Origin of the sequence: Clostridium psychrophilum (assembly GCF_018861705.1) — a bacterium.
Lineage (GTDB): Bacteria > Bacillota > Clostridia > Clostridiales > Clostridiaceae > Clostridium_AD > Clostridium_AD psychrophilum.
The window spans coordinates 1-55,140 of the sequence record NZ_JAHLEC010000017.1 but is presented as its reverse complement, the minus strand read 5'-3'; the positions used below and the strand labels follow the sequence as shown (position 1 = coordinate 55,140).

Sequence of the window (55,140 nt, the reverse complement as noted above, 5' to 3'; positions counted from 1 at the left end):
ATTTAATCATCTCATATTTCTCTTGAATTTTCCACCTAATTTTCATCTAAAATGTTATCTAAAATGTTATCCACAGCGGTTTCCGCAAGCTGTTTCCTATATAATAAAAAACATATAAAAAATAACATCTGAAATGAAAAATCCATTTCAGATGTTATTTTATTATTAAAATTCACTTTTTCAGTGATCTCCCATTAAGACACCCTTTTCACAATTTAAAATTTCATTAATGTTAAAAAAGCCAGTAAAATATATAGAACCTCTATATATTTAACTAGTTCCTGTACCAAAATAATCCCGAGCATCATTCTCTCTCAATATACTATTTCAAATACTCACTAATTGCTTCCTGCCAAGTTCTAGTTATATCACCAGTAGTTAACTCTAGCATATAATTTCTAAGAACTGAATATTCAGGTCTTTTTGCAGGTCTTGGAAATTGATCGGTTGTGCAAGGTAACACCTCTGTATCGATACCTTTAATTCTAAATATTTCTTTAGTGAATTCATACCAAGTACATTGGCCTTTACATGTGCAATGGAAAAGTCCATAATTCTTATCTTCAACAAGCTTTATTATAACTCTAGCTAAATCTACTGTACTTGTAGGTGTTCCTGTTTGATCATTAACTACTTTTAGTGTCTTATGGGTTTCACTTAAGTTCAGCATAGTTTTTACAAAGTTGTTTCCATCTCCATAAAGCCATGCAGTTCTAACTATGTAATGTTTAGGATTAAAGCTTCTAACTAATTTTTCTCCCTCAAGTTTTGTTTTCCCATAAACAGTTTGAGGATTTACTTCATCAAATTCTGTTAACGATTGATGCATATTGCCATCAAAAACATAGTCTGTTGATACTTGAACGATTTCTGCTCCTATTTCATTTGCAGCTATCGCTAAGTTTTTAGGTCCTATTGTATTTATCTTATATGCCATATCTATTTCTGTTTCACACTTGTCAACAGCTGTAAAAGCGGCGCAATTGATAATTACATCTGGTTTATTTTTATTTACAAAACTATATACTTCATTTACCTTTGTTATATCTAAATCTGACCTACCTGCAAGTATTAAATCAATTTCTTTTATCTCTTTGTATTGCTTAGCAATCTCTCTACCAAGTTGACCATTAGCTCCTGTAATTAATACCTTCATAATTTATTCTCCTTACTATATCTTGTGTAGCACACGCTACACGTATTGATTTTATTAAAAATTTTAAAAAAGTCCAAGTAACCTCATAGCTTCTTGTACTATATATCAAAACAAAACTCTCAGAGTTAAATCCCTAAGAGCTTCATTTTGTGAATTATTTTTTATACATATTCTTGTAGTAGTTTTGGTAATCACCAGTGGTTATATTATCCATCCACTGTTTATTATCTAAATTCCATTTTATTGTCTTTTTTATTCCAACTTCAAATGTTGTTTCAGGATACCAACCTAATTCATCTTTTATCTTAGTTGGATCTATTCCGTATCTCTTATCATGTCCTAATCTATCTTCAACATAAGTTATTAGTTTTTCTGTAACTTCTTTATCTACATTTTCATTTAGATAATTAATAATTGTTTTAACTATTTGCATGTTAGTTCTTTCGTTATGTCCACCTATATTATAAACTTGTCCAATTCTGCCACCATTTATAACCATATCTATAGCCTTACAATGGTCTTCAACATAAAGCCAATCTCTTATGTTCATTCCATCACCGTATACTGGTAGATTTTTATGATTTAAACAGTTGTTTATTAATAATGGTATCAATTTTTCTGGGAATTGATATGGTCCATAGTTATTTGAACATCTAGTTGTATTTACAGGCATTTTATAAGTATCAAAATAAGCTTTAACCATTAAATCTGAGCCTGTTTTGCTTGCAGAATATGGGCTATGTGGGTCTAGTGGTGTAGTTTCAAGGAAATATCCTGTTTTGCCAAGTGATCCGTATACTTCATCTGTAGATACTTGCATAAATTTTTTACCTTGCTTAAATCCACCTTCAACTTGCCATGCATTTTTAGCTATATTTAAAAGATTTACTGTACCTAACACATTTGTTTTAACAAATATTTCAGGTTCTTTTATGCTTCTATCCACATGTGATTCTGCAGCGAAATTTACAACATAATCAATTTCATTTTCTGCGAATAATTTTTCTACAAGTTTTTTATCACATATGTCTCCTTGCACAAAAGAATAGTTTTTGTTAGCTTCTATATCTTTTAAATTCTCTAAATTTCCTGCATAAGTTAATTTATCTAAATTTATAATATTTATATCTGAATATTTATTTAACATAAAATGAACGAAATTTGCACCTATAAATCCGGCTCCACCAGTTACTAAATAAGTTTTCATAATTTATTACGCCCCTTTATATTAAAATGTTGTTTTTAAATCTTTGAATCCCTTTTGCACTTTGTCCTTTTCTGATAATAGAATTTCTTCTATACCGTCTAGTGGCCAAGCTACAGCAATATCTTTATCATTCCATAGTAATCCACTATCGTACTGTGGTGCATAATAATCTGTACACTTATAATTAAACACAGCTACATCTGACATAACTAAAAATCCATGAGCAAATCCTTCTGGGATATAAAATTGCTTCTTGTTTTCGTCAGTTAGGATTACTCCTTCCCATTTACCAAATGTAGATGAATCTTTCCTTAAATCTACAGCAACATCAAAAACTTTACCCTCAGTCACACGAACTAGTTTACCTTGAGTATGTTTAGTTTGAAAATGAAGTCCTCTAAGAACTCCTTTTTTGGATTTTGATTCGTTATCTTGAACAAACTCCATTGTAAGACCAGCTTCAAAAAAATCTTTTTTATTGTAAGTCTCCATAAAGTATCCCCTATTGTCACCGAAGACCTTAGGTTCAATTATGTATACACCTTCTATTTTAGTTTTTGTAAAATTAAACATTCATAATTCCTCCTTTGTTTACTCAATTGTTGCAGCTGCGTCTAAATTAGCCTTATTATAATCATCAGCAATTTGCATTAAATATTTACCATATTCTGTTTTCATTAAAGGTTGTGCTAATTTTATAAGTTGCGTTCTATCTATAAATCCATTTCTATAAGCTATTTCCTCTATGCACGCTACATATAATCCTTGTCTAGTTTGTATAGCTTCTACAAAGTTAGCCGCATCTAGTAGTCCTCTATGTGTTCCTGTATCAAGCCATGCCATTCCTCTACCAAATAGCTCGACTTTCAACTTACCTTGCCTTAAATATTCATTATTTACCGCTGTTATTTCTATTTCTCCTCTAGCTGAAGGTTTAACATTTTTAGCGATATCAATTACATTGTTATCATAGAAATATAAACCTGGAACTGCATAATTTGATTTAGGATTTTCTGGTTTTTCTTCTATAGATACAACATTATTATTTTCATCAAATTCAACAACACCAAAATCATTTGGCTTACTTACATGATATCCAAAAATAGTAGCCCCTTCTCTTGCTGACGCTCTCATTAATCTTTCACTAAAACCATAGCCATGGAAAATGTTGTCTCCAAGAACTAATGCTACCTTATCACTACCTATGAACTCTTCCCCAATTATAAACGCATCTGCAAGTCCTCTTGGTTCTTCTTGAACAGCATACTGAAATCTAAGTCCTATGTCACTTCCATCACCTAGTAATTCTTTAAAAGTACTTATGTCTCTAGGTGTTGAGATAATTAATATATCTTTTATACCTGCAAGCATTAAAACTGATAATGGATAATATATCATCGGTTTGTCATATATTGGAAGTATTTGTTTTGATACTGCCTTGGTTACTGGATATAGTCTTGTTCCGGAACCCCCCGCTAAAATAATACCTTTCATGTTTTGCCCCCTTGAAAATTTTTCTTAAACTTTAAGCTTTTCTTGTTATATGCATTCTAACTTTTTTCTTTAGATAATCAATTATATTTAGTAATTTGATTTTAATCATACCACTTGTAGCCCCAATATTTTTGCTGCTTTTATAAACATAACAATACATTAACAAATAATATAATAAATTGTTTATCGTATAGTACTGGTTAGGATTAAAATTACAACAGATAAGATTTCCTATAAATAAACTTATAACAAAAGCTTTTTCTAACCTATTTTCAGTATTATATAATGCTTTTATAAATATATATACATTTAGTATTATAAATAATATGAATATAAACATGCCTTGTTCTGCTAAAACATTAAGATATTGTGAATGTATGTCTATAACTAAACGCTTTTGGTATTGAAATGAATAATATCTATACTGACCAACTCCTATACCATTCCAGAAAGTATTATTAGGCATTATTCTTTTAAAAACATTATAATATTGATTATATCTTGACGTTGTTGTATTTCCACGTTGAGAAAATAAAACACTATATATCTTTTTACCACATGTTAATCCTAAAATTAACACAGTAAAAATTGACCAAGATACTACACTTCGTTTTTTTACTGTTTTACTAATGTGCCATCCTGAAAATAATAAAAATATTACTACTTCTACAAACGCAGCTAAATAGCCAATTCTTGTTAAGGTCAATCCTAGAAATATTCCATTTACAATAAATGCAAATAAATGTATTTTCTTTTTTGTCCTTAAATAATTAAACAATGTGATACTAAATAATAAAGCTCCTAAATTTCCCGCTGCATTGCTGGAACCAGCTATTCCTACTACCCTTTTTACTATATTTACACCTGTACCATAGTTAAGGGTATCATTAAAAACTCCAATTAACAATTTTTTGTTTGTTATATACTGCACAATGCTCAAACACCCATTAAAAATTGCCATATAACTAAATACATCTAACACACGTTTAAGATTATACTCCCGTAAGTTTTTATATATAAGTCCAATAAAGAAAATAGACAAGTATAAGGCAACTATAGAACAAAATTTAGACATGTCTTTTATCTGTCCATTATTATATGATAATAAAATACTTAGTAAAATTATCAACAATATAATTTGATCAAATGTAACTTTTATTGAATTATATTTTATAGTAGTAATCGCTACTATTGCTATTACAAAAACTGCTAGTGGAATATATAGACTCCTTGATTCATCAAAATATGGTTGGGCGCTACCAATTTTAACATTGATTGCTGTACAAATACACATCACTATTATTAGTATATTATTGTAATTACGTTCTTTTTTCCAAAGTAATTTATTTAAAACAATCACACTAAAAAATACTAATACTAATAAAATTTCTACTTTCAGATTCATTATGTTTCCTCGCTTCTTATCATATTGTGTAACATTTTATCCCATTCTCCATATATTTTAATTATAGAAAAATCTTTAGCTCTAACTATAGCTTGGCTAGCTATTCTGTTTCTTTTTTCTTCATCTTCAATTAAATCTACCATTTTCTTTGCTAACTCATCACAATCCCCACATGGAACTAAAATTCCGTTTTCATTTGGTTTATTTATTATTTCCTTAGGACCCGAATTAGAAAATGCTATAACTGGTAATCCACATTCCATCGCTTCTGTTATCACTAGCCCAAAACCTTCCCATCTTGATGTTGAAATAAGAATTGAAGAATTTAAATAATATTGTTCTACCTCACTAGTAAATGGAACAATTTCAACATTTTCTTCTAATTTTGACTCTATTATAAGATCCATTAGTTTTTGTTTATCTGGTCCATCTCCTACAATAATTAATTTCCAATCTGTTTTTTTAGAAACCACTTTTTTAAAAGACTCTATAAGAAAATCTAACCCCTTTTGTTTTTCTACCAATCTGCCTACAAATAATATATTTTTAGAAGAACATTTTGATTTGTTTTTAGATACAAAACTTAAGGGATTATATATTCTTGTAACATCTAATTGCATGTTCTTTTTAAACATTTCTTTATCATAATCGGTTAATACTATGTATTGATCTAATTTTTTAATATAATTTTTATATAGTTCATCTTGATTCCAATAATACCTATTTTGAGTTTTAAAATATGCATCATATGAATTATGTTGCCACCCAATAGTTTTTGCTCGAAGTCTTTCTGCGATGATTCCAACTAGTAAACTATAATCACCCTCTACTCCAATAACAAGATCATACTCTTTATCATTTAAATATTTTATAAATTTATGTTGTATTTTATCACTACAATAACTTTTTCGTAAAATTGTTATTAAATGTTTATTATTTAATAAACCCGTTTTATTGTTTATTACTCTTCCTGCTTTTGAAATAATTCGATGGATAATATTATTAGACATCAAGTCACTATTTAATTCAACATTAATCTCAGGACTAAGATTATATATCTCCCTGTTTTCAGCGAGCCTATCATCTGTACATAATATATCTACTTGATAGTTTAGACTTAGCCTATTAGCTAGTATAGACAAAACCCTCTGTATTCCTCCATGATTAAATATACTACTGGTTATAAAACAGATTTTCATGATTATTCCTCCGAAGTTTTATCTAAATTATACTTTTTCTATTTCCTTAATTACCTTTTTCATCTGAACGTCCCAAGAAACATTTTCCATAGCATATTTTCTTATTGACTGTTCATTAAACTCTTTGTCATTATACCATTTTAGTATCCCTTTTAAATTAAATATACTTTCATCATCTTCTACTTTACATATAAACTCTAAATTCGATGGAACTAAGCTATCTTCATAACCTGTTACAACTGGAAGTCCTTTAGCTATATATTCTTTAGTTTTGATAGGATTATGTCCACTTCCAGCTCTAAATAACGCTAATGATGATACTCCTACATCCATGTTATCATATAAATTTTCTAACTCTTCACCATCTTTTGCTCCCGTGAAAATAACATTTTTCTCAAGCTTATTTTTTTCAACCAATAATTTTAGACTTTCGATAACTTTAGGATTTCCTCCACCCACTATATAAAATTTGATGTTTGCTTTGTTGTTATGGTTATACACATTTATTGCCTCAATAAACCTATCATAACCATGCCATCTATCAATACTTGCAACACCTATAAAGTTTACATAGTTATCTTCTTTCCTATTCTTTCTGTTTACAACAGAAACATTATCTAAATCTACTCCATTATCAATTTTAATTGTATCTATGTTAAAAATTTTATCATCTTTATTTGTGCATGCTATTCTATACACCCATTTATGAAGTCTTTTTGTAACATGATTATCAATAAGCTTATATATTCTCATTTTGAGACTGTTATCCAATTCCTCTAAATAAGGATACGTTGGTATCTCTATAATTACCTTTATTCCTTTACTTTTTGCTTTCTTTAAGAAAGATAACATACCTAAATTAGCAATAATATATCTTATGTATATATAATCGTATTTACCTAAATCTATATATTTATCTAACTTTTTAAAATCTATGTTACTTTTTACTGTCTGAGAATTTCCTGTCTCTGTTTCAAATATCTTTTTCCCATTACAATATGTAGTACTAATTCCTTCGTTATAGATCCAATCAACTTCATCGCTGAACTTCTTTAATGATTTAATTTGTCCTTTTATTTTTCGTTTTGCACCTTTACTAATATCACTATTCATATCCGATAAACTAATATATAATCCTTTCATAAAAAAACCTCCTTTGCTGCCTACAATAAAGTTGCTATCTATAAATAGAGTTCAACCTAAATTGAACTCTCCAAACTTATTTTTTTTAAAATCTTTATACCCTTTTATGCTCATTCTAATTTTATTAATTTTATCTTTCTCAAATAATATGATTTTAAGATTTTCATTAATAAATGTCTTTCTATCATATTTCATATATTCTTTATCATTCTTATATTTTCTTCTCATATAACATCTATTTCGCGTTACATAGTACCTTCTTAATGCGGAATGGTTGGAGCAATTTATTTTAATTCCAAATATATTATAAACTTTCATATTACCAAGGTTATGTAAAAGTTTAGCATTTTTAACTTTTATCATTTTTCCTCCAGCTTCTTTAACCCTCATGCAAAAATCATGATCAACGCTATCTATAAATAACTCTTCTTTAAAATAACCTATATTTTTGAAAATATCTAATTTAACTAAATTTCCAGATGCGTTATCAAAGAAAGTTTCATTATAACTATAGTTTCCTAATGTAGAAATACACAATTCTTTATCTTGCACGGTACTTTTTTCAATATATTCAGGAAACATCCCTACAATATTTTTATCAGATTTAAAACAAGTTTCATAACAATCAAGCATTACTTGTACCATGTTTTCTGTGGCCTTACTATCATTATCCATTGTTAAAAGCCATTCATACTTATTGTCTAATGCATATTTAACTCCTAAATTTAAAGCATTTGCTATTCCCATATTTATATCGTTGTATATTATAACAACATTATATTTTCGTTTTATATCTTTAAGTACATTTAATGTTTCCTCATTAGAACCGTTATCAACTATAACAATTTTTTCAACTTGATTGATTACTGCATTAAAACACTCATAAAATTTTAATCCAATATTATAAGTGACAATCACACCACAAACATTGTTTTTCATCTATTGTCTCCTTAGCTATAAAAATTCAACATACTAAATATCACTCTAAAGTCTCTAAAGTCTTTAAAGTTATCTCAAGTCTTCCATATCTATTTAAAAGTCCATCATGAATTCCTTTAAAAAAATATGAAAGTCTTTCTTTTCGTTTGTCATCAAATAGTAATATAAAAACAAAGTCTTTAATCGCTCTTTTTATGTACATTATGCTATATGTCTTACACATATATATTGTATTTCTAGCTATATAATAAAGTACTTGGGAACTATAATTGTTATAGAATACTTTTATTCCAAAGATTCTCTTAGGAACTTTATACCCTTCCTCATGTAATAATGTTACATTATTACATTGAACTATGTCATATTTAGCTTTTACTAAACGTCGACAAAAATCATAATCCACATAATATACAAACAGATCTTCATTTAAATATCCTATTTTATCAAAGATACTTAATCTGATAAGTGATCCTGATTGAATGCAATCCTTAACTTTGATATATTTATCTTTTTCATATCCCTTTTTAGATATAAAATCATGTTTATTAACTTCATATATTCTAGGAGTTAAAATTCCTATTTTCTCTTCATTTTTATACCCATTTATACATTGAAACATGTTTTTTACCATATTCTTTTGGGATACACTATCATGGTCTAATGTTAGAATCCAATTGCACCTATTCTGTTTTGCAAATTCTACTCCTTGATTTAGTGCCCTTGCTATTCCAAAATTTTCTTTATTAAAAATTACATTCACCTTTTTATTTTCACTTAGCGCAATCAATAAATTTACAGTTCCCATTTTAGAAGCATTATCTATTATCACGACAGTGTCTACTTGTTCAATAATTGAATTGACTACTTCAATTATTTTTCCATCTATATTATATGTAATTATAGCTACACAAACTTTATTATCCATATAATCTCAATCCCCTTAACCCCATATTAACTTTTTTACTAGTGGACAATTTTACCACCCTATTCTGCCATTTTATAATCTTCATCGATAACAGTACTGTATGGTGGGATATCTTTTGTAGATGTTTTATTAACCAATAACTCTTCATATTTGTTTATAATATATCCCCATGTATATTCATTCTTTATTCTTTTCTTGGCTTTAACTCCTAACCTTTTTATATATCTTTCATCAATATTATCTAGTTTGTCTATAATATCAGCTAAATTTCTATTTGATTTATTAAAATATATAGCCCCTTCCATTCCAACTTCTTTATTAAACCCAACATCCAGTAAAATATTTAAGTCAGTTGTTGCTAATGCTTCTAGTAGAGATGGATTTGTTCCTCCAACTTCATGACCATGAAAATACCCATATGCATTTTCTCTAATCTTTTTTAATAATTCCTGATTATAAACTGTTCCAACAAATTTTATTCTAGAGTCCTTATCAAAGTTTGTTTTTTCCTTTAATATATCATAGAATTTATTATTTTTAAAATTCGTAATTAATATAAAATCTTTTTTAGTTTTTGATTTCATAAACTCAGTTATCATAGTTTCATAATTATTCTCTGGGACAAATCTTCCAACCACTAAATAATAATCTTTTTTCTTAGTATTTTTATTCTTATACCATGTAAGTAAATTAGAATCATCATCTGTCAATTTTGATTTTTTAGTATCAGCTCCATAAGCTATAAATGTTGTTTTAGGATTATATTGTTTATAATCTTCTTTGATATATTTTTCAATATTTTTTGAATCACATATTAATAAGTCTGCGTGCTTAACCATATATTTTTCGGATATTTTCCAATATCGTCTTATAATTTTATTCCATTTTTGTCTCTTCCACTCATGTCCATCTGGGTTAACAAAAAGTTTAACTCCCATTTTCATAAGTTTGCGCTTATAGTATCCAATAAACGGACCTACTCTACATGCAAGAATATATACAATTGCATCAGTTACATTGTTTTCTTTGATATAGCTAATGCATTGTCTTAGTGCTAAAACATCATATACAACTGCCTTTGCACTTCCAATATTCGGTACCTTTACATTAAAACATCTTGCATCATTATACTCAAATTCACTGTTTGTATTTGATAAACAAGCTACATGATACCTTATATCCTTGTTTTTTTTATTTTTAGTGAGTTGATCTACAAACGTCTCAAACCCACCATACTTTGCAGGTATTCCTTTTGATCCAATAATAAAAATATTTTTCAAAGTTTCATCCCTCATATCTCAAAATTAGCAGTTACATTCTAGTAATAGCTGCTTCCTGTTTTCCTCTGTTTAATATATTTAAAACTTCTTTTCTTCCTATTGAATGATACTCAATTTGTCTTTTTTCTACATCCGATATTTTATAGCAATTTCTACCATCAAATATAATAGGAGTTTTCATAAATTTCTCATACACTCCTAGTTTCAATGCCTTTATTTCATTCCACTCTGTAAATATGAATGCTAAGTCTGCATTTTTTAAAGTTTCTTCTGGAGTAGTTACATATTCTATTTCAGTAGGAAATAGCTTTTTAAAGTTATCTATTCCAACTGGATCATAAGCAACTATTTTTGCTCCTTCTTCTAAAAGTCTTCTTACATTTCTTATAGATGGAGCTTCACGAAGATCATCTGTTCCAGGTTTAAATGTTAATCCTAAAACTGCTACTTTTAATCCTTTTAAACTTCCAAGTCTTTGTTTTGCTTTTCTAAAAAGCTTATATTTCTGATTTTCGTTAACTTCTATAGTTGCCTTTATTGTTTTTAATTCATATCCATTATCATTTGCTAGCCAATGAAGTGCCTTTGTATCTTTTGGAAAACATGATCCACCATATCCAAGTCCAGCCTTTAAAAATTTATCTCCTATTCTAGGGTCATAACTCATTCCTTTTGTTACATCTTCTATATTTGCTCCTACTATTTCACAAACATTTGCAATTTCATTTATAAAAGATATTTTTAAAGCTAAAAAATCATTTGATGCATACTTTACCATTTCTGCACTTCTTCTATTAGCTACAACAATTGTTGTATTAAACTTTTCATATATTCCTTTAAGTGTATCTCTTGCCTTATCTGATTCCACACCGATTACTATTCTGTTCGCGTGGAGTGTATCTCTAACGGCCGTACCTTGTGCTAAGAACTCTGGGTTTGAAGCAGCCTCTATATGAACATCATTAACTAAATGCTCTTTTAAAAACTCTTCTATCTTATCATTAGTCCCTATTGGAACTGTAGATTTCACAACAACTAAACAATCTTTTTCTACATTTTGAGCTATCTGCTCTGCAACTTTATATACATAATTTAAATTAGCTGAACCATCTTCCCTTTCAGGTGTTCCTACGCCAATAAAAATAACATCTGCATCTTTATATGCATTTTTATAATTCGTAGTAAATTCCAATCTCTTTGCATCATAATTGTTTTTTAGAAGTTCATCGAGACCTGGCTCGTATATAGGTGAAATACCTTGTTTCATTATCGCAACTTTATGTTCGTCTATATCTACACAAGTAACATTATGACCAACTTCTGATAAACATGCTCCTGTAACCAATCCCACATAACCAGTTCCTGCTACAACTATCTTCATAAATATAAATCCTCCATTTTTTTCATTTGCTTTTATGTATGTATTTACACTCTCTATCTTGCGCCCTTATCACCAAATAATACTCTTACTGTTTTTAATATCAGTCCTATGTCAACTAATGTGTTTCTATTCGTCAAATACTCAACATCCATTTCCATCCACTCATCAAAACTAATGTCATTTCTACCTCTAACCTGCCAATAACAAGTTAACCCCGGTTTTGCAATTAACCTTTGTTTTTGAAAAGATGTAAACTGTGCTACTTCTTTAGGTAAACTCGGCCTTGGGCCTACTATGGACATTTCTCCATTTAATATATTAAAAAGTTGAGGGAGTTCATCTATACTTGTATTTCGTATAAACTTACCTACTTTAGTTATTCTCGGATCTTCTTTAATTTTAAACATAGGTCCTGACATTTCATTTTTCTCTTTAAGCTTTTCAATAAGCGCTTCCGCATCTAAACACATAGATCTAAACTTATACATTTTAAATAATTTACCATCTTGTCCTACTCTATTCTGAGCAAAAAAAACAGGTCCCTTTGAATCTAACTTAATCCAAATGGCAAAAATCATCATCACTGGACTTAGTAATAAAATCCCACATAAGGCACCTATAACATCTATTATTCTTTTAATTATAAAATATCCAAGATTTTTTTCATATTCACGGGTTGTTTCCACCTGTGTAACTATTAAATCTCTCTCTAATTGTTGCATTACTATTCCCCTCCTAGTACTGTACAAAGTTTTATTAGCTATTTTCCCCACAAATGTATAATAATAAAAAGTTTTTATCTGATTTCTTTTATGTCATTTAATAAATCATTTAATATACAAGCCAATACAATTTATTACATTTTTAGTCACATTAATTTATTTTAAATCATAATTTAGTATATCATAATATTAACAAAATGTTTTCTTTTTTATCATATATCCCCCTCATTATATCCTCCTTTCTTATATTTTGCACTAATTACCTAAATACTTAAGTCAATCTTATTATTAATTGTAACAATATATTCATTATTTGTGCCACTCATCTAATGCTGTAACCTTCAATAAACTTTTAGGTTTATTTTTGTTTTTTGTTAATGGACACATCATTACACTTATAGTAGTTTTATTTGTCGAGTCTAAATGTATAGCTAATTTATATTCTTTATTTACTGTTTGATCCTTAGGATTAGGTGATGAAGAAAGAGGCTCTGCCTTCATAATTTGAAATTCACCTTTTAATGGAGATAATATGCCAATCCATAATCTTTCTCCATTCTTATATAATATTGCAGATTTTTTATCACTACTAACTTTTATATACGCCTTTGTATTTACAAACCACCATATATCTGTAAGCTTTTTTGTATTAATTTCATCTTGTACAAGTATTTTTCCATTTTCCTTATACATTTTTATACCTCTTTTAACTGAGATTGCATTTTCCTTATAAGCATCCGTTAAATCTGCAATTGCAAAAGTTTTTCCCTTCTCAGCCTTAAATGAAATTATTTTTGTGTCTGCCTTTACATCTTGATCAGGCTTATTATTGGGATTAAGCACTAAGGTGTTATGACCCTCTGCCCTTTTCCTGTAATACAACCATCTTTTACTGTTATAACTCATATCAAAATATTCTGGAAGATTATAATTTTCAGTTCCTAAATCATATATCCACCTTACACCTAGTGAATCATACACAAAAGATCCGATATCTAAATCACCATGACTTTGTCCATTTTTTCCTGCCTTAAACCCTATAAAGTTGTCATTTGGGCTTAATAAATCAGTATGCATACCCACTACTTCAATATTTTTAAAATACTTGTCTTGTATTTTAGGTGCTTTACTTTTTGTAGTATTTGCACCCCAAATAAATCCCATAACACTATCATCCGAAAGCGCGGTTATCTTATTAAAACACCAAGCATATTCGCTCTTTTCATATTTATTTGCAAGCCAAAGTAGTACTGGTGACCCGTTTCTAAACAACGAAGCATCTGCATAATTGAATTGGCCCTTTACACCTTCAAGATAAAGTGGAAAATTTCCAGCAGAAGATAATCCCAAATTTTTTGACAAACCAAAATCACTGCCTAAAGCTGAATCCAATGACGCTATGAAATATGCTGTATAAGTAGTTGCGTAATTCCAATAAGCTGGTCCTTCATACCATCCTCCATCGGGGGAATAATCTTTGAGCATAATAGGTAATGACTTAATTCCTGCTTCTAATATTTCTCCTGAAAGTTTTTCATATTCTGGTCCCTCATCAGCTATTGCAAGTGCGCCCATACCTATGCCACCATTACAAACAGCATTCCAATTATTATCCGTTACAACCCATGATGTTTTTTTTCTATATGAATCAAGCGCTGGTTTAAGTCCTCTGTTGACTATTGCACTGCGAATAACTTCTTTTTGCTTTTCAGATAAATAATCATATAACCAATCATAACCTATAGCTGCTGCATTCGTCATTTCTGCTGTATCTAAAAAATGTGCTGAGTGCCAATCTTTAAAAACATATTTTTCTTGATTAGGATTTTTACCTGAAACAGTTTCAAGCTCAATCCACGCGCGCTCTGCATATTTGCGCTCACCTGTTATTTTGTACATAAAAGATAGAGTCTGAACTCTATCTAACACTTTTCTACTTGTTTCTAGAAGCCTGACCCCATCTGGAATTTCATATCTTACTGGTGGCTGTTTTAACATATTATCTGCTTTTTTCCTCAAGCTTTTAAATCTAGCTTTAACCTTTTTGTTATTAGCTATTTGTATCTTAATAGAATTAAAATCATCACTAGAAGCTAATATTCTTGGGTGTTGTTTACTTTTGTTTTTTATCTCTAAAAGTTGAATAATATCTGATGCAATTGGCTTAATTATTTTAATGCCACTATCTGATACAACAGGCTTAGTACTTTTAACATCGTAAGTGACGTTTGGTTTTTCCTGGTTTTTAATTAATATGAAGGTAATAGTTACAACGCCACATATTATTAGTAATAAAAAGAGTATTTTCAATATTTTGTTTTTCATGTTTTATTTTTTCCTACCTTTTCTTATTGTTAACACCCTTTCCAATATATTTTGTAACATAACTTAAGGTGTATTTACAAACCCTCATTTCGAATATAGACCCTATTATAAAAAATATAGGAATTATTGTTATTGCTAATACAATAGCTATACCTACTATATTTATATAGGTTGTAGGAAATATGTGTAGATTAGTGGTTATATAAATAATTGCTAAAAACACTGTTACGTTAATTAACCAACGTTTATATGTAATCCATGGACTTCTTTTAAGAATATGTTTATTGCTATAAAGAATAATATCGTTTGTTCGGTACAATAATGCCACAATTGTGCCCATTAGTACTCCATATATCCCATAGTATTTAACAAATATTAACGATGCAACAATATTAATTGTTGATTCAAATACTGATCTGTATTGAGTTTCTCTAAATCGTCCTGAAACATTTATTGCATTCATACTCGGCGTTCTTGCACAAAGTAATAATTTTAATATTACAAAAAGAACTGGTAACCAAAATTTAATATAATTTATATCCGTTATTCCTGCAGTATATAGTTTCATAAATGGCAAAATGAGAACATACGAAATAGCATATAGTGCAAATACCATCGCCATATAATATAATTCATAGGAATCATATAATTTCATATATTTATTTTTATCTTCATAATAACTTTGTCCAAGAACGAATACAATACCACTGTTTATGTTGCTAATCGCGGTATTTACAATCTCAAACAGCATATTATAAATCACATAAACACTAACTACTTTTAAGCCACAAAATACTGTAAGCACAAGTACATCCGTATTATTAAAAATCAAACCTGATACTTGATGAACCAAAACAGAATTTTTCTGAGATATTGCATCATAGTTTGCCTTAACGCTTAAATTGATCCACTTATAATTTCTCTTAATATAAAACCACATAATAATCATCTGAAGAATACTTATTATAAAATATGAAAGTTGAATTAAAACAATATTATAACCAAGCAACAACAAAGCAATTTTTGCTGCACTGGTTAATAAATTAATAATTGTAGCTACAATAGTTACAACGTACGATTTACCCTCTGCAGTTAAAAGTAATTTAAATTTCCCTTGAAAAAAGAAATTTATAGCTCCGCTCATGCCAGTTAAAAAAATAACAGCAAAAATGGATATTCTACTTATATTTGATGTAATAAATAAAGGATAAATGATTGCGCATAACACGACAGCCACGCAATACCATATGCCAGTCTTCCTATAATATTGCGAAGTGGCCGCAAGTATTCCATTTACTCCATCTTTATCACCTTTTGATATTGGAGAATAGAGTGCTTGAATTGATGCTCCTCCAACTCCAGCTTCTAATAATCCTAAATAAACAACTATTTGTGTAATTGATGACATTAATCCATTTACTTCCGAACCTAAAGTACTAATAAAAAGTCGAGGAATTACTATTCCTAAAGCTATAGTAAGTATTTGACCTCCAATACCAAAAATTATATTATAAAAACTTCGTCTTCCCTTCATAGTTTCTTCCACTTTTTAAGTAACTTGCGAATGACACTTTTTATAAATATAATTTTGAAATGATTATAAGAGGTTTTAAAATTAGTCTTTAAAAAAGATAATAATTTAACATAATCTGATAATTTAACCTTTGAATTTTTCAAATAATATGAAATAGTGACGTTTAATTGTTTAGTTAGCCATTCATTCATTTCATCAGCTTTAAATTTAAATTCTTTTACACCTAGTTCCTTTACTCTTATTTTCTCAAGTAAATTTTCAATTATAAAATCGCAGGTCAAATTATAAGTTATATTATTCCCATGAAGTCTATAAACTAAACCAATGGTATCAACAAATCCAGCATCACCATCAAGTAATGCTCTTAAAAACAGCGTAGTATCATTAAGAATAACCATTTCCTCCAGTTTAACATTATCTAAAGATTTTCTATTAAACATAGTTGCTGAAGCAATTGGTTTTATATACTTTTGATTAAAGTTAAGAAAATATTCTTTATTATTTATCCTCTTTGGGCATTTTAAATCAATGCATTTAATTTTATTATTCTGATAATTGTATATAAAATGACTGGGAGCAACAAATGATAAATTTTCTTCTTTTTCATGTAAATTCACTGCTTTTAAAAAATAGTCTTTGTCTATAAAATAGTCATCATCGTCCATAAAAACAACATAATTGCCATTGCAAAACTCTTTATATGCTCTAAGTCTAGTAAGCCCTGGTCCTTTATTCACATCATTTTTGCTATATACCACAGATGAACAGTTTTCATATTTATCCTTAACCATTTGTTCTGTCCCATCAGTTGAACAATCATCTACAATTATAATTTCAATGTTCTTGTAGCTCTGACTAAAAACACTTTCCACAGCTTGCACTAACATTTCTTTTCTATTATAAGTAGCAATTATTACAGATATAAGTTTATTACTATCTTTTAAAACTATTGTGTCATATTTATTTCTTAAAGCGATAATTCTTTTTCTATTAAAAAATTCATTTAGAAATGATTTTGCTTTCTCATCTATAATTAACCCATTTTCAATATAGAAATCAAGTCCATCTTTTGATAATCCACTTTTAAAATATCTACTTATAATATCATTTAAACTGTTAGTTTGAATATCATTAAATTGTGATGAAATTAAATCAACAATTTCTTTAGCTGTTTCTTTTATGCTACAGTTATCAATATTTAAACTGTAATATAATTCATCAAGTTTTGTATTTGTTTTATTGCTCATCTTCTTTATCTCCTAATCATATTAATATTCTAATTTATCTAATATACTCATCTAATACTGCAAATTGCTCTTCTGCCTTAGAAAAGACATCATTACTTTTGGTCTTATTTTCAGAAATTGTATTTAATATATGTTTTTCATCTAATTTATCAATATCTTTTATATTTGTATATTCATTTACTAAATCTATCTCTTTAAGTGCATTATAAGTTTTGTTACTATATATTAATGGATATATTCCTTGATCAAAAACTTGTGATAGTATGCAAGCATGAAATCTTGTTCCAATTATATTCTCCATAGACTTAAATTTTTCTAAAAATCTTTCTATCCTACCATCATAATTTTCCATATTTACATAATCTATGTATTTTTTTTCTAAATTACTAGTTATTTTTTCTATGATTTTCATATCTCCTTCTCTTTCGCAAAAGGAAAATAAGGTAACTTTAATTTGTCTATTTATCGCTTCTTTTATTATATCAATTACTTTATTAATATATTTTTCCTGATATTCCACCAAATCTTTTCTTTCGCTTAAATCTATTACAGATATGCCTAGAGTTTTTTTTGTTTTTTCTATTTTTTTAGTTTTTAACTGAAAAACTACATCAGGGGCAACTCTAGTATTATCTAAATGTTTAAATAAGTCATATGAATAATTATCTCTAAAACAAATATCTTTACATTTACCAAATAAATTTTTATATTTTTCTATAAATTCTTTAGATTTATATGGGCCAAAATTACACCCTATAAAAAAGATAGCTTTTTCATCAAAAAATCGGAATATTTTTTGCCTATATGTATATGTACTCCTCCAATTTTCTATTTCCATAAATATTGAGCCACCAATAAAAACAACTGCATCATACTTTTTATATGTTAACTTTTCTAATTTAAGTTTTCTAAATACCTTATGACAAAATGTACTTATTATTTTTACATTTTTGTATTTAGCAAAAACATCATTATAACTTTCATCATATACATCCATGGTCCACTCAATGTTATTATATCTTTCAAATAATGTTTTTAAAAAAAGATCATCTCCAAAATTTTTTGCAAAGAATGCAATAACCAGAATCTTTTTCATTTGTCCTCGTTCCTTTCTGTGTATGTATTATATAACTATAAAAATCAAGTGGTAAAGTCCATATTTTGCTAGAATCAAAATAAGCTTATTTCTTCTTTTATATAAATTCAAATTAAAATCATTAAGACAATCGATAATAATTTTGTCTTCACAAATTTGTTTAATTGCATTTATCTTTTCCACTGTTTTTTTAGGATTATCTTTTCTTTTCTCATTTATTATTGACATAAAAAAATACTTTATGATCAATTTATCCACTCTATCCTTAGTTTGTGAATATATATTGTTCTCTATTAAAAATCTTTTTATATATAAAATTATATTTCTATAAAATGAGTTCCAACAGTCCTTTTTATATTTTGTACATAAAGAATTACTGTTAGTGAAATAATGATAATAAAATTTTTCGTTTACAATAGCTTTATTTACATGAATTAGAAATTCTAAATTAAATAAAAAATCTTCTCCTATAATTAATTCATTTTCGAATTTTATATTGTGCTTTTCTATTACCTCTCTTTTGAAAAGTTTGCCACAAGGCCCTCTAAACCCCGCCAAAGTGTGCTCCTTTTCATTATCTTCTCTTTCAATTAATGGAATCAACAAAAAGTTTTTTATATTATTTCCATTTAAAACCTTTTTACTAATGTTAGAATTCATGTATATACTTCCACCATTATTTTCTTTAATATAATTACACATGCAAAATTCTGTATTATTTGGTATTATTAAGTTATAGAGTTCCTCGAGCATATTAGGTTCTACCCAATCATCTGCATCTATAAAAGATATATATTCTCCTGTTGCATATGATAGCCCTATATTTCTAGCTTTTGAAACCCCTTCGTTTTTTTTATGTATTAGCTTAATTCTTTTATCATTTGAGTTATACTCCTTACATATTTTCAAACTATTATCTGTAGATCCATCATCAATTAGAATAATTTCAATATCTTTTAAAGTTTGATTTATCACGCTATCCAAACACCTATTCAAATACTTTTCTGTGTTATATATCGGTATAATAATACTAATCTTATACATAAACTTCCCCTATCAATATGCTTGAATTTTTAATATGCAACTTCTCTAATTTCTACAAATCTGCTTAACTTTATTATATAGTATCAACAATTTTATGGCAAATTTTCGATTTAAGAGTTTGGTTACTCAATAGTTTTTGCATTCAGTTAGTACATGAAAAAAACTACCAAAATATGTTTTAGTAGTTCCATCCTATCTTTATCATTAAGTTTTTTGCCTCTAATCTTTTCCAACCATCAACTTTTCAACTTTTCAACCCAATCTTTACTCAAACAGTTTCCCAACAAGCGTCTTATTTTTACCAAAAAATCACTTATTAATATAATTCTATATTCTTTTTTTATCCCTATAATTTCCTTCTCTTGAAAACCTATAGCTTTAATTATTAATTCTATATCGGCTCCCAATTCTAATAAATTTCTTGCAGCTTCCACTTCACCTTCTATTTTACCTCTTTTTTGTGCAGCTTTCATCATTTTCAACTGTTTTCGAATTTTTACTTGTCTTACTTCATAACTCATTTCTGGATTTTCGTCTTCACTTATTACCGGTGACGAGTCATAAACTCTCGTTATATTTTCATTTTCACTTGCAAGCATTACCACTACTCCCTTCGATTTATAGGCCCAATTTACTCAGCTACCCACTTTGCTAAACCCGCTGTCTAACTTGTATCCTTTTTAGCAACATAAGTATAACCATATCTATATGTATGTTCCAATTTTTTATTTTTAGTAACAATAATTTGTATATAATGATTTAGCTAATTATACATTTTTTATTATATAATATTATTCAAATAATGTATATCTAATATTCTGAAATATTTCATAATATCACTAAATCTTTCAAAATATATTTTTCTTCTGGTATATATTTAGTTCTTCTAGACATAGAAATGCCCCCTTTCTATTAGCAGATATTCATTATATAATCTGTTACTAGAAAGAGAACATATCACTTTTCACCAATTGGGATTTCTTTTATTCTACAACAGTTTCATAGATATATTTTGCCCCATAACACAACCAAACTATTATCAATATTGGAAAAAATATAAAATAGTCTTTCATGATTACACCCCTTAATGTTTTATTATTTATGTACTGTACTTTATATCATAATTAATTTTTTTATATTTTGTTTCTTCATAAATCCCTGATATTTTAACCTCAATTTGCAATTCATAATTTTTTCCTACTTAATTATGTAATTCGATAATAAACAAAAGACTCCTCTAAAAATCGTACCCTATATTTCCTTTTAAAATGACAAAAAAATCACTAAATATGTTTAAGAAGTAATTTTCACATCCTGCCCCCCTACAGAGTTTAAAAAGGACTTCATAATCATCAAAATATTTTTTCATCCATTGTGTTTTTTTAGATTAAGACATATACTATATATATAAGCTTATAAGAAAAAAATCTATTAATCATGAGAGGATGTAATCGTTATGATAGGATTTATGATTATTGCAATTGTATTAATTAGTACGTATATTTTATTAGTTAGCTTAATAAAAGTAGCTGGCAAGTCTATTCCTACAATGCCAAATATTAGCTCTTATGAAGATAAAGCCGTTTAATAGATTTTAAATTTATATATATAGATATATTCCACTCGCTACTCCATGATTTTCTATTCCGAATTATGCAATAAATATGCCGAAAAGATTATTGAAATGATCGCTACAACTTTAATAATTGCGAACCAACAATTAACATTCATTTGCATAGTAACTAAATGAACCAGATACTTGATTATGAACAGTCATTTCCCCTAATCCACACAAAATCAAATAAATCGACGAAAAAACTACCAAAATTATATTTCTATAAATTTCAGTAGTTCTCTCCAACGAATATCGTCAAGTTTTTTTATCTCTATTTTTTTAAAATTTTTCCACTTTTCATCCCAACTTCTTTACCTTTAATCCGCATCAGCTGTCCCATTTTCGCCTAGCTCCGTGTATTACCATAAACTAGTTTGCGGTTGCGACCCTTTTCCACCATATGAAAAGCGATTTTACAACTTTTTTACAATAATATTTTTGATTTGAACTTGTAGGCAAAAAGGACCAGCAGATAATATTTATCCACTGGCCCTATCTCACTAAGCTACTTCAACTATACTAGTATCTGTAGTAACTACTTTGGCATCTTTCTTGCCAATTAAGGCACCACTCGTAGATATGAAAATGTTTTTTGCTATAACTAAATCCATAAGAGCAATAACCTCTACTTCTGTTACAATAGCATCTCCATTTTCATCAGATTTAATGTCATCTACTGTTAAAGTGAAATACTTACCCTCTGTATTTGTTAAAAATCTCATAACTAAATTATGCATATTAATTGTCCTCCTTAAATTATAATTTTTGATTTTAAAATGATATATTGAATCTGCTTAACCTATTGTGTAACTAAACTGATGAACTATTCAGTTACTAAACTGATGAACTATTCAGTTACTAAACTGATGAACTATTCAGTTACTAAGCTAAATTGATCTTGTCTGTCTAGACCGAATAATGGGTAAGTTTTCATGTTAGAGATAGCTTGTCCTATTGCAAATATGTCTGCATCCAATGCAGCAACTTTTAGGTTACCTAATATTTTTGTTGCAAATTTGTCTTTGCCATTGATGTCTACTCCTACCTTCATCGTAAGTTTTAATGCACTTGATACCTTTGTTGATATAACTGCCATGTCAATCACTCCTTTATATTTTGTTTTCACTTAATATATATGACGATGCTATAGTTTGTGCGGTGTATTTTAAATATTTACATAATAGCTCTGAGTTTTTGTAGTGCTTTTCTCTTTATTCTTGCAAATTGATGGTAGCTTTTATCACTATCACATGCTATTTCTCCCATGGAATGTCCCTTGATATAATACCTTTCAAGTATTGAGCGTTCAATATTATTCAGCTTATCAAGAGCAACATATAATTTTTCAACCTCATCATAAGCTATTACTTCGTCTTCTAAAGTGAACTCATAATGCTCAACATTATCAAAATCTAACATATCATTGTTTGGAACTTCTCTAAAATGTTTTATTTCTCCCTTTAAAAGGGCTTTAAAATTCATTCTTATAGAATTTATGCAGTAGCCATTAAAACTATTGCTTCCTAGTTTATACATTGCTATAGATTTCATAACAGATAGGTAACCATGCTGAATTAGATCCTCCAATTCATAACCTGGGATGTGGTATCTTGAAGCTTCCTTGAATATTAGGTATTTAAATTTTTCTAATATAATCTCCGCTGCTCCGCCTTCTTTGTTTTTAGCCTTTTCAATTAAATTTTCCATAATAAAAACACCGCCTTTTACTATTTTATATTAAGCTATTCCAAGTAATTGCTTTTCTAGGGCATCAAAATCATAATCTCGTTGATCATAGTCACAGAAACTACTATTTTTTATATTGCGAGCTTGGTCCCCAACTTGGTTGCTACTAGTTTTAATGGTCCATTGCTTTTGATAGTGGACTACCTGTTCAGTGGTTTTTATACCTTTGCTAATCCAATTATTTAAGATTTTAGAAATATATTTGATGGTCTTTGCATTATAATTAACTGCCTCCTGAATAGCCATGATGATAACATTATTGCTTACAATCGTTGTGAATTCTAATATCTTATCATAAATCAAGGGTGTAATAGCATGTACATTTTCTTCGAATATTTTAATTATATTGCTTATCCCATTAGCAGCAGTAGAATTATTATCATGGTTTAATATTTCTATTACTGCTTCTTCTTTACTTTTTAATTTTTCTTTATTCCTTGTTAATTCTTCTTTCTTACTTCTTATTCTATTACTTGCAACTGGGTTATAAGGGTCTTCTAAACCCCTTGTTAATGGCTTATCAATTGACAATTCACTAGATTCTGTAATTTCTTCGATTTTCTCAACATCATTTTCTAAATTTTTTTTAACCAAGGAACTATCATTATCTTCATCTATAATAAGGTTTCCAAAAAGCTTATCAACATCCAACTGAGCAGCCTTATATTTTTCATATAAAATCTCTATAAATTCTCTATTTTTAATTTTTAGAAGTTCATTATGGATACAAATTATAATATTACTGTTTTTTTTTGGAGCATTGTATTTCATCCAATTCAAAATCATAATCTCCCTTGTGGACTCACAATATAAAATCTTCTTATATTCGCAGAATTTTTTAATTAGTTTATCTACAGTTTCTCTACTTAATCCTGTTTCTATCTCAATAATTTTTTTAGGCAATTCGTATATACCGCACTGTTTCGATTTTGTATTTGTTAAAAGGTACAAATAGAAAAACTTTTCTTCCGAATTAAGTTCAAGGATGAAACCATCACTCCAGAACTCTGTATAAAGCTGTCTATATTTAGCCATTATTATTCCCCCAATGATTTTAATTTTAGTTTTGTAAACACGAGAAGCCAATTATCTACTCTTAACAATTATTATTTATTATGCTTTTGCTTTACTTTTTACTATAGTTAATGGTTTAGGTAAAAAAATATATTCTCTATAATCTAGCTGGTTCTCTGTGCACCATTTCATTATCCCATTAAAAAATTTAATTCCTGGAGTGTAATTTTTAATAAGAACTCGATAAACATGTGCCGCATCCACCCCAATAGCCCTTGCAAGTCTTGTATAACTTTTATTAAATCGTTCATCCATTAGATATTTCAATGCAGATTTATTTAACTCCATTTTGCTTTCCCCCTTTTATTATTACATTATTTATATTTAATTACATTATGTGTAATTAATATATCATACTTATTTATTAAGCACAATACTTTTTTTAGTACTTATGTATATATTTTATATATATTGACTATAAACAATACAAATGGTGTAATCTTCTTATAATAGGTGATTAATCATCTCCTGTGGAGCTGCAACAGCTTCGAAGAAGATGCATTGACAAACTTTGGAAGCAGATTTAGACTGCCACCAAAGCAATTTGCCTAGGCTAGACAACTGCCACTTATAGAAGATGGCAGACTTTAAGCTTCCAAAATGTTGTTAAATGACTGAGTATAGCAATTTTATATAAAAAAAACTATGCCAGTTTATTAACTGATCATAGTTTTTTTATATAGTATATTAATTTAAACTAATTCATATTTAAAATATCTCCCGTTCCAAATATAACATTTATTATATATAATAATAAAACCATCTCAATGTTAAAAGAGTATCTTATAGAAATAGCTTTATATTTAATATGCTTAATGTAATTTGAAAATATTTTTTTTATATTTCCAAATGATCTCCCACTTAATCTATACTCTTTTTTCGTATTATTAAAACCTATAAAATTTGTACCATCGTTGTTATCGCAATCATTATTTTTATTTTCTAAGATGTTTGTTACTAAACTATGCCAATTATCTAACATTTCTATGTCTTCAATATCATTTACAGATATTTCTTGGTTACTTCTATTCTTATATATTATTTTATGAAGTTCAGCATCATGATTCCCATTTTTGTCTTTAGTTATTGTTGACAGATAGATATTATCTAGCGTTGCAAATATTTTCTTTGCCATTGTATTTTTATCATCTCTAGATACATGTCTTTCATAAGATGATTGTGTTTCTCCTATATTACCAATAAAATTATTATGGGAAGTAACAATTTGTTCCTTTAAGCTCTCGATAAAAAGTGCATAATCGTTTTGTGTATATTCCTCATAAGAGCTTGTCTTATCAATTTTTGTTATTACAACCATGCTTTCTTTTGAACCTGAGCTAATAATACTATTTATCGCCTCGGAAAATTTATTATCAACTAGTTCTCCGCCAGTTGATGCTGGAATAAGTACTATCTTACAATTCTTTTCAATATTTGTTATAGAGCAACTTTCCTTTATGTTTTTATGCTCCTGCAGTTCTCTAAACACAACTCCTTTTCTAAACTTTTCAGGTAAACTCTGTTTAACTTTTTCATCACATTTTAAGACTAATATTGCCTGCTGAAAAAGCAACCTAAGTGATACTTTCTCATGGAATTCTTCCACTCGTCGCTTATATCCATTAAATATCTTTACAGGCATAATAGTTTTCTCTAATATGTTCAGCTTTTCTATTAAAAATTCATGGCGTAATCCATAAAAATCAATTATCTCTAATTTTGAATATATTATATCATCAAGAAGTTTAATTAGATTTTCATTTTCTAAGTTATTTCTTATATAGGTTTGAATGTTGTCCTCATTTATAAACTCTAATTGTAAATCTTTTGATATTCTCTGAAAACTTTGAATTAACTTAGTAGTCCCAAATAGATTATAAACTCCTTGTAATAAATCAAGATTAACCTTAATTTTCTTATCATCATTATTCTTTATACCTGCTTTATTGGAATCATCAGTAATATCTTTTCTAATATCAAATTTGTATTCACTATCTATATTTAGTGCTACTAAAACTATATCTCTCATTATATCGCTTCTATTTCTCGCTTTTAAGAAAAGCCTATTCTTTGTATCTTCAAGAATAACTATATCTGTCTGAATTGCATTACTATTTCTTGAAGTCGAAATAATTTTACTTAAGACTTTTTTTCCTTCTTCATCTACAAATTGTTGGCAGAATGTAGTTTTCCCAGACCCGGCTGTTCCTACTAAGTCAATAATAGTAGGCTCTACTTCTTTAAATAATCGTTTATAAAAAGCTATAATATCGTCCTCTTCATTAATCCTACATACCTCTTCCATACTTCCTTTCGACTGTTTATATCTCAATATAAGCCCCCTCGTTTAATGTTATAAATTTAACATAATAATTCATATATAACTTATTTGTTATAATATAGAATATATGTATTATAATACCTTATAGTGGAGCAAAATTCAACAACTATTTTTTATTTGTATATTATTTCTTGATTAAATGGGTTTTATTTTAAAAGTATGCTACCACCAATAGAAACTTCTTACCCCAAGCACTTATTATTCTGTTTCTCATTGGAAAATGATTAGCATCAGGTTTTACTTCTTTGGAATTATCCTTATGTCGTGCTCCCTTAGCCTTAACGACAAAAAACTACTGAAATACATATTTCTATATACTTCAGTAGCTTTCATACCTATCTATGTTTTTTGTTTCTATTCTTTTCTAAGTCTGTTAACCTTTCACTCAAACTTTGCATCTGATAAATACGCATCATATGTTCCGTTTTACCTAGCTTCATTCCGTTATAATCACCTTCTGTTCACATACCCCAGTGGACTTCTGGACGTACAAAAAAAGGATGCCTACTAGACATCCTTTCCATCAATTAAGATTTTTTTTGTTTTACTTGGTGATACCCTCTCACCAATTCATACTTATATTATAACATATCTATGATAAAAGTAAATTCCTTTAACTTTTTCCTATTTTTTGATTTACTGCAAATTAAAATGTTCTCTAACAATAATGCAACAGCAATAAAAGACAACTGGAAGTTGGTTACTTTCCACCCAATATATTCTTTATTATATTGAATTCCAATTCATTTTAAGTCATTAACTAGCTTAATCCAGTATAAAAACTTTAAATACAAAAAACTACCAAAATTATATCTCTATAAATTTCAGTAGTTCCCTTACCCGGCTATCGCCAGTTTTTTGTCTCTATTTTTTTAAAGATTTCTCCACTTTTCATCCCAGCTTCTTAACCTTTAATCCGCATCAAATGTCCCATCTTTGTCTACCCCTTGGTTGAACTTGCTAATACCATATTGCCCCTTGCTACTAACTTTCTAACTTCTTCTTTATTTGTATGACCTTTTCCTCAGAAAGACTTGTAGCTTTGATTATTATATCTATATTAACTCCTAATTTTAATAAATTTGTTGCAACTTCTATAGCTTTTTCATTTATTCCTTCATCCTTAGCACTACTTATCATATTAGCCCTCTCATGAAGTGATCTTTCTCTTGATTTATATAATTCTAATGTTTTTGGATCACTACTTAGATATTCTATTTTCTCTTCTGCTTTTTTAATATCAACATCCATGTCCATCAACTCCTTTAATTCTTCTTTACTTATATCTTCTCTAAAAAAAGATAACCACCTTTGAAGCTTATCTTCTTTTAAGTTCTTATTTTTTAACTTTCTAAACTTCTCCATTTCTATAAAATGAATCTCTACAACATCTGTTAGCATGTAGTCTTTGACTCCATCTTCCCATAAATGGAATGTAGTATGGAATTTATCAGGTATTTTTATATATTCAAAGTCTACTATATTTATAGTTATAACCTTAGTTAGATTCTTGTAATCTTCTCCCTTTTTTATTCCCTCTGAGAACATTTCTCCCCAATACCACATTGTTCTTTTATCCATATTGTGCTGATTTGTTAGCTGTACTTCTATCTCAAGTTGCGTACCATCTTCTGTTTTAGCTCTAACATCTATTATGCCTGTCTTATCTCCGATTAATTCGGGCGTTAATTCTTTATTTTCAACTATTTCGAGTGTTACTAATTTATCTCTATCTTTATTACTTAAAATTGCATTAAGTAGTGCTATTAGATTATCTTTCGTTTCTTCCTCACCGAAAGTCTTCTTAAATATGAAGTCATTTAAAGGCTTTAATCTTTCCATATAATCATTCCTTCCTGTAATCTTATTTTATCAGAAAATTACATTTTATTCTACTCTGCTTTTAAAATATTTATTATAAAAATAAATTTCTTTATCTTTTTTATCTTTTAACTTACTGTAAATTAAAGTGCCCTCTAACACTCCTGTAACAGTGTATTACAATAAAAAAACAACTTGAAGTTACTTTCCACCTAATATATTCTTTATTATATTGAATTTCAATTCATTTTGAGTCATTAACTAGCATAATTCTTTACAAAGACTTTTACTACAAAAAAACTACCGAAATTATATTTCTATAAATTTCAGTAGTTCCTTCCCATGCCTATCGCCATTTTTTTGGTTATGTTTTTCCCCAATTTCTTTATATTTCACCCTAACTTCACATCACTTAATCCTCATCAGATGTCCCATCTTTGCCTAGCTTTCGAATTGCTTGCTCACAAATCCCGAGGACCTTGGTGGACTGGTGGTTAGCCTTGCTAAAAAAACAGTGGAAGTGATTTAGTGTCACCTCCACTGTTTATATAAAGTTCTGTCTTATTTTAAGTTAATGTATATCCACCATCAACTAAAATGGTTTGTCCTGTAATAAATCCACCAGCTTCAGAGCAAAGCATGTTTGCTATACCTTTAAAGTCTTCAGGGAATCCCCATCGTCCTACTGGACATTTTGTAGCAACAACTCTATCCATCATTAATTTTTTCATTGGTGGGTTTGTAGTCATTTTTGAGAAAATAGGACCTGGGGCTATTGCATTTACAGTAATTCCATAAGGAGCTAGTTCAAGTCCAAAGGATCTAGTTACTCCTCTTATCGCATGTTTTGTAATAACATATGGTGACATTCCAGAACGCATTCCTAAATAACCTGCTATAGAAGATACGTTCAAAATTCTTCCTCCATTGCCTTCTTTTATAAAATGTTTCCCAGCTTCTGCGTTAAGTGCTACAACTTGATTTAAATTAATTTGCAAACAGCGTTGATATTCTTCTTCGCTATAATTATCCCCAATAGGATTATGTGACTCAACACCTGCAGCATTTATAAGTATATTAAAATTTCCATATTGTTTTATAACTGCAGGTATTATATTACCTACTTCCTCGGCCTTTGATACATCAACATGTATTGGGAAAAATTTTTGTCCTGTTGCTTCAACAAGTGCTTTTGTTTCTTCATAAGGTGTATTAAAATATGTTCCGGCAATATCTACACCAGCCTCAGCTAGTCCAACTGCAATTGCTTGCCCAATTCCACTGGCTGAACCAGTAACTATAGCTACTTTCCCTTTGATATATAATAGATCGTTTACATTTTTCATATTTTTTCTCCCCTCATTCTTAAGTCTTTATTAATATAATATAGTTATATCATACTGAAAAATCTGTTACTATATATATTATTCCAAATTATGGTATCTTAGTTGTGCGAAATGCACTATAATCAAATTGAGGTGAATTATGAATATTACTTTTAATGGATTGTGTGAATATTTTGCAGGTAAAAGCAAAAATTTTTACTTAAATGAACCCCTGGATATTAATTTTATTGATGCAGAGTTAGTTACAGATAAGAATATAGTTTATTTAAAAAATTATATTTATATAGGAAATACCTCTACCTTCAAAGGAAATATAGGTAGAATCAAAAATGCATGTTTTATTTTAATAAATGATGATTGTACAATACTCGAAAAATATATTAACAATAACTTAAGAATAATTGAGCTAAATGATAATGAAAATATATTGGAAATTTATAATGAGGTAAGAGCATTTTTTCGTAAAGATGTAAGATACAATCAATTTAAAATTTCATTATTAGAAACTTTTCTATCAGGTGAAGGTCTATTAAAAATAATTAGCACTGCTTCAAAATTAATTGGTAATCCTTTAATTGTTATTGACCTAAGTTTTAAAGTATTAGCTAGCTCTGCCATAGAGAATATTACTGATTTATTATGGATGGATAATGTAAAAAAAGGGTACTGCTCTTATGAATTTATTGCCGAATTAAAAAAGTTAAATGCTCTAAAGATAGGAAGAAAAATGGACCGTCCCTTCGAAGTGACCTGTCCTATAAGCCCAATTAAAAAAGTTGTATTTAGAATAGAAGTAAAAGGTAAAACTATAGGGAATATAATATTGCTTCAATGCGAAAAACAAATAGACTTTGATGACTATGATTTGTTGATGTTAATAAGTGAAATAATTTCAAAAGAACTAGGGAAAAAACAGTTTTATAAAAATACTAGTAATGTTCTAAGTGAAGAAATATTACACGATTTATTAGAAAATAACATTGAAAATAAGACAATAATTAAAGAAAGATTAAAAAATTCTTCTCTAGTGTTTAGCACTCATATTTTTGTTTTAGTAATTGATATCACAAATTTTAAGCTTAAACAATCCATATATTCTAGATACTTGAGTCCAAATTTAATGAATCTTTTTCCTATGAGCAGTTCAATTTATTATAATGGAAATATTGTACTAATAAACGATAAAGATAGGTTTGTAGAAAATCAAATTAGAACAGAAAAAATTGAAGCTTTTTTATCAGATAATAATTTAAAAATGGGAATAAGTAATGAATTTTCTTCAATAGAATACTGTAATATTTACTACCATCAAGCAATTACAGCATTAAAAATAGGAAGAATTATTGGAGAAGGAAAATATATTTATCAATATGAAGATATTCAGCCTTACAATTTTATTTATATGGCAAGAGATCATATATTAAAAGAAGATTTTTATAATACTTCAATTTATATATTAAAAAAGTATGATGATAAAAATAGTTCTGAATTATATAAAACACTATATGTATATCTAAAAAACAATCATAGTATGACGAAAGCGGCAGATGAGATGTTTATACATCGAAATACATTAAGATATAGGTTAGAAAAAATTGTAGAATTAATAGGATTAGATTTGGATGAAAATGATAACAGTTTTAAACTATATTATGCATATAAATTGATGGATTTTTATAAGAAACTTATGAATTCTAAAAGAGAATAGGAATAAATAAATTTCTGATTTTTCAGAGATTTATTTATTGTATATATTTTAGATAATAGTTAACTTTTGAGTAGATAGTGCACAACGCACAATGATAATAAATGTTTTTGGATTTTCTTCCATATCATGCAATTTTATGCAATGTTATACTTTAATTAATCTAAAAGAAGCAATAAAATTTTTATAGGGGGAGATACTATAATGAAATATGGAAAGCTTTTCACCAAAGGTAAAATCGGTAATTTAGAAATAAAAAATAGAATAGTAATGCCTGCAATGGGCACAAATTTGGCATCATATACAGGTGAAGCATCAAATGAGATGATTCGTTATTATGAAGAGAGGGCAAAAGGAGGATGTGGGTTAATAATTACAGAAATAACCCGCATAGATGATGAAACAGGCGTAGGAATGCCCAATCAATTAAGTGTAATGAATTTAAAACAAATACCAAGGCTTCAGACCCTAGCTCGTACAATTCATAAATATAACACCAAAATATTTGTTCAATTACAACATCCCGGTAGACAAAATCATGCTATGATGATTGATGGTCGTCAAATAGCTGGTCCAAGTCCTATAATGTCATCAGCTATTGGCGAAATTCCTAGAGAGATGACAATAGAAGAAATTAATGGACTAGTTGTAAAATTTGTAAAAGGTGCTGTTTTCGCACAAATGGCTGGTATAGATGGGGTTGAAATTCATGGTGCTCACGGGTATCTTGTTGCACAGTTTATGAGCCCACAATCAAATCATAGAGAAGATAAATATGGTGGAACTTTTGAAAAAAGAATGAGGTTTATAACTGAAATAATAATGGGTATACGTGCTAAATGTGGTCCTAAGTTCCCTATCTCAGTTAGAATAGATGGAAATGAATTTACTAAAGATGGAATATCACTAGACGAGGCAATTAAGGAAGCAGTTTACCTTGAAAAATTAGGTGTAAATGCTATTAATGTAAGTGCTGGAACATATGAATCCGTTACTACAATAATAGAACCGATTTCATATCCTCAAGGCTGGAAAAGAAATTTAGCTAAAGCTATAAAAGAAGCGGTCAATATACCGGTAATTGCTTGTGATGTAATTAGAAAACCTGATATGGCTGAAACTATATTAAAAGAAGATAATTTAGATTTTGTTGCAGTAGGTAGAGCACAATTAGCTGATCCAGAATGGAGCAATAAAGCTAAAAAAGGCTGCGAGGAAGACATTACCCCTTGCATATCATGTTTGAATTGCATAGAAAGCATTATGAAATGTCAAAACATAGAATGTGCAGTTAACCCAAGGGTTGGACGAGAACTAGAATATTTAGATTTTCAAAAGACCGGTTATGATAGAAATGTTGTAATAATAGGGGGTGGGCCTGCAGGAATGGAAGCTGCAAGGGTTTTAGCCTTGAGAAATTTTGTACCTATAATATTTGAAGAAAAAGGATATTTAGGTGGAAATGTATACTTAGCTACTAAACCTCCACTAAAAGAGAAATTGGATTGGTTCCTTGAGTATCAAAAACTGGCAATTAAGAAATTAGGCGTGGTCGTAAAACTAAATGAAAAAGCAACGCTACAAAAAATAAATGAAATTAATCCTTATGCTGTATTTATTGGATCAGGATCAAACCCTGTAATCCCATCAATTCCAGGAGTCAACAAGAGTTTTGTATATACATCAACTGATATTCTAGAAGAGAAAGTTATATTAGAAAATAAAAATATAGTAATTGCTGGTTCTGGAATGACAGGACTAGAAATAGCTGAACTATTATCTTCTAAAGGAAATAAAGTAACTGTAATAGAAATGGCAGATAAAATTGGTCCTTCAGGATATCTACCTAATGTAATTGATATAAGTATAAGACTTGGTAAAGCTGGAGTAACAATGCTACCTTGTAGCAAACTTACAAATATTAAAGATGGTGAAATAGATATTGAAAACACTAAAGATCAGAAAATTACTACACTAAAAACTGATGTTGTAGTATTATCTTTAGGCGTTAAATCAAATAATGAAATAGTAAGTGAAATAGAAGAACATTATAATATTGTTGAACTATTAGGAGATGTTCGTAAACCAGGCAGGGTAGTAGATGCAGTGTCAAATGGATTTGAAAAAGCATATATGCTTTAGTAAGATATAGGACGATTTAAATTAAGGGGGGTTATATTATGTATAGTTTTACAAAAACAATGGAACAAATAATGTCATTACGAGAAAAAAAGACAATATTTTATGGTGCAGAAACATTAAACACAGTTTGGGAAACAAAACCAGAAGTCATAGCAAAATTACTACCTGCTCCATTAAAACCAGTAAAAGATAAACCATTAGTTTCAACTTTTGTAGCCAATTATCCAAAAACAAGTTTTGCTCCAGGATACAAAGAAGCTGGTTTATTTATCCTTGCAGAATGTAATGGAGTAATAGGAAGATACTGTTTATCTATGCCAATAACTGATGGAATGGCAATGTCAATGGGAAGAGAGGTTTGTGGACTTCCAAAAAAAATGGCAACCATAGATTTTGAAGTTAAAGATGGTAAAGTAATAGGTAAAATTAATCGTAATGGAATAGAATTTTTTACAGTTAGTGCTGATTTATCAGGGAAATTAAATAAAGATGGTAAAATTGAAGAACTAAATGATGCAATAACTGACTATATGTATAATATAACATATGCGAAATCAGCTGATGGATGTGGTTTCCTATTAAGCCCAACTTTAATAAAACAAAAGTTAGCAATAGCCGATATAACAGAGAATAAATTAGCTACATCTACTGTAGTTTTGACGGATTCTCCACATGATCCATGGGCAGAACTAGAAGTAGTACGAATGATAGGTTCTCAATATATAGTTAGTACAAATACATTAGAACCTGGAGAAAATCTATATTTCAACAAAATTGATCCTATGGGATTTGTTCCATACTCATTTACGAAATGGGATTGGTGGACTAAATAAGCATTGAATTCATTTAAAACTGATAGCTATAGCCTATACACTCTGATAATAGTGTTTGAGCTATAAGCTATCAGTTTATTTTTATTTCCTGCTTCCACAACTAAAATCTTTTTACACCAAACACTTATTAGTCTATTTCTCATTGAAAAACACCTCCAAGTTCACAAACCACGGGGAACTTGGACGGATGGCGATTCGCCTTGCTACAGAGTTTGGAGATGAAATAGACACGCTTGGTTGCTAATGAAACATAAAAAAATAAGAACAGTTTCTCAACTGTCCCGCTCTAATTATTTATTTTACGGCTCTACTTTCATTAATTACATTGCCTATCTTATTAATTATTCCCTCTGTATGTGCAATTTTATAAGTAATATTATCAATCTCTGCTTTATGTGTAGTATTGCTATGTTCAATAGACTTTACAACAGAAAATATTTCATCCTGCCTTATTTCCATGTTTTTTTGGCTTTCCGATATAGTATCCAACTTTCCCATTAACATTTCAAACATTTTCTTTGTTTCGTTATCCATTCTAAATCACCACCATAATTTTAATTGCAAGTATAGTAATTATAACATCCTAAAACTTCTTTATCAACCTATAAAAATTTTCATTTTACCAATATAACACCTCTCTAGTTACCACCAGGAACCCTTGCGCGACGTAGTGAGTTTGAAGTTTGTAGAATGTCAAACTGTACCCCAAAAGGTAGATACATTGTAGCTTAAATGACTAGAAATATATTATAAAGACTACTTTGTATCCTGTTGGTATTTCTTCAATCGTATTTCCTTGTACTGAGCAGGAATTAAATAACCCAATTTCTTTTGGATTCTGTCATTGTTGTAATAACTAAAATATTCCTCTATTGCAGCAACCGTTTCAATATCATTATGTAATTTTATTAATGGATTATATAGCATCTCACTTTTCAAGGTACCAAAAAAACTTTCCATAGGTGAATTATCAATTGGTGTACCTTTCCTCGATAGACTTTGAATGAAGTTGTTTTCCTCTAGTATTTTCTTAAATACACCTGATGTATACAATCCCCCTTGATCTGAATGCATAAATGTTCCTTCAGGAAGCGCCTTATCCTTTATGGAGAGTAATGGGTTTATTGCTATTTTTAATGATCCATTGTAGCTTATGTCCCAACCTTCTATCATGTTAGTACACAAATTTTTTATTGGTGATATGTAGATACTTTTCCCACTCTTTTTAATAACACTAACGTCAGTTGCAAGCTTGTCAAACGGATAACTAGCTTGAAAATTTCGATTAAGTATATTAACTCCGGAGTGCCTGCGTTGAGGCTGCTTAAAATACTTTTTAGGCTTTATAACAGCAAGATAACCATGTTCTTTCATTAACCTATACACATGTTTATGATTTACCACTAGTTTGTAATCATTTAACAAGGCATGTGTCATTCGATCAACGCCATAACACCCTTTGTGTTTTACATACAATAATTTAATTCTTTCAGAAATATTCAGATTAGCTTGTTTCCTTTTTGTTAGGACGTTGATGTTCTTTTTCCATTTGTAGTAGCTGGAACGTCTTATTCCAGATACCTCCAATAATATTTTCAAACAGAAGTCCTCTCTTAACAGATCAATTACTTCGTAATATGTTTTTTTTTAATAACATCTATATTCAACTCAAGAAGAGAACGAAGATAAGCATTTTCGGCCCTCAGCCGGAGATTTTCTTCATTAATAGGTAACCCTTCAATTTTGGGTGGTAAAATAAATTGCCCGATAGCACCTTTGCGTCTGCCATCCTCTAACCCAGTTTCGATACATTCTTATTGCATCAAGTTTAAATTCCTTACTGTATTTATTTTTTCTTTTCTCCCATCCTACTATCATCTCCCTTAATGGTATGTAAACACATTTTTTCATTTATGTCCACCTTTAAGGGTATAGTTCAGAAAGGGGGTCAATATTCATTGTATATCAACAAAGTTACTTCAAACGTAGTTGGCTACGTGTTCATATTAACACCTCACTTTACATTCTTATTATATAATATCCTCTCTTCTTACCTTATTCACTATTTTCCTAAACATTACAATAAATATTTATCAATATCGTGGCACAAACACTTTCACGGCAAAAAAACTACCAAAATTATATCTCTATAAGTTTCAGTAGTTCCCTCACGGCTGTCGCCAAGTTTTTTATTTCTATTCTATTCAATTATCTAGACTTTTCATACCAACTTTTTCTCCCTTAATTCACATAATATGTCCCATCTTCCTTTAGCTTCAGCATAACCCGCTTTCCAATTGTTTCCAAGGGTCTGCCCTCTTACTAAGTTTGGAAGTGTAACGGACAAGCTCTGTTGCTTAACCCATAATACCCTTGCGAAACCTTTTTTAGCTTGCTGCTGACGCAATTACTTGCTATTGTTTTGCATTTTTCACTACATCCTTTACATATTCAACATCAAAATCATTTATATCCGCAATATATTCTATTGAAAGCCCTTTACTATATTGTTTAAGTATTAATTGTTTTCTTTCTTCTTTACTTTTTTCTCTTTCTTCTTCCCTTCCTTCTTCCTTGTAGTGCGACTTTCTAATCTCGTCTATATTCAATTTAAATACACCTCCATACTTATTTTAGGTTTTCGCACAGCCTGCCGGGGACCCTTGCGAGACCTTGGTTGAGCTTGCTACACCTCAAGGAGTGGGCTTTCCGCACAAATTCATTGTAATATGATGAATTGATCCTGGATACCAATCACATTTTTTTCTGACCATATAATTTATTCACCTACTATATAATTATTTGTTTAAATTATATCCAAATAACTTTTTAATAAACAAAAACCACCAAGATGCATCAACATGCAGTTTGGTAGTTTTCTAAGTTGGCTATCGCCAAGTATTTTTGATTCTATTTTTTCTCCAATTTTCTAACTTTTCACCCTAACTTCTTCGACTCTAAATCTCAATCAAATGTTCCCTTCTAACCCAGCTTCGCTTCCCTAGTTTATGTTTTTACATATACTAGTTGCTGACATGGTCCCTTCCCAACATATGGATGTAGCGTAGCGAAATCTGTTTATTGGTTACTAATTTTTATAAAGTTTGAACTTTGCTAAATAAATCTGCACTATAATCCTTAATGTCTGCAATATTTAACATTTCGAATTTATTTTTTATACTATTAAAATATTCATTAATAATTTTTTTATCAATAATTCTATCAGAACTATCATAGTTACTCAACTCTTTTCTAGTGATATTCCATGGTGCTTCTATATGAGTCATTCTTTCTAAGATCTTCCCGCTATAACAACCAAAATTAATTATAATACTATCTAGCAATTCTTCCTCAGCTTTATCTAAATTAATATCACAAAATTTTGATGTATTATCTTCTATTGCATTATATCCATATTCCTTATATTTATAATAGATGTCCCTATAAACAGGACCATGTATCCAAGCTTCACAATCATTGTCAAACAAGAATTGTCCATTAAATACTTTATAAAAAGCCTGTGCATAATACAATAATTTTTGTAATGCTAAAGGGGTTATATCACTACAATTATTCAATATATACTTAGACACGTTATCTATCTTCTCACTACTTTCATATGTTAATGCCATTTCACACTTTTCACCATCTATTCTATCTAACGCTTTTTTACAAACATTATATGCATGTTCAGTTATTTTCCCTTTATTTTCTTCTAAGATTTCACTCATATATTTTGGATTATTGAGTAATCTAATTAAAATATCTGAATACTGTTTAGTTGGCATGTCACCATTCAAATATCTAGTTAAAGTTCCTTCACCCCAACCCATTAATAAAGATAATGGTCTTTTACCAATATCATACTTATCAAGTATATTCTCTATTATGGGTACTGTAATCAATTTTGTCTGTTCTCTAAAAGCTTCATCGAGCATCTCTAAATTAGAGTCTCTTATTTCATGAACAAATAAATCACTACCACATTCATCACAATAAGCTTCTTTTCCTATATACTCTATTTTTCTTCCTTTAATAATTTTTATTTTTCTTTCCTCTCTAATAGAGTATTTCACTGTATCATTACATTTCTCACAAAACTGTAACATACTTATTACCTCCTTCTATTCATTATCATTTTTAACTAAGAAGCAAAATATATCAAGTTATTTATTTAAACAAATATTTAATATCTTTATTTCTTTTATGAAAAGATACAATGATCATAAAATCATCACCTTTTCTTGTCTGTGTCATATTTATTTTTATGTATATATCAATAAACTCCAAGGTTCCCCAGTTATCTAGCTCATAGGCTTTGCTAAAAATATATAGTTTTTCATAATAAAATTTCTCTTTTTCATTATCAACAGCATAACAAAAATCTTCATATTGAAGACTTAATAGAATTTCTTTTTCCTTTTGTGTATTAATTTTATAATCTTCTATGAAATCCATGTTCTCTTTTCTTTTTTCATTTTTTGAAATTATATATTTACCATAGATGACTAATTTTCTAAGTTTCTCAAGAAACGTTTTTATATCCTCAGGTGTAAAATCTAAATGTTTTTTTGTTTCTCTCCTTTGTGAACACAAATTTCTATCAGTCCCTTCATTTATATTATAATCAAATTATAATATAAATATGCTAAAAACACAACATTTTACGTACTAATTAATACATTTTATTAATATAACGTATTAATTGACACATCTTAATTTATTTTACTTAGTAGAAAATACTAGACTTTTTTACTAAAATTATAGCTCAACGAGTATGTATCTTATTTTATAACCAAATACCTGCCACCTGCACCTGTAAAAGTAAACCTCTTTAACTTTTTTCTATCTTTAATTTGCTTCAAATCAAAGTGACCTCTAACGATAATTTAACAATGTATCACCAATAAAATTACTCGAAGTTGATTACTTACCTCTCAATATAACATTTATCATATTGTATGCCAATTCATTTCACGTCAATAATTACATAATCCAGTACAAATACTTTTAATACAAAAGAACTACCAAAATTATATCTCTATAACTTTCAGTAGCTCCATCTCGTGGTTATCACCAATTTTTTTGTTTTTGTTTTTTCCCCTATTTCTTAACTTTTCATTTCAACTTCTTCACCCTTAATTCACATCAGATGTTTCATCTTCGTCTAGCTTACGCATAGCACGCTTTCCAATTTTTTCCAAGAGTTTGACCCCTTACAGAGTTTGGAAGTGAAATGGCCAAGCTCTGTTGCTAAGCTTGCTTCAAAGTTTGGAAGTGAAACGGACAAGCTCTGTTGTTAACTTTCTAACTCTTTCTTTATTTGTATTATCTTTTCTTTAGAAAGACCTATGGCTTTAATTATTATATCTATACTAACTCCTAGTTTTAATAGATTTCTTGCATCTTCTATTGCTTTTTCATTTATTCCTTCATCTTTAGCCGAACTAATCATATTAGCCCTCTCATGAAGTGATCTTTCTCTTGATTTATATAATTCTAATGTCTTTGGATCACTACTTAGATATTCTATTTTCTCTTCTGCTTTTTTAATATCGACATCCATGTCCATCAACTCCTTTAATTCTTCTTTACTTATATCTTCTCTAAAAAATGATAACCACCTTTGTAATTTATCTTCTTTTAAGTTCTTATTTTTTAATTTTCTAAATTTCTCCATCTCTATAAAATGAATTTCTATTACATCTGTTAGCATGTAGTCTTTTACTCCATCTTCCCATAAATGAAATGTTGTGTGGAATTTATCAGGTATTTTTATATATTCAAAGTCTACTATATTTATAGTTATAACCTTAGTTAGATTCTTATAATCTTCTCCCTTTTTTATTCCTTCTGAAAACATTTCACCCCAATACCATATTGTCCTTTTATCCATATTGTGCTGATTTGTTAACTGTACTTCTATTTCAAGTTGTGTACCATCTTCTGTTTTAGCTCTAACATCTATTATGCCTGTCTTATCTCCGATTAATTCGGGCGTTAATTCTTTATTTTCAACTATTTCAAGTGTTACTAATTTGTCTCTATCTTTTTTACTTAAAATTGCATTAAGTAGTGCTATTAGATTATCTTTCGTTTCTTCCTCACCAAAAGTCTTCTTAAATATAAAATCATTTAAAGGCTTTAATCTTTACATATAATCATTCCTTCTTCTAATCTTATTTTATCAGAAAATTATATTTTATTCTACTCTGCTTTTAAAATATTTATTATAAAAATAAATTTCTTTATCTTTTTTATCTTTTAACTTACTGTAAATTAAAGTGCCCTCTAACACTCCTGTAACAGTGTATTACAATAAAAAACAACTTGAAGTTACTTTCCACCCAATATATCCTTTATTATATTGAGTGGTAAGTAACTTACTTTAGCTTCACGATAAAAAAACTACCGAAATTATACACTTCTATAAATTTCAGTAGTTTCTACCCTATGGCTGCCGCCAAGTTTTTTTGTTTTTATTTTGCAAAATTTTTATCCTTTCAAACCTAACTTTACATCCTTAAATTTGCATCAGCTGTTCCATCTTCGCCTAGCTTCCGCATAATTATTCACCTAATGTTCACTTCCCCCGGGGACCCTTGCGAGACCTTGGTTGAGCTTGCTAAACATTATTTTATACCATTGTTAAACCAATTAACATAATCAAAATCATCATAATATTTTTTACCAAGTATATTTTTGAATTCAAAGATATTTCCTATACTTGATTGGTTCTCAAATCCCTTTATATAAAAAGCTGAACTATATTGTTTATATTTCTTATTTGTAAATATAACTTTATTTTTATATGGTAAATTGTCAAAATCTCTAATCATCTCTTCAGTGCAACCATCTCTATCTGTCATCATAATAAATATATTTTTAGGATTTATTCTTTTGCTTCGTTTATACCATTGTTTCTCAGCATCTTCGTTGTTTTTATAATGCATGAAGTGGATTTTTACATCCTTCAATTTCCCAATTGGGTAATCATAATTCTTATCATCAATAAATTCTAGCTTTTGTTTTAAATAAAAATCAATATTTTCTACAAATTTAATAAAATCATTAGGGAAGAAAAAAAGATTTACTGTTGGAGTTAAAAATTTTAAATCTAAATCATGCATCATAAATGCACCATTGCAATTACTAGATATAAGTGAAAAGTCTTTATTTTTCAATCTATTTTTGTTCCCAGAATTGATAATTTTACGATTTATTTCTGAAACTTCTGTTAACATTTAAGCACCACCATTCTATACTAATATTACCATATTATTCAATAAAATTCAATATTATTTCCCTACTACAAAAGTTGGTGTAGTTCCACTCAATTTATCTTTTCCCAAGTAATTTTTTTATCATCTTCTTTGCTGATTGAGGTACCAGAGCTTTAATCCTCAATAGCCTAAGCTGTTTCTTATTTGTATTATAGTACTCATGAGCCAAAGCCTCATATCCATCCTCACGCCACATTTTTAATATTACTCCTCTTCTATTGCTTTTGGCAGTTGGTTGCCTTAACTGTCCATTTTGCATTCCGGCTTGTTCAAAAGTGGACTCTGTCAATGTAAGAAGTTCCTTCAATTTTTCAATCATCACCATTCCTTTTTCATTATTTACCAATAGAACAGATACTCCATTTTTAGTATTAATTTCAGGCTGGGCTTTCTCAACGCCCCAATAATCACCTATTGTAAAATCACCCTGTCTGCTACTACCTGCATATTTGCACTCGTAGCAATTCTCGCGATAAATATCACCTTTTAAGAAATAGCTATAATAATAAGAGGTATAGTGTGGTATCAATTTCTCGCGCACCACTCCATTCTTTTCATAAACCACTTTTCCCAATAATCCCCATCCTTTTGATTTATCCCTGAACTTGAAATCTATAACTTTAGCATTAAGTTTTGCTTCCAAGTGTTTGATGTATCCCTTAAAAAATGCTATACTCGGAACACCATGGCAAATTAAATCAGCAGTGATAAGAGTATTGTAGTCCTTGTCGAGGTAAGATTTTAATCCTGAAATTTGGCAAGGAGTACCTGTGAATAATACCCATCTACCCTCTTTTAAAAATTTTCGGGTCTGAGCGTAAGTGGTATTAATACTACTCTGTACATACTTGGAACCCTGAAGCTTTTTCATATCAATTAGATTATCAACGCAAATATGTTCTGCCACCATATCACGGTTAAAAGCGCATCCAAAAACCACACCACCTTTTTCAAACACCACTGAAGCAAGTGCTGCAAATATTCCACCTGAAGCACTCGCAGTAAGAACAGATTGATTTTTATTGACAGCTGCATATGTGGCAAATGGCTTAGTATAAGTAACTGGTTCGTGTTGGAATGCACAGACTGTTTTACATAACCCACATTCCACACATAAGTTATTATTTATTATTGGATAAATAAACCCATTAATATCAGCTTTCATTGAAATAGCCTGTCTTGTACATATGTTCATGCAAGCAGTACATCCACAACATTCTTCTTTATTTGTGTACAATTTAATCATATTTTACTTCTCCTTAGCTAGAAAAATTGTTTTGCGCATTTTCACTTTATCATTTTAAATATCTAATAGTCTTATGATAAATTTACCACATGTTGTAAGTTTATTATGAACTCATCATTTCAAATTGTTCTGCAAATATGATATGGATTTTTCTTTTTCTACAGCAATAATACTATTTACTCGATCAAAATCCATAGGCTTTAACAATATATCCTCCAACTCATCCGCATTTTTGAGTTCTCTATCCGCAACAGAAAACCTTTGTAGTAGATCCCGTAGTTTCTGTTTATTACTTTCGCGTATAAATGTCACGAAAGGTTTATTGTACTTAATTGAAAAAATACTTCCATGAAATGTATCTGTTATTATATAATCTGCATTTTTAACATATGATAAAAGTTCAAATGGATCTGCTTCTATTTTAAGGTCAACCCATTTTTGATGTGAACCTATTGAAACTAATTTTTTATTGTGTTTTTGTGCAAAATTCTTAATTGCATTTATTTCTTTTTCATTTCTAATTCTATTTGGATAAGAATAAATTAATATATAATCTTTCAATTTACTTTGCTCAGGAATATAGGCATCAAAATCTGCTATAATAACTGGATCAACATTAATTACTGGTGCTTTTGCAGTTAATTCATTTATTACCTTAAATGAATTGTTATCTCTAACAGAAATAGCAGAAAATTTTTTGAGCATTCCCCCTACTTCTTTATCAATATTATACTTTTTAATGTTTTCGAGGGTTGTATTTCCACAACTTGCAGCATAGCTAATAATTTTACCAGCATTATTATCTTTACCAAACAATTCTCTAGAATATCCTACAAGAAGATTAGGTTGTAGACAATTAAAAACCTCATCACTACCTATCACTAAAACATCTACTTGGTCGCGGTAATTTCTTTTCTCAGTTATTCCTAGCATAGGTAAATATTTTTTATTATAAAGGTGAGACATACTTTTTATATGAAATATATCCTCCTTCATTATATAATACATTTTTTTTGCTACCCTATATGGAATATTCTTTTTTTCTAGTTGAACAATTGGTTTTTCTAGTTGAACAATCGGTTTTTCTATTTTGTAATCTAAAAAAACAACTTTGTGACCTAAATTTTCAATTGTCATTTTTAGTCCATATGACTGTAAAAATGATCCATAGTTTTGTATTCTTTGCATAGACATAATTCCAACTTTCATATTATATCCTCCTTGTTTTATCTGATAGTATTTACACTATCTTTGTTTTATTTTTGCGAATTCTTACCTTAGAAATGGTTTAAACCATTTTTATAATAAAAACCAATGACTCCATCTATCTAATATAATTACCGTAGCTAAACTCAACAAAGTTTACAAAAATAGGTATTGGCTCGTATTTCTGTCTATTGATCAATGCTAAAATTTATCACTGAGCTTAAGAAAATTTACTATTGTTAATTCTTTTTTATTGTCCTAATTATCACTTATAGCGAAAACAATAATAAATGTTTACAAGAAATTGATAACATTTAGATATATTACTGTTAATTTATTGAATCTTTTTTTTATTTGTTTGTTTCAACACCATACGACATACTCTTTTTATGTCACTTTTGTTTAATACAATAAAAAAGTTAAGTATATACCCTAACACTCCACATATAATTGCAACAAGTCCAAGCTCGGTCCAATTGTTTATTTTTATATTTATACTTATAGAATAAAAGAATATATATGTGACAAAAAAAGCTAGTATTCCTTTTAACAATGGTGGATAGTAGGTCTTCCAATTTAAACTTAAAACATGTGCGGCATAAATTGGAACAAATATTAATATCCTTAAAACAATAATTATTGAGCTTACCCCTGCAATTGCATAAATACCCAAGTTAGTTAATTTAATTAGTATTAACACAATTACAGTGCTTACTATTCCTAGAATCATTGTAACAACTACAGATGTCTTTATCTTGTTTGTTATCATGTTATGCGAATATAAACACTCCACATATGAATTTAACAACCAAGGCAATACTGTTAAGAACGATAATATTGAAATCTGAGCAATTTCATGCTGTGTTTTACCTAATAGCCATATTGTATAAAAACTTTTACCAAACACTATAAATCCAACTATAGGTACAGTCATGATAAGGGCTTGAAATTTCATTGCTATTTTAGTTTCACTAACCAATTGCATAATTTTGTTTTTCGCATAAAGTATTGTAAAACTAGGAGTAAAAATACCTGCAACAAGAACTACTAAGCCTTGTATTGCTAAAGGAACCGTTTTAGCAATTGATAAAATACCCATAGCTTGACCATTAATGAAAAGATTAGCAATTAACAAATCTAATCCTGTTAATAACATATCACTTAAACTGCCCATTGAGTTCCATACTCCCGCTGAAAGTAATATTTTCACAGCCTTCAACTTAAAGCACTTTATTGATAACCTTATCTCAGGCAATAACTTTTTAGTTAAAGAAGCATTTGTTATACCTATAAATATTGTGCTTACTAAGGCTGCAATACTTATAAAGTATATTTTTGCTGGTAGAAAGGCAAAAAGTAATAGTGTAAGAATTACCCTTATAATATTCGACCCAATATTCCTTATAGATTGTAAATCAAGCCTATTTGTTACAAATGTAGATATACTAAATATAGAAACTAATATTGTAATGACAAAGTTTAAAAACACAATCAAAAAAGTCAATTGCACATCTATAATCAGATTATCTGATACATTTAATATATATTTCAGATTTAGGACAACAATCAACGATACTATAGCTAAGACAACTGACATAATTATATTACCAATCAATACAGAGTTAAAATATATGTTAGCTTCTTCATTATTATCTTTATGTAATTCGATTGTAATAAATCTAGCCGCCATAGCATTGAGAGCAGCCGTCATTATAGATGCATAACCAACAAAGTTATTGGCTAATCCTATGAAACCATAAGCTTCATTTCCTAATTTCCCCACTATATAAGGGGTTAAGAGAAAACTTATACATATATTTACTGAAAAAGCAAATAAGCTAGCTATTAAGTTAATCCCTAACTGTTTTTTTCTCATTAACTAAATCTCCTTTACGTTTAAACACCTTGTATTTACTGAAGGTATAAATCACTATTTATTGTTTTATTTAGAGCATTATTAATCGTTACCTTTATTACAAAGTTGATTAGGAATTTAAAACTAAATAAAATGTTTTTAAGTGTAACTTTTATGAGTATTATGCTTTACTGCCTACACTTTTAACTAAAAACAGTGTTTTAAAAAAACATATGCCTAAACTTACAATTAAAGAAATAATATTTGCTAGGATATTGATTGTAAATTGTTTATTTCTAACCTACCTTTAATTCATATTTAAATATAGATAATTGATAGTTAATACTTAATGATTATTGTTTAGTATCATTATTAATTCGACTATTATTTCTTTCTTACTAGAATTACTAAAATCTATTTATTAATGTTTTTTAATTTAAATAGCAATAACCCCAATTTGCAATTAATATAAAATATTCTGTAATAAGTTTTTTTTATTTTTGATAGATCTGTATTGCTTAAATATTTATGAATGATTTTCGAATAATATTTCTTGATTTCCTGTTCTATTTTTTTATCATAAATCTGATTTTCTGCAAATCGATTATAAAGTACTATTGTTGAAGCAAGTGCTCTATTTACGGCACACGAACACAATATCTTTTCGTTCCTTTGTGCAAAAAAGTCTATGGACTCTTGATATGCTTCCAAACTATTTAAATTACGATAAGATAAAGTGGTATGCATTATGCTTTTTTCTCTTTGTCTGTAATAATATAATATGGCTTGACTACATACTACTTTTTTAGCATAATATAAAACCTTGTAGGTTACAAATTCGTCTTCATGCAACTTTCCAATTGGATATCTTATATTCGTAAATAGTTCTCTTTTATATATTTTGTTCCATGCAATAAATTGGATATTCTTATTTCTACCTGTGTAAACATTATAAACAGCATCTTTTCCAGTATATGTAACATTATGGTGTTCATTTAATTTTCTGTTGTTAATTGGTTTATCATCTGAAAAATCAGTATAGCTACATATTGCAATGTCTGATTTAGTTTTGTTAATTAACCCTAACATTAATTCAAACATCTTTAAATTTATAATATCATCTGAATCTATAAATGCAATAAAATTTCCTGTAAAAACTGTGATGCCTGCATTTCTGGCATCTGCTAAGCCACCATTTTTTTTATCTATCAAGACAATACGAGTATCTGCTTTAGAATACTTTTTACAGATATCTAAGGAATTATCTGTCGAACCATCATTCACTAAGATTATTTCAAGATTTGCATATGTTTGATTTATGATTGATTTTATACACTCATCCAGATAATTACCTACATTATATATCGGTACAACAACGCTTAATAAATCGTTCATTATTAGTCCTCACTTTATTTTTTAATTATTCTTATTTTCAATAGAGTAATGATTTTGAAGTACAAATGGTACTGAAAGTAAAAAATATGAAAAATAAATACCAATCTCAGTTTGCATAACACTATCATAGAATATTAGAAATATTGATATCAAAACCGTCATTTCTCCAATTGTAGAATACATTCTAATACGCTTATTTTTCTTAGTCATAATTATATATTCAATAAATAGGGCTATATATCTAGCTATATATAATAAAAATCCCACAACACCAGTTTCCACAAACACAAGTGTTTGAGTAAACCATGTGTAATGCAAGAAATTTCCATATTCAGAATAAAACCTAGACATTATGTTAATGTGATATCCTTTCACTAGTATATATTGACCATTTCCAAGTCCAATGCCAAATAACAATGTAGATGTTCTGTAATTTATATAACGGACAACACTATGTAAACCGGTTAATCTATTTACATCACCTTTCGATGTATAGCCATTGCCACCAGAATAAGATAATAGTTTTTGTATACTAAATAAATCTAGATATCCGGGATGTACTTTATATAATAATTGAGTAAATAATAATAAGAGAATTAAACTACCCATTGCAATTAATACTGTTTTTTTATTAAATTTCATTAAGATGAATTGCAATATTATTATAAAAATTAATAATAAAAAATATACCTTTAGTTCTGAAATTGCTGAAATAATAAGGCATATTGACAGACATAGAATACAATATTTGAGTTTGATTTTCATATTTACATATAATGTAAGTGTGCATATCGTAGCTAATAATAGAAAAATAACCTGAAATTCGTTATTACCAATAGTTGTTCCAAAAATACCACTAGCTGAATCTCCTATTAACCCAAGTCTAAAATACTGATATAATATCATGAAAAAATTAAATATAAAAATTATATAAAATAATTTTACTAATTTTATTATATCCTTCTTTTCCAAAAGCTTAATACATCCCCACATAAATATAAGAGAAGTGATTATTTCTCTGGCACCCCATAAATATGCTTTTATTGGATAATCGTTAAATTCGTATACTATTAATGCAACTAATATATATATAAACGATATTGCGACAAACTTTACTGGATATGTTTTTTCTTTTTTTCCTTTAATAACACAACATATAAAAATAGCAATTGTTATAAAATCATTATATCTGGTAGATATATTAAAATCGTTAAAGTACTCAAAACAACATAAAATCAGTTGTGCATATATTAAAATTTCCGGATGTAAATGTACTATAGTTTTTTTAGAAAATGTCTTCACTTATTGCCTCCTATACGCTACTATTGCCTTTAGTTAATTTATTCTTAGATTACATTCTTTCATAGCTAAATAGTCAATGTAACCTACACACTGTACCTCTATATTCTCTTATTCACTCAAGCTACAATTTATATTATAATTAATTTAATAAATCAGTATACTGTTTTTCTAAATCTACAATTGTATTACCAATAGAAAATTTTGTTGCTGTATATTTTGCTTGATTAGAAATTGAGCTCATGTCATTATCTTTAGAATAATTAATAACACGTATAATAGCTTCAACAATTCCACTCTCGTCATTTTTTTTTGTCAAGAATCCATTTTCTCCATCTATAATTATCTCCGGTATGCCTCCGATTTTATTTGCAACACATGGCAATCCATATGCCATAGCTTCGACAATAGATATCCCGAATATTTCCTTACAAATAGAAGGATAAATGAAAATATTCGCTTTTCTAAAATAATAATCAAGGTTTCTTTGAAAACCTACAAATGTTATATATTCCTCTAAACTGTACTTATGAACTAGCTTTTCAAAACATTTTCTGTCTTTTCCGTCACCAACCAATGTTAAGTGAATATTGTATTTTATATATAACTTATCCATTGCTAAAATAAGATTTTCTAAACCTTTAATCTTGACTAATCTTCCAATATACATTAGTTCAATACAATCATTGCAAACATTATAATTATCTTTTCCTTTGTCTAATATTTCGGGACTAATACCATTATATATTACCACAATCATTTTATTTAATAGATTGAAATTTTCCTCATACGTTCTTTTACCAGCTTTAGATACTGCTATAATTAGATTAGAAATTTGTAAGGATTTATTTATATAATATTTTCTACACATGTCAATGAAAAAATTACCACAATAATTATATTCTTTTTCAAAACATGAATGCAATGTCATTACAAATTTTACTTTTGGTAAGAACTGTTTCAATTTTGTATAATAAAATTGTAAAAAAACATTATTGTGATGTATATTAACAATATCAACTTTTTCATTATTACATATTGATACCAGTTTTCGCAATTTTAATAAGGATAATTTGTTTTTACTTTTCTTTAATACTATTACTTTCCCATTAGTTTTGTCAATTTCATTTGTAATTTGTCCTCCAGAAAATACGAAACAAAAAATATTATCCCAATCACTATATTTTGAAATATCTTTACATAGAACTTCTATGCCACCTATTTCACCGGTGCTAAGCAAATGTAAAACTTTCATATTTACCTCCCACTACTTACATATTCATTAGCTATAGTTTTAGTTTTATTTTCCCATAAATAACTAGCCTTTAATTTATGTTTTGCATTTTCACCTAAATTAGTACGAACTTTTTCATTCTCTATAAGAAGCTTTAGCGCATTACTGAATTCTGTTATAACTTGTTTTTTTGAATTAATCGAAACTAGTATTCCACAATCATCGTTTAAAAGCAACTTTGCTCCATTTTGATTGAGCGCAATAATTCCCATTCCATTTGACATTGCCTCTAATAAAACTGTTCCTGTAGTTTCTCTAATACTTGGAAAAACAAAGATATCACCTTTAGAATATTCTTTTCTCATAACTTCAAATGACAAATTTCCTTTGAAATTAACTTTTTTATCTAAGTTATATTTCTTACAAAGCAATTTTAGTCTTTCTTCTTCAGGCCCACTACCATACAAAATTACTTTATATTTTATTTTTGTATCTAATTCTTTTAATGCACTTAATAGCAATTCAAGCCCTTTTCGATAAATCATTCTTCCTGCCCACATTATAATGACTACACTACTATTATTTTTGACTCTAACACAACTTTCAAAGTATTCATTGCTAATTCCATTTTCTGATAATAGTTTGCATTTATTTTTATCATGTACTATATCTAAAATAAAGTTCTGCGTTTCTTCATTTGCTGCATAAATAACATTAGTTTTCCCTAATGCTCTTCTAAAATAGGGATCGTATTTTACTAAACAATTAATTAATAATCGTTTATTCTCCTCAAATTTATGTCCTTTTACATATGACTTTAGAACTTTAGGTGTAACCTGTGCCCCACCAACTGGTCCAAATATAAATTTTGTATTTATTTTCCACATATAACCTATATTTCTAAAATCCCCCAACGTAATATGATGAATGTAATCAAACTTCTCAGTTTTATGTAATTTCTTAATGAATTTATAAGCTTTTCGTTGCCAAAGTTCGTAATATAAAAAATATGCTTTTCCAAATTTATAATATAAATTTATAAAATCTGGTATATCACAATACAACATATGAATATCAGATATATTATTTTGATAAAGATATATTTCTATATTTTTTTTATTCTCTTTTCTTGTAACAACATATACCTCATGATATTTACGCATAGCCAATGGCCAAGACCAACCACAATATGCTTCAGAGCCTCTATATGGATCACATGCAAATGCCGAAAATAATATTTTCATTGTTTCACCTTCTTAATATAAGCTTTTATTCGATATGGAATTATAAATTTCAGTTTGCTTTTTAAGCTAGATTGCATGGGTAAATATTTATCAATATAAGTTTCAAATATTTCAGTAGTTAAAACCTTATATATATAAGAGCGAATTTCAAGGCTAACAACTGAAGAATACAAGTTTCTGTTGTTCATTTTAGCTTCAGTCAGTGTAGTTTCTAATACTTCATATTGATTACATATTTTATCAAATTCATTTTTTCCTAAATCCGAGTTAACTAATACCAACAATACCCCTTCCAATGAATAAAACTTGGGATTAATTTTTTCTATTTTCAAATAATCTCCAATGGTAATGTCTCCTTTTAGGTTTGGACTAGCATATTTACATTGATAACAGCATTCCCTGTATGTCTTACCATCTAAGAATGCATTATAATAGGAATCTAAATTGGCAGGCAAGAATTTTGTCTTTGTCTCTGTCTTTGCTTTAAGCATAAGTTCCCCACCACCACGTTCTTTATTTCTGATGTCGTATGAAATAATTTTTCTACCATAATTATCACCTAACCATTCAATATACTTCTTAAATAGCTTGGGACTTGGTACCCTATGACATACAAAATCAACTGTTATTAAGTTATAATAATTACTATTTAAAAAGTTCTTTAATCCGGCAATCTAGCAAGACATTCCAGTATATAATACTAATTTATTAGCTATAAGATATTCGTTAACTTGACTATATGTATTTTCAGTATCACTTTGAACGTATTTCGACCCTTGCATTAAATGTAGATTGTATTTTGTAATTATCATAATGTGATGTGCTACAAGATCCTTACTCCAAGCATATCCAAATACTACGCCATTCCGTTCTAATACAAAGTTTGCTATTGTGGTAAAGAATCCACCAGAAACACTGCGTTTTAATAATTTTTTATCATTTATTTTAACAAGATAAACTTTTGGAAAAGTGTTATAGTGTTTACTCCGAATATCATTAAATTGAGCACATCTTTTTAAACACAATCCACAATCAATACAAGTATCTTCATTAACAACTGGTGCTAAGAATTTTTCTTTAATTGTTATACCTTGTGTTGGACATAGTTGTTCAAAGTATCGACATACACTACAAACTATTGATGATACTTTATTAACATTATTTTTCGACAACCTCTTCCGTATCACTTTATTAGAGACTCCTTTAACAGATTTATTGATTTTACTCTTTCCACTGTTAATATCTCGTTAACCTTCTTATAGTCAATCATTTTATCTATATAAGAAAAATCATTATAATTCGCCAGCATTCTGTTCTTTAGTCCTGTCAGTTCCAATATGCTTTGATTCCTTGTAGCTGTTTCACCTGGATGTATATCGATAAATTGTACATTATAATTTATCGCAAATGCCGTTCCATGGAATGAATCCGTAATTACATATTTTGCATTTTTGATATATGATAAAAAGTCTATAATATTTGGAAGGAAAACTACCTTTCCACCTCTCACTATATGATGTAATGATGGTGTCATTCTAATTAATTGAAGCCCTGTTTTCTTTGAAAACATTTTGGAATACTTATCCATTTTATTATTTCTGTGTAACTGATAAATTAAAACATAATCTTTGTTAATTTTCTTTGATCCTATGTATTTATCCCATTGCTCATTATTCAAAAGTAATGTCGGATCTAAGACCTGACTAGAATTTTTAAAATTAAGTGACTGCAATATTTGTAATGCACTATCTTCTCTCACAAGCAGCTCATCATATTTCTTTAGTGAACCCTTGAGCATATTTTTAAAATTCTCATCTATTTTAGATTTTCCAAAACTTGCAGCATACGATATACATTTTTTATCATTCTGAACAAAATCTAAAAAATAGACTTTGTCATATATATCTTCTCCAATTGTCCCCCACACTTGATCACTTCCAGTGCAATATATATCTGCTATAGGTGGATTTTTTTCCAATTCCTTTATCGAGCAATAATTATTAGTAAGTTTTAAATATTGTTTTCTATACCTTTTGAACGCCTTACCCATCAATTTATATTCTGGTGACTGTATACTTTTATATAGAAACCGAGTGATGCTATTTGAATTCCATTTTAAGGACTTTTTGACTAGAACATCTGTGATATTTTTATAATCCTCATCATGGCGTATATAATCAATAATTTCGACATCATATCCGAGGTTTTCTATTACTGTCTGTAATGCAAATGCTTGCAATAATGATCCATAATTTGTTATTGCATGACGTGTAATTATTGATACTTTCATTTTCCCACCCTTTATTTAATTATTTATTTAGTAATAAAGTTATTCTCACTATGACTATTAACCTTTCTAAAAATATACTTTAATTGCTCATAATTTCTATATTTCTACACTTATAAAGACTTGCCAAACTGCTTGTAATCATGTTTATTTCCTATATATGATTCAAGTGTACTTTCTACAACATTATTCCAACCAAATTTCTTTCTTACATAATCCAACACTAACTTTTTGTCGTAGCTTTTTTTTGAACATAATATCGCCCCTAACTGTTTTTGCAAATCCATCACATTCCCATGTTTAAAGGTTGTCGCATAGTCTTTAGCAACTTCGCAGTTCTCCTCTATATCACTAACTAAACAACAACATCCATAACTCAAAGCCTCTAATAAAGTTAATGGCATACCCTCAACATCGCTTGGAAGTACATATAGGTAGCAATTACTATACAATTCTTCAAGTTCTTTCCCCTGTACAAAGCCTGTCAGTATTACTCGCTCATCATTATTTGCCATTTTTTTAATCTTTTTTACGTAATCATTTGAATGACTCGAAGCACCGGCAATAACAAGTTTCTTATCTGTATCCATATTTTTAAAAGCTTCCAATAGATAATGAAGTCCTTTCTCCGGAACCAATCTTGCCAAAAATAATATGTAATTGTCTTTCGATAAGTCATACTTTTTTGTTATTACATCAGCTTCTTTACTATCCAAAATGTTAACCCCATTAGGAATATATTGAGTATCCCTACCGTATGTATCCCAAAAATACAGCTGTACACTTTTAGAAAGTACAATCACTTCATCCGCATATTTAGCAGCTATTTTCTCGCCAAACTTCAAATATATTGTTGCAAATCCGCCCCATTTGGCGCGTTGCCAATCAAGTCCATGTATCGTTGCAACTGTCCTTATATGAAATAAATGTGGAATCCACAACATAGCGCATGAACCCTCAGCATGATAATGGATAACATCATACTTTCTAAATAATGCTTCAATAGTTGCTAAAAATGAATACACCAATGCATCCAAGCTCTTTCTATTTATAGTAGGTATAGTAATTATCCTAGTGCCTTTGTAATTTTTTCCTGTTTTTACTTTTTTATAATAACGGTTATAAATGTCCACATGATGACCTACTATAGCCATTCGTGTTGAGAGTTCTTCAACAACTATCTCAACTCCGCCCTCACGAGAAGGGACTCTTTTATGACCTATCATTGCTATTTTCATACCTGATCTCCCCCACTAATTTTGATAGTGTTAACACTATCTTTGTTTTATTTATTTAAGACCCTGCAATTGCAAGGATTGTAGCTGTTTTTAAGAAAAAAAACAATGACCCCCTCTTTCTGGTATAATTGTT

50 protein-coding genes and 1 pseudogene are annotated in these 55,140 nt (G+C 28.7%); 4 read left to right on the top strand and 47 right to left on the bottom strand.

Annotated elements, in window-relative coordinates; translation table 11 throughout:
* Positions 1 to 35 precede the first annotated feature (35 nt).
* The 19 genes from KPL38_RS06105 to KPL38_RS06015 form a co-directional block, all read right to left on the bottom strand.
* The gene (locus tag KPL38_RS06105) at positions 36 to 176 is read right to left on the bottom strand and encodes a hypothetical protein (protein ID WP_216288233.1); all 141 of its coding nucleotides are present in this window, start codon (positions 174 to 176) and stop codon (positions 36 to 38) included.
* 146 nt (positions 177 to 322) lie between these two features.
* A complete protein-coding gene (gene rfbD / locus KPL38_RS06100; RefSeq protein ID WP_216288232.1) occupies positions 323 to 1,156 on the bottom strand; it encodes a dTDP-4-dehydrorhamnose reductase in 834 nt (277 codons plus the stop codon).
* A 154-nt stretch (positions 1,157 to 1,310) separates the two neighbouring features.
* Positions 1,311 to 2,363, bottom strand: a complete 1,053-nt coding sequence (rfbB, locus tag KPL38_RS06095; protein ID WP_216288231.1) for a dTDP-glucose 4,6-dehydratase — start codon at positions 2,361 to 2,363, stop codon at positions 1,311 to 1,313.
* Between the two features lie 21 nt (positions 2,364 to 2,384).
* Positions 2,385 to 2,936, bottom strand: coding sequence for a dTDP-4-dehydrorhamnose 3,5-epimerase (gene rfbC, locus KPL38_RS06090; protein ID WP_216288229.1), 552 nt, complete (start codon positions 2,934 to 2,936; stop codon positions 2,385 to 2,387).
* Positions 2,937 to 2,954: 18 nt separating this feature from the next.
* Positions 2,955 to 3,857 (bottom strand): glucose-1-phosphate thymidylyltransferase RfbA, encoded by a 903-nt coding sequence (rfbA, locus tag KPL38_RS06085; RefSeq protein WP_216288228.1) that lies wholly within the window; start codon positions 3,855 to 3,857, stop codon positions 2,955 to 2,957.
* 31 nt (positions 3,858 to 3,888) lie between these two features.
* A complete protein-coding gene (locus tag KPL38_RS06080) occupies positions 3,889 to 5,262 on the bottom strand; it encodes an O-antigen ligase family protein (RefSeq protein WP_216288226.1) in 1,374 nt (457 codons plus the stop codon).
* Positions 5,262 to 6,461 (bottom strand): glycosyltransferase family 4 protein, encoded by a 1,200-nt coding sequence (locus KPL38_RS06075; protein WP_216288224.1) that lies wholly within the window; start codon positions 6,459 to 6,461, stop codon positions 5,262 to 5,264. The genes KPL38_RS06080 and KPL38_RS06075 overlap by 1 nt, the downstream gene beginning before the upstream one ends.
* A 27-nt stretch (positions 6,462 to 6,488) precedes the next feature.
* A complete protein-coding gene (locus KPL38_RS06070) occupies positions 6,489 to 7,604 on the bottom strand; it encodes a glycosyltransferase (protein WP_216288223.1) in 1,116 nt (371 codons plus the stop codon).
* Between the two features lie 51 nt (positions 7,605 to 7,655).
* The gene (locus KPL38_RS06065; protein ID WP_216288222.1) at positions 7,656 to 8,543 is read right to left on the bottom strand and encodes a glycosyltransferase; all 888 of its coding nucleotides are present in this window, start codon (positions 8,541 to 8,543) and stop codon (positions 7,656 to 7,658) included.
* A gap of 40 nt (positions 8,544 to 8,583) precedes the next feature.
* Positions 8,584 to 9,468 (bottom strand): glycosyltransferase, encoded by an 885-nt coding sequence (locus KPL38_RS06060; RefSeq protein WP_216288220.1) that lies wholly within the window; start codon positions 9,466 to 9,468, stop codon positions 8,584 to 8,586.
* A gap of 59 nt (positions 9,469 to 9,527) precedes the next feature.
* Positions 9,528 to 10,748, bottom strand: a complete 1,221-nt coding sequence (gene cps2T / locus KPL38_RS06055; protein WP_216288218.1) for a beta 1-4 rhamnosyltransferase Cps2T — start codon at positions 10,746 to 10,748, stop codon at positions 9,528 to 9,530.
* A 31-nt stretch (positions 10,749 to 10,779) separates the two neighbouring features.
* Positions 10,780 to 12,129 (bottom strand): UDP-glucose dehydrogenase family protein, encoded by a 1,350-nt coding sequence (locus KPL38_RS06050; protein ID WP_216288216.1) that lies wholly within the window; start codon positions 12,127 to 12,129, stop codon positions 10,780 to 10,782.
* A gap of 53 nt (positions 12,130 to 12,182) precedes the next feature.
* The gene (locus KPL38_RS06045) at positions 12,183 to 12,851 is read right to left on the bottom strand and encodes a sugar transferase (protein ID WP_216288207.1); all 669 of its coding nucleotides are present in this window, start codon (positions 12,849 to 12,851) and stop codon (positions 12,183 to 12,185) included.
* Between the two features lie 309 nt (positions 12,852 to 13,160).
* Positions 13,161 to 15,176 (bottom strand): DUF4962 domain-containing protein, encoded by a 2,016-nt coding sequence (locus KPL38_RS06040; RefSeq protein ID WP_216288205.1) that lies wholly within the window; start codon positions 15,174 to 15,176, stop codon positions 13,161 to 13,163.
* Positions 15,177 to 15,189: 13 nt separating this feature from the next.
* Positions 15,190 to 16,710: a lipopolysaccharide biosynthesis protein gene (locus KPL38_RS06035; protein ID WP_216288203.1), complete on the bottom strand. Its 1,521-nt coding sequence runs from the start codon at positions 16,708 to 16,710 to the stop codon at positions 15,190 to 15,192.
* Complete coding sequence (locus tag KPL38_RS06030; RefSeq protein ID WP_216288201.1) at positions 16,707 to 17,957, bottom strand: glycosyltransferase family 2 protein; 1,251 nt, start codon at positions 17,955 to 17,957, stop codon at positions 16,707 to 16,709. Before KPL38_RS06030 ends, KPL38_RS06035 begins: the two co-directional genes overlap by 4 nt.
* Positions 17,958 to 17,991: 34 nt before the next feature.
* A complete protein-coding gene (locus KPL38_RS06025) occupies positions 17,992 to 19,053 on the bottom strand; it encodes a polysaccharide pyruvyl transferase family protein (RefSeq protein WP_216288199.1) in 1,062 nt (353 codons plus the stop codon).
* A 27-nt stretch (positions 19,054 to 19,080) separates the two neighbouring features.
* On the bottom strand, positions 19,081 to 20,097 hold the full coding sequence (locus KPL38_RS06020; protein ID WP_216288198.1) for a glycosyltransferase family 2 protein: 1,017 nt from the start codon (positions 20,095 to 20,097) through the stop codon (positions 19,081 to 19,083).
* 236 nt (positions 20,098 to 20,333) lie between these two features.
* Positions 20,334 to 20,696 (bottom strand): hypothetical protein, encoded by a 363-nt coding sequence (locus KPL38_RS06015; RefSeq protein WP_216288196.1) that lies wholly within the window; start codon positions 20,694 to 20,696, stop codon positions 20,334 to 20,336.
* Positions 20,697 to 21,553: 857 nt separating this feature from the next.
* Between KPL38_RS06015 and KPL38_RS19970 the strand changes: the two genes are divergently transcribed.
* Complete coding sequence (locus KPL38_RS19970) at positions 21,554 to 21,685, top strand: hypothetical protein (RefSeq protein ID WP_281419327.1); 132 nt, start codon at positions 21,554 to 21,556, stop codon at positions 21,683 to 21,685.
* A gap of 527 nt (positions 21,686 to 22,212) precedes the next feature.
* Here KPL38_RS19970 and KPL38_RS06010 read toward each other — a convergent pair.
* The 8 genes from KPL38_RS06010 to KPL38_RS05975 form a co-directional block, all read right to left on the bottom strand.
* Positions 22,213 to 22,449 (bottom strand): DUF2922 domain-containing protein, encoded by a 237-nt coding sequence (locus KPL38_RS06010; protein ID WP_216288194.1) that lies wholly within the window; start codon positions 22,447 to 22,449, stop codon positions 22,213 to 22,215.
* Between the two features lie 134 nt (positions 22,450 to 22,583).
* Positions 22,584 to 22,808: a DUF1659 domain-containing protein gene (locus tag KPL38_RS06005; protein WP_216288192.1), complete on the bottom strand. Its 225-nt coding sequence runs from the start codon at positions 22,806 to 22,808 to the stop codon at positions 22,584 to 22,586.
* 77 nt (positions 22,809 to 22,885) lie between these two features.
* A complete protein-coding gene (locus tag KPL38_RS06000) occupies positions 22,886 to 23,419 on the bottom strand; it encodes a sigma-70 family RNA polymerase sigma factor (protein WP_216288190.1) in 534 nt (177 codons plus the stop codon).
* A gap of 30 nt (positions 23,420 to 23,449) precedes the next feature.
* Positions 23,450 to 24,493, bottom strand: coding sequence for a DnaD domain-containing protein (locus tag KPL38_RS05995; RefSeq protein WP_216288180.1), 1,044 nt, complete (start codon positions 24,491 to 24,493; stop codon positions 23,450 to 23,452).
* A 78-nt stretch (positions 24,494 to 24,571) separates the two neighbouring features.
* Entirely contained in the window at positions 24,572 to 24,820 is a 249-nt protein-coding gene (locus KPL38_RS05990; RefSeq protein WP_216288174.1) for a hypothetical protein, read from the bottom strand.
* A 409-nt stretch (positions 24,821 to 25,229) separates the two neighbouring features.
* Positions 25,230 to 26,864, bottom strand: coding sequence for a hypothetical protein (locus KPL38_RS05985; protein WP_216288172.1), 1,635 nt, complete (start codon positions 26,862 to 26,864; stop codon positions 25,230 to 25,232).
* 993 nt (positions 26,865 to 27,857) lie between these two features.
* Positions 27,858 to 28,715 carry an Rpn family recombination-promoting nuclease/putative transposase gene (locus KPL38_RS05980; protein WP_216288170.1) on the bottom strand — a complete coding sequence of 286 codons (858 nt, stop codon included), beginning with the start codon at positions 28,713 to 28,715 and terminating at the stop codon, positions 27,858 to 27,860.
* Positions 28,716 to 29,260: 545 nt separating this feature from the next.
* Positions 29,261 to 30,040 (bottom strand): SDR family NAD(P)-dependent oxidoreductase, encoded by a 780-nt coding sequence (locus tag KPL38_RS05975; RefSeq protein WP_216288168.1) that lies wholly within the window; start codon positions 30,038 to 30,040, stop codon positions 29,261 to 29,263.
* Positions 30,041 to 30,179: 139 nt separating this feature from the next.
* Between KPL38_RS05975 and KPL38_RS05970 the strand changes: the two genes are divergently transcribed.
* The 3 genes from KPL38_RS05970 (at position 30,180) to KPL38_RS05960 (ending at position 34,720) form a co-directional block, all read left to right on the top strand.
* Positions 30,180 to 31,748: a PucR family transcriptional regulator gene (locus KPL38_RS05970; protein WP_216288166.1), complete on the top strand. Its 1,569-nt coding sequence runs from the start codon at positions 30,180 to 30,182 to the stop codon at positions 31,746 to 31,748.
* Positions 31,749 to 31,949: 201 nt separating this feature from the next.
* On the top strand, positions 31,950 to 33,887 hold the full coding sequence (locus tag KPL38_RS05965; RefSeq protein WP_216288164.1) for an oxidoreductase: 1,938 nt from the start codon (positions 31,950 to 31,952) through the stop codon (positions 33,885 to 33,887).
* Positions 33,888 to 33,925: 38 nt separating this feature from the next.
* Entirely contained in the window at positions 33,926 to 34,720 is a 795-nt protein-coding gene (locus tag KPL38_RS05960; RefSeq protein ID WP_216288162.1) for an acetoacetate decarboxylase family protein, read from the top strand.
* Between the two features lie 26 nt (positions 34,721 to 34,746).
* Here KPL38_RS05960 and KPL38_RS05955 read toward each other — a convergent pair whose 3' ends face one another.
* From KPL38_RS05955 to KPL38_RS05860, 20 genes and pseudogenes are all read right to left on the bottom strand, one after another.
* Complete coding sequence (locus KPL38_RS05955; protein WP_216288160.1) at positions 34,747 to 34,863, bottom strand: DNA-protecting protein DprA; 117 nt, start codon at positions 34,861 to 34,863, stop codon at positions 34,747 to 34,749.
* A gap of 151 nt (positions 34,864 to 35,014) precedes the next feature.
* Positions 35,015 to 35,254, bottom strand: a complete 240-nt coding sequence (locus KPL38_RS05950; protein ID WP_216288158.1) for a M domain protein — start codon at positions 35,252 to 35,254, stop codon at positions 35,015 to 35,017.
* 222 nt (positions 35,255 to 35,476) lie between these two features.
* The gene (locus KPL38_RS05945) at positions 35,477 to 36,346 is read right to left on the bottom strand and encodes an IS3 family transposase (RefSeq protein WP_312884164.1); all 870 of its coding nucleotides are present in this window, start codon (positions 36,344 to 36,346) and stop codon (positions 35,477 to 35,479) included.
* Positions 36,347 to 36,941: 595 nt separating this feature from the next.
* Positions 36,942 to 37,127, bottom strand: a complete 186-nt coding sequence (locus KPL38_RS05940) for a hypothetical protein (RefSeq protein ID WP_216288154.1) — start codon at positions 37,125 to 37,127, stop codon at positions 36,942 to 36,944.
* A 7-nt stretch (positions 37,128 to 37,134) separates the two neighbouring features.
* Complete coding sequence (locus KPL38_RS05935) at positions 37,135 to 37,329, bottom strand: hypothetical protein (RefSeq protein WP_216288153.1); 195 nt, start codon at positions 37,327 to 37,329, stop codon at positions 37,135 to 37,137.
* 486 nt (positions 37,330 to 37,815) lie between these two features.
* The gene (locus KPL38_RS05930; RefSeq protein ID WP_216288152.1) at positions 37,816 to 38,829 is read right to left on the bottom strand and encodes a type II toxin-antitoxin system antitoxin SocA domain-containing protein; all 1,014 of its coding nucleotides are present in this window, start codon (positions 38,827 to 38,829) and stop codon (positions 37,816 to 37,818) included.
* A 61-nt stretch (positions 38,830 to 38,890) separates the two neighbouring features.
* The gene (locus KPL38_RS05925; RefSeq protein WP_216288150.1) at positions 38,891 to 39,316 is read right to left on the bottom strand and encodes a hypothetical protein; all 426 of its coding nucleotides are present in this window, start codon (positions 39,314 to 39,316) and stop codon (positions 38,891 to 38,893) included.
* A 703-nt stretch (positions 39,317 to 40,019) separates the two neighbouring features.
* Positions 40,020 to 40,850 (bottom strand): annotated as a pseudogene (locus tag KPL38_RS05920) (Rpn family recombination-promoting nuclease/putative transposase); the annotation flags it as partial.
* A gap of 502 nt (positions 40,851 to 41,352) precedes the next feature.
* Positions 41,353 to 41,964, bottom strand: coding sequence for a DUF1919 domain-containing protein (locus KPL38_RS05915; protein WP_216288149.1), 612 nt, complete (start codon positions 41,962 to 41,964; stop codon positions 41,353 to 41,355).
* A gap of 94 nt (positions 41,965 to 42,058) precedes the next feature.
* The gene (locus KPL38_RS05910) at positions 42,059 to 43,249 is read right to left on the bottom strand and encodes a Coenzyme F420 hydrogenase/dehydrogenase, beta subunit C-terminal domain (RefSeq protein WP_216288148.1); all 1,191 of its coding nucleotides are present in this window, start codon (positions 43,247 to 43,249) and stop codon (positions 42,059 to 42,061) included.
* Positions 43,250 to 43,363: 114 nt separating this feature from the next.
* Entirely contained in the window at positions 43,364 to 44,458 is a 1,095-nt protein-coding gene (locus KPL38_RS05905) for a polysaccharide pyruvyl transferase family protein (RefSeq protein WP_216288145.1), read from the bottom strand.
* 331 nt (positions 44,459 to 44,789) lie between these two features.
* Positions 44,790 to 46,331, bottom strand: coding sequence for an oligosaccharide flippase family protein (locus KPL38_RS05900; RefSeq protein ID WP_216288143.1), 1,542 nt, complete (start codon positions 46,329 to 46,331; stop codon positions 44,790 to 44,792).
* A 393-nt stretch (positions 46,332 to 46,724) separates the two neighbouring features.
* On the bottom strand, positions 46,725 to 47,705 hold the full coding sequence (locus tag KPL38_RS05895; protein ID WP_216288133.1) for a glycosyltransferase family 2 protein: 981 nt from the start codon (positions 47,703 to 47,705) through the stop codon (positions 46,725 to 46,727).
* Positions 47,706 to 47,726: 21 nt separating this feature from the next.
* A complete protein-coding gene (locus KPL38_RS05890) occupies positions 47,727 to 49,007 on the bottom strand; it encodes a hypothetical protein (RefSeq protein WP_216288132.1) in 1,281 nt (426 codons plus the stop codon).
* A 139-nt stretch (positions 49,008 to 49,146) separates the two neighbouring features.
* A complete protein-coding gene (locus KPL38_RS05885) occupies positions 49,147 to 50,259 on the bottom strand; it encodes a glycosyltransferase family 4 protein (protein WP_216288131.1) in 1,113 nt (370 codons plus the stop codon).
* A 2-nt stretch (positions 50,260 to 50,261) separates the two neighbouring features.
* Positions 50,262 to 51,482: a glycosyltransferase family 4 protein gene (locus KPL38_RS05880; RefSeq protein ID WP_216288129.1), complete on the bottom strand. Its 1,221-nt coding sequence runs from the start codon at positions 51,480 to 51,482 to the stop codon at positions 50,262 to 50,264.
* Complete coding sequence (locus tag KPL38_RS05875; protein ID WP_512699143.1) at positions 51,479 to 52,111, bottom strand: Coenzyme F420 hydrogenase/dehydrogenase, beta subunit C-terminal domain; 633 nt, start codon at positions 52,109 to 52,111, stop codon at positions 51,479 to 51,481. The genes KPL38_RS05880 and KPL38_RS05875 overlap by 4 nt, the downstream gene beginning before the upstream one ends.
* Before the next feature lie 45 nt (positions 52,112 to 52,156).
* On the bottom strand, positions 52,157 to 52,669 hold the full coding sequence (locus KPL38_RS05870; RefSeq protein WP_216288127.1) for a coenzyme F420 hydrogenase/dehydrogenase beta subunit N-terminal domain-containing protein: 513 nt from the start codon (positions 52,667 to 52,669) through the stop codon (positions 52,157 to 52,159).
* Entirely contained in the window at positions 52,666 to 53,772 is a 1,107-nt protein-coding gene (locus KPL38_RS05865; RefSeq protein WP_216288125.1) for a polysaccharide pyruvyl transferase family protein, read from the bottom strand. The genes KPL38_RS05870 and KPL38_RS05865 overlap by 4 nt, the downstream gene beginning before the upstream one ends.
* Positions 53,773 to 53,882: 110 nt before the next feature.
* On the bottom strand, positions 53,883 to 55,007 hold the full coding sequence (locus KPL38_RS05860) for a glycosyltransferase family 4 protein (RefSeq protein ID WP_246577835.1): 1,125 nt from the start codon (positions 55,005 to 55,007) through the stop codon (positions 53,883 to 53,885).
* Between the last annotated feature and the right edge of the window lie 133 nt (positions 55,008 to 55,140).

Excerpts from the sequence above, each read along its gene's own strand:
- KPL38_RS05905 (WP_216288145.1), bottom strand. The coding sequence starts at position 44,458 with ATGAAAGTTGGAATTATGTCTATGCAAAGAATACAAAACTATGGATCA.
- KPL38_RS06030 (WP_216288201.1), bottom strand. The coding sequence starts at position 17,957 with ATGAGCAATAAAACAAATACAAAACTTGATGAATTATATTACAGTTTA.
- KPL38_RS05930 (WP_216288152.1), bottom strand. The coding sequence starts at position 38,829 with ATGTTACAGTTTTGTGAGAAATGTAATGATACAGTGAAATACTCTATT.
- KPL38_RS05975 (WP_216288168.1), bottom strand. The coding sequence starts at position 30,040 with ATGAAAAATGTAAACGATCTATTATATATCAAAGGGAAAGTAGCTATA.
- KPL38_RS06025 (WP_216288199.1), bottom strand. The coding sequence starts at position 19,053 with ATGAAAAAGATTCTGGTTATTGCATTCTTTGCAAAAAATTTTGGAGAT.
- KPL38_RS06045 (WP_216288207.1), bottom strand. The coding sequence starts at position 12,851 with ATGCAACAATTAGAGAGAGATTTAATAGTTACACAGGTGGAAACAACC.
- rfbB (WP_216288231.1), bottom strand. The coding sequence starts at position 2,363 with ATGAAAACTTATTTAGTAACTGGTGGAGCCGGATTTATAGGTGCAAAT.
- KPL38_RS05895 (WP_216288133.1), bottom strand. The coding sequence starts at position 47,705 with ATGAACGATTTATTAAGCGTTGTTGTACCGATATATAATGTAGGTAAT.
- KPL38_RS06035 (WP_216288203.1), bottom strand. The coding sequence starts at position 16,710 with ATGAAGGGAAGACGAAGTTTTTATAATATAATTTTTGGTATTGGAGGT.
- KPL38_RS05970 (WP_216288166.1), top strand. The coding sequence starts at position 30,180 with ATGAATATTACTTTTAATGGATTGTGTGAATATTTTGCAGGTAAAAGC.
- KPL38_RS05965 (WP_216288164.1), top strand. The coding sequence starts at position 31,950 with ATGAAATATGGAAAGCTTTTCACCAAAGGTAAAATCGGTAATTTAGAA.
- KPL38_RS05910 (WP_216288148.1), bottom strand. The coding sequence starts at position 43,249 with ATGATTAAATTGTACACAAATAAAGAAGAATGTTGTGGATGTACTGCT.
- KPL38_RS05950 (WP_216288158.1), bottom strand. The coding sequence starts at position 35,254 with ATGGATAACGAAACAAAGAAAATGTTTGAAATGTTAATGGGAAAGTTG.
- KPL38_RS06075 (WP_216288224.1), bottom strand. The coding sequence starts at position 6,461 with ATGAAAATCTGTTTTATAACCAGTAGTATATTTAATCATGGAGGAATA.
- rfbC (WP_216288229.1), bottom strand. The coding sequence starts at position 2,936 with ATGTTTAATTTTACAAAAACTAAAATAGAAGGTGTATACATAATTGAA.
- KPL38_RS06010 (WP_216288194.1), bottom strand. The coding sequence starts at position 22,449 with ATGCATAATTTAGTTATGAGATTTTTAACAAATACAGAGGGTAAGTAT.
- KPL38_RS06040 (WP_216288205.1), bottom strand. The coding sequence starts at position 15,176 with ATGAAAAACAAAATATTGAAAATACTCTTTTTATTACTAATAATATGT.
- KPL38_RS05960 (WP_216288162.1), top strand. The coding sequence starts at position 33,926 with ATGTATAGTTTTACAAAAACAATGGAACAAATAATGTCATTACGAGAA.
- KPL38_RS05980 (WP_216288170.1), bottom strand. The coding sequence starts at position 28,715 with ATGGAAAGATTAAAGCCTTTAAATGACTTCATATTTAAGAAGACTTTC.
- KPL38_RS06060 (WP_216288220.1), bottom strand. The coding sequence starts at position 9,468 with ATGGATAATAAAGTTTGTGTAGCTATAATTACATATAATATAGATGGA.
- KPL38_RS05915 (WP_216288149.1), bottom strand. The coding sequence starts at position 41,964 with ATGTTAACAGAAGTTTCAGAAATAAATCGTAAAATTATCAATTCTGGG.
- KPL38_RS06020 (WP_216288198.1), bottom strand. The coding sequence starts at position 20,097 with ATGTATAAGATTAGTATTATTATACCGATATATAACACAGAAAAGTAT.
- KPL38_RS05885 (WP_216288131.1), bottom strand. The coding sequence starts at position 50,259 with ATGAAAGTTTTACATTTGCTTAGCACCGGTGAAATAGGTGGCATAGAA.
- KPL38_RS05900 (WP_216288143.1), bottom strand. The coding sequence starts at position 46,331 with ATGAGAAAAAAACAGTTAGGGATTAACTTAATAGCTAGCTTATTTGCT.
- KPL38_RS06000 (WP_216288190.1), bottom strand. The coding sequence starts at position 23,419 with ATGGAAAATTTAATTGAAAAGGCTAAAAACAAAGAAGGCGGAGCAGCG.
- KPL38_RS05865 (WP_216288125.1), bottom strand. The coding sequence starts at position 53,772 with ATGAAAGTATCAATAATTACACGTCATGCAATAACAAATTATGGATCA.
- KPL38_RS06005 (WP_216288192.1), bottom strand. The coding sequence starts at position 22,808 with ATGGCAGTTATATCAACAAAGGTATCAAGTGCATTAAAACTTACGATG.
- KPL38_RS06080 (WP_216288226.1), bottom strand. The coding sequence starts at position 5,262 with ATGAATCTGAAAGTAGAAATTTTATTAGTATTAGTATTTTTTAGTGTG.
- rfbA (WP_216288228.1), bottom strand. The coding sequence starts at position 3,857 with ATGAAAGGTATTATTTTAGCGGGGGGTTCCGGAACAAGACTATATCCA.
- KPL38_RS06070 (WP_216288223.1), bottom strand. The coding sequence starts at position 7,604 with ATGAAAGGATTATATATTAGTTTATCGGATATGAATAGTGATATTAGT.
- KPL38_RS05955 (WP_216288160.1), bottom strand. The coding sequence starts at position 34,863 with ATGAGAAATAGACTAATAAGTGTTTGGTGTAAAAAGATTTTAGTTGTG.
- rfbD (WP_216288232.1), bottom strand. The coding sequence starts at position 1,156 with ATGAAGGTATTAATTACAGGAGCTAATGGTCAACTTGGTAGAGAGATT.
- KPL38_RS06015 (WP_216288196.1), bottom strand. The coding sequence starts at position 20,696 with ATGCTTGCAAGTGAAAATGAAAATATAACGAGAGTTTATGACTCGTCA.
- KPL38_RS05990 (WP_216288174.1), bottom strand. The coding sequence starts at position 24,820 with ATGGAGTTAAATAAATCTGCATTGAAATATCTAATGGATGAACGATTT.
- KPL38_RS06050 (WP_216288216.1), bottom strand. The coding sequence starts at position 12,129 with ATGAAGATAGTTGTAGCAGGAACTGGTTATGTGGGATTGGTTACAGGA.
- KPL38_RS05995 (WP_216288180.1), bottom strand. The coding sequence starts at position 24,493 with ATGGCTAAATATAGACAGCTTTATACAGAGTTCTGGAGTGATGGTTTC.
- KPL38_RS05860 (WP_246577835.1), bottom strand. The coding sequence starts at position 55,007 with ATGAAAATAGCAATGATAGGTCATAAAAGAGTCCCTTCTCGTGAGGGC.
- KPL38_RS05880 (WP_216288129.1), bottom strand. The coding sequence starts at position 51,482 with ATGAAAATATTATTTTCGGCATTTGCATGTGATCCATATAGAGGCTCT.
- KPL38_RS19970 (WP_281419327.1), top strand. The coding sequence starts at position 21,554 with ATGATAGGATTTATGATTATTGCAATTGTATTAATTAGTACGTATATT.
- KPL38_RS06065 (WP_216288222.1), bottom strand. The coding sequence starts at position 8,543 with ATGAAAAACAATGTTTGTGGTGTGATTGTCACTTATAATATTGGATTA.